Here is a 57,671-nt window from a genome sequence, read left to right as displayed (position 1 = left end):
TATAATCTAAGCCGCTTTAGCCAGGTATCCGGCATGAATCGGGGAACACTCAGCCTAATTCTTAATGGAAACCCTTCCAAGCTGCCTTCTATTCCCCAGATGGACAAGATCGCCGAAGCGCTAGGCTATGAGCAAGGATGGCTGTATGAACTATACCTGGAAGAGTGCTTTGACCGGGAAGTCCCTCACTGGCGGCGACTCAAGAATTTCCTGTACCGCTGTATTCAGTTGGACAAAGAAGAACTCATCGACAAGGCACTTCATCGCCTGATGGAAGATTGCAGCCAGACGGCCGCTGTATTTGATGCTGCCGAAGAATGGTATGAAGAAGGCTATCGGCAGGTACTGCTACCTTTCTATCGTTATGTTACTGTAAACGAGAAATACCGTCATGCGGAACGTCTGGCTATTAGCCATTATCGCATCTTCCGTCTGAGCCAAAGCGAGAACTTTGAAAACAATCTTCGTGCAGCGATCACCTTTGAACCGTATCGGCATGAATTGCCTGTGGGTTTTCGATTGGATGGTTTATTGAAGCTTATAAATGTTTATTACAATCAACATATGTGGGAAAAGGCAGAATTTTTTGCAGATGAGTTACGGGAATTATCAAGCTATGTTTATGAGAATAGGCTTCATATAAGCAATGATATAGAGGATGAGAAAGGCTTAAAAACAGAGCGTCATCTTGTTGTATATTATGGACAAGGTTATCTTATGAAAGGTAATGCTCTATTCTTACAAGAACGTTATAATGAAGCTTTAAAATACATTCAAAAATATGAAGATTTAAGTTGGTTTGAAGGTCTATACGAAGATGGCAAAAAAGAAGTGAATAAATTATCAAGTTTCGCCAGAGCTAATTTTCTGGCCATAAATCTTTTGAGTGGAAATAAAGAAAGTCTTTCTGAATACTTAGAATTACTCAGAAATGATGTTAATGAAATGCTACCAGGTTTACTATTTGTTATAGATGCAGCAAACAAATATGATTTTGCAATTGATTGTATTATTGAAGAATTTTTAGGTGAAGTAGTGAAAATGGAACAAGATCTTCAAACAAAAAATGGTTATTACCAAAGTGATATGAGTATGGAAAGGTATATAAGTTTATATAAAAAACTGGCTATTTATTTCTTTAAAGAGCATAGCTATAATAAAGCTATAGATAATATTATTAAATGTATATCCTTAAGTGTAAGAGCTAATAGCAAAAAAGATTTAATATCTTGCGTCTCACTGTTTGAATTATACAGACGGTACGCAACCGACTTCCAATTAGAGAAGTACCATCAATTTATGAAAGAGGTGTTAAGAATTGAAGAAGCGTATATTAGCAAGATTATTGACTCCTCAAATGGTTAGTTTGTTAATTTTGAGTCCGATACTATTGGATATCCTTAATACAGGGGCTACTACATTAGGTCATGGCGCAGGCGGCTAAATAAAAAAAGCATCAAAACTTAGGTTTTGATGCTTTTTTTATATTATATTTGGATAACGCAGTGAAATTGTTTATTAGATCTGGAGAATTTATATTATGAGAAAGTTCTATTTCCATACTGTGATCACTAACGAATTAAATAGCAAAGATCTTAATTTAAATAAAATCAGCCAACTAACCGGTATCAATCGCGGAACTTTAAGTGTTGTGTTAGGAAAAGATGCTTCCAAATTACCTTCTATTGATCATCTAGATAAAATTACTCAAGCTTTAGGCTATCCCGAAGGATGGTTTTATGATCATTATATTGAGGAATACTTCCAGGATCATACACCTCACTGGAAAAAATTGAAGCCTCTATTACATAGATGTATTCAATTAAACTTTTCTAAAAAAGTAGAAAAAATACTAAATTCGCTTATAGAAGATGAATCTCAAGTATCGCATATATTTAATTTAGCCGAACATTGGTATACAGAAGGTCAGCGCCAAGAGTTGATTTTATTTTATGAAACTGTCATTAAAAATGAAAAAAATCGTCATAGTGAACGTAATATAATTAGCCATTATCGTATTTTCTTTCTTACTACTGATGATAATGATGTAGAAGCCAGACTCCGTGCTGCAATCCGATTGGAAGCTTACTATAAAGAATTAGAAATTGGTTATAGATTAGATGCATTATTAAAATGTATCAGTATTTATTTCATTCATCGTAATTGGAGAAAAATTTGTAAATATTGTGAAGAAATGCGAGAACTGGCATTTAAGGTTTATAGTGAGCAATTGCATATGAAGATCAAGAAAAATGGAGAGCCTTATTTAAAAACCAAACGTTCTCTTATAGTATATTATGCGCATGGATATATGATTAATGGTACAGCTTGGGAAGAGCAAGGGGAATATGAAAAAGCATTAACTTATATTAAATATTACAAAGACCTTACATGGTTCGAAAGCTTTGATGAAGTAGGGAAAGAAGAAATGAATAGAATTCATATTTATGCTAGAGCAAATGAATTGAATTTACATGTTTTAATGGGGAATATATCCAGGCTTCCAGAATACCTGCAATTTCTCGAACAGCATCCTCATGAAATTTTGCCGGGCATGGTTACTGTTCTGCAAGCAGCTAACAAGCATGACTTTTCTCTTGATGATGTATATGCAACGTTATTGCAGCATCTCGAATATATCGAAAGCGATGCCCATTTAAAAGATAATTATTACGATAATGCCAACACAATGGATATGATGGAAAAGCTATATCGCCAGCTCGCCGTATACCATTTCCGCCAGGCAAATTACTCCAAAGGTATCGAATACATGTCCAAATGTCTCGCTATCGCTAATCAGATCAACAAGAAAAGTGAGTTCACCGAATATCCGGAATTACTTAAAGTATTAAAAGAATGGTCTCTACTCATGGAGCGTAATCAAAAAGCTGACTCGACCGATTAATGGATCAGCTTTTTTAGTTATGCTCATTTCATTCTCCAACAAAAGTCACTCTTATAAATGCTTAATAACATACATATACTTAGCTACCTTCGCAATAATCACATCTTCTTCACCTAACCGATTATTTGCGCACCTGCAAACGGGTAATATACATAGAACACATATAATCTTCTGGTCATCCAATCTTCTGACAAAGAAAGCAGGTGCATGATGGAAAATGTAATGACGGTCGTATTCAAAGAAGAAAGTAAAACGTATCAGGCGCTATCCGAACTCAAGAATTTGCGGCTTAGTGAACAATTTACGGTACTGGAAGCGGCAATTGTCAAAAAAGAAGGCGGGCAGGTACAGTTCAAAGACGGATTCAGCGCAGATGGAGCGGTAGCCGGCAAGTGGATCACCGGAGGTCTGCTCGGTTCGCTCATCGGCATACTCGGCGGGCCTCTGGGCGTGCTGCTGGGCGGCAGTATTGGCTCCATGATCGGAGCTTCCATGGCAGCAGACAAGCTGTCCGACGATGTAGGCATGATTCAAGCGACCGTTCGGCAGCTGGATGAAGGACAGCTGGCTCTGATCGCGATTGTACAGGAAGAGAATATGAATGGACTCAATCAGGTGCTGAATCCGCTGGACCCCGAATTTATGATGCGGAGGGATGTCAATGAAGTCAGCGCCGAAGTTGATCAGGCACGTGAGGTAGAGCGCGAACTTGAGAAAGAAGCCCGGGAGCGCATGCGAAGCCAGCGCCTGGAAGAATTCAAGGACAAGGCAGAAGATATCCGCGATCGGGTACGTGAGCAGTTCGATAAACTAAAGCAGCGTTTCTAAACGGTTGACTGATTTTGACGAAATTTGTCGCTATTTTATTAGTTTGTATAAAATTAAGTCGGGTAATAGCCGATAACTAAATAAATTGCTAATGACATTGTCATTCTGCAAACGATATAAGCAGGATTCATCGTTTGTGGAATGACTTTTTTATTTGGACAGAAAGTATAGCTATAGCGCTCAGGTAATATGTGTTTGTGCCGATAAGTATTAAACTAACTTAATTATCAAAAAAATAATGTCTATGATTCAGCAAATACCGGGTATGACGCTTTGGTCCATATTTCTGTAATGAGAGGAAGATACAATGAAATCCCTATATTTTAAAACAACCGGCCAGGCCAGGGAATATATTCAGTCTAATCCTGACAAAGGCATTGTCTTGTTCACCACGGTCGAGAATGTCAAAGAGATGAGTACCTTTGCTACAGAGCATGTTATACTGTGCTCTACAGCTGGCGAATACACGTCCGAAGGATTCAAAGAAGGCGTGATCAGCGGATTTGCCTACCAGCGTGATCTGGTAGACGTGATTGAGATCAAATCACCTGCCATTCTCAGCATCGACGAGCTTCAATCCGGCTACAATAAGGTCCGCAACAACAAAAATGCATTCATGTTTATTCTATATGATGGATTGTCCGGACAGGAAGAAAGCGTCATGACCACTTTGTTTTTTATGGATGAGAAGTTCAAGGTAATCGGCGGCAGTTCCGGCGACTACGTGAAGTTCAAGGAGACGGCTGTATATATTGGCAGCCGCAAAGTGAACGGGGTAGCTCTTTACTTTAACTGGCCAAGACGGACACAGCTGCTCAAGGAAAATCTCTATTATACGACCGGACAGCGTCTGCTTGTTACCGATGCAGAGCCGCTGAATCGTCTCGTGCGCACCTTCAACAATCGTCCTGCAGCGGTAGAGTATGCGAATGTACTCGGTATACCGGAGAATCAGCTGGAAAAGGCATTTATGAATAATCCGCTCGGCAAAGTGATCAAAGACAGCACCTATATTACTTCTCCGATGAAAGTAAACCCGGACAAGTCGATTACCTTCTATTCGCAGATTGCTCCGAATACGTATGTGGATGTACTGCAGCCGCTCGATGTACACCAGTGTTTCCAAGAGACGCTGAATGCGATGGAATTCAAGCCAGCCTTTATCCTGTCGGTTCACTGCATTCTGCGCAGCCTCAAATTCAAAAGCGAGAACACATGGAAAAGCCTGGACGACAAGCTGCTGAGCGTCAGCCGCAACCAGGCCGGCTTTATCAGTTACGGCGAACAGATCCACAATAAGCATTTCAACCAGACGATGGTACTTTTGGCGTTTGAATAGGGGGGAACCAAGATGCTGAAAAGCGTATTTAAAATAAAAAAGACAGATGTGATCAATGCTGGACCGGACAACCAAGAACTGCAGGCGGAAAAGCCATTTACGGCGCTGCCCTATGTATACATGCTCAGCCATGAAATCGAGAAGAATATTCAGCTTGTGCTGGCCGAAGAGCGCAATATCACCTATGGATTCAAGCAGGCTGCAGCTTCATTAAACGAAACGACCAAAGAAATCAAAAGTATCGAAAATGTATTGCATGAGCTGGATAAAGAAACAGAAACGATCATCAATGAGGTTGCATCCAGTATTGAAGTCTCCCAGGATACCATTGTCGATACGCAGAATCTGGTCAACGAGTCTGCCGGCAATATGAATGAAGTCTCCGGTGTTTTCGAGAACATGGTGGCTGTATTCAATGCGATCGAAGTAAAATATAAAGAGATCAATCAGTTTGCCAGCACGATCACCAATATTGCGACCCAAACCAACCTGCTGTCGCTGAATGCCTCCATTGAGGCTGCGCGTGCAGGCGAGGCGGGCAAAGGCTTCGCTGTTGTAGCGAGCGAAATTAAATCACTATCCGATACGACCAAAAAGAGTGCTACAGATATTCTTGATCTGCTCGGAGACATGAGCAAGATTCTCGATTCGATCCGTCTGGAATCCAATAAGGGCAAAGATATTGTCAAAGTAGCCAGTGATACGATGCAGCGTTCGGCCGAAAGCTTCGAGAGTGTAATGACGGCAGAAGCAGAGGTCAATCGGCAGCTGCAGGCGGTGAAGTCTTCGCAGCTCAAAAGTATCAATGATATTGCCAAGAACATTTCCAATATTGCCGATCTGTCCAGCAAGCAGAACCAGAATATCGATGAACTGATCTATAACGGGGACAAGAAATCCGAACACTATCTGTATATTCTCAATCATATGAACCAGATCAAAATGCTGGAGCAGCAAAAATGACAGGTACGTCCCACAGCAGAAAGACTCCATTCCGATCAAAGAATGGAGTCTTTCTGCTGTGCGCGGCTTTCAATATCGTTTAGTATATCTGCTGCTTCAGCGACAAAAATCAGTAGGACGCTATACCCGATTCCGCCCTATCAACCTATAGTCTGTCGGGGACTCATGATCTATTCCCGCTGGAATCATCGATCTACTCCAGTTGGATCTTGCGCACATCAGGCTGGGATTGCAGGATCAGCATAACATCCGATGTACGCATCGAAGTAGGGAATTTGATTTCCATCTTGAGCTGGATTTCCGATTCTATATGCGTATCGGGAATATCCGAATTACTCTGGGTAGGGGCAGTTGTCTCGGAATATAATTTGACGATATAGATTTCATTGTCTTCCAGTGTCTTCAGCAGGTTCTCGACCGGGTCGGTATGATTGACCAGACTAACGGACAAAGTATAGGTTTTGGCTCCCAGTACAGGGGCGCTGCGGCCATGCATGGCGAATTGGACGATAAGTATAAGTGCAGTGACACCGATACCTACTGCGTACATCCCGGCACCTATCGCCATGCCGACACCGGCGGTGGCCCAGATGCCTGCGGCTGTAGTGAGTCCTTTTACCTTTTGCTTATTCATGAAAATGGTACCTGCGCCCAGGAAGCCGACGCCGCTGACGATCTGTGCAGCGACCCGGGAAGGGTCAAGAGATACATTTTCCCAATTCCCCATATCGGTAAATCCGTATTTGGAAATAACCATCATCAGTGAAGCACCGACAGATACAATAAAATGAGTCCGTATACCGGCTTCCTTGTGCCTGCTGCGGCGTTCATAGCCAATCAGGGCGCCGCATACTCCAGCCACAACGACCCGCAGAATATATTCAAGTGTCATCCATGTCAATGCCAACCACCTCCTGAATGTTGATGTATCGGTTCTCTGCATAATATTCATCATAAACATTAAAATGTATATACCCCGGAATGTTTGAAACAGCACAGTTTTGGCTATGAATGGTGTGAAATGAATTTATCGATTTTTCACAATTTATTCCTGTTATGTTAGTAATGAAACAGACAAATCGGGTAAATTATGATAAATTGATTAAACCAACCATTTTTATCGGAAAAAGAGTTGACGGATAATGTCAGACAGTGTACTATACAATTTGCAGTTCGTTATTTTTTGAGACCAAGTGAGGAAATACTAATGTATGAATTGCAGACGTTTCAACAAACAGCGACCAAAGACTCGTGACGGGGTCGAATGTATAGATATTCATCATATTTATAATCGAGGGGAGTATTACAAATGAAAAAATGGGGTTCTTTGACTCTGATGCTGATTCTGACCATGCTGGTGATTGCCGCATGCGGTAACAGCTCCAATACAGCAACAACCGGCAGCGGTACCGATCAATCGGCGTCCACTACCGAAAGCACACCTTCTTCCTCCGGTGCACCGACACTGGAATCGGTAAAAGCCAGCGGCAAGCTGCGCATTGGTACGGAAGGTACGTATGCTCCGTTTACTTTCCACGACGAGAGCGGCAAGCTGACCGGATTTGACGTGGATATTGCTACAGAAGTAAGCAAACGTCTGGGCGTAGAACCTGAATTCGTTGAAGCCAAATGGGACGGTATGATTGCCGGTCTGGATGCCAACCGTTTTGATACTGTATTTAATGAAGTGGGCGTGACTCCGGAACGTCAGGAGAAATATCTGTTCTCTGATCCGTACATCACTTCCAAAGGCGTACTGATTGTGCGTGACGATAATACGGATATCAAAACCTTTGCCGATCTGAAAGGCAAAAAATCTGCTCAGTCCCTGACCAGTAACTTTGGTAAAATTGCCGAAGAAAATGGTGCAGAGCTGGTAGCAGCGGATGGATTCCCGCAGGCTGTACAATTGCTGGCTTCCGGACGCGCAGATGCAACGGTTAATGACAACCTGTCCTACCTGGATATGAAAAAACAACAGCCGGATTCCCCAATCAAAGTGGTAGCCGAGCAGGATGATGCTTCCCAGAGTGCAGCGATTTTCAATAAGAGCAGTCAGGATCTGGTAGACGCTGTAAACAAAGCGCTGAAAGATATGAAAGCAGACGGTACTTATCTGGAAATCTCCAAAAAGTACTTTGGTGAAGATGTATCCAAATAATTGGATAATGAACAGTAAACGGTAGATTGCCGTTTCACCTGTTGCAGCACAATATCTTGACGCTCCCAAGGGACGTCAAGATATTGTGTTTTTATGAGAACTCCTGTAAACCGATAGGAATATCCGAAATTATACTTTACCCTGAGGAGGAATAGCGATGAATGACCGCCAGATCCAAATTGTACTCGACTCCTTCTGGCCTTTATTTGAAGCCGCACTAAAGTACACACTTCCGCTGGCGATTAGTTCTTTTGCTATCGGATTGGTATTGGCTGTGCTGACAGCGCTGGCGCAAATCTCCGGCGTGCGTATTTTGAAATTTATTGCCCGTGTATATGTATGGATTATTCGGGGAACGCCATTGCTGGTGCAACTCTTTATTATCTTTTACGGTCTGCCGACGATCGGTATCATACTGCCTGCGTTTGTTGCAGCCTTGATCGGTTTCTCGTTGAGTGTAGGGGCTTATGGTTCGGAGATTGTACGATCTGCTATCCAGTCGGTACCCAAAGGACAATGGGAAGCCGCTTATTCGATCGGTATGACGCGCGGTCAGGCACTGCGCCGGGTTATTTTGCCACAGGCAGCCCGTGTATCGGTACCGCCGCTGGCGAACTCTTTTATCGGGCTGGTCAAGGATACTTCGCTGGCTTCTAGTATTACGTACATCGAATTGTTCTACAAATCACAGCAGGTCGTAGCGCGTACGTATGAGGCATTGATTCTGTATGCGGAAGCGGCTGTCATTTATCTAATTTTCACCTCGGTACTGTTTGTACTGCAGAGCTATCTGGAGAAACGGCTGGGTCGTTCACTTTCCAGCTGATTACATTCGATTCCAATCATAATGAATAAACAAGATATCCTTTTATTTTGAGGCAAAGGAGTGATTCAACGATGATGCTGGAGATTCGCAATTTGCACAAAGCGTTCGGTTCCCTGGAAGTGCTCAAGGGAATTGATGTGAATCTGGAAAAAGGAAAAGTACTCGCGATTATTGGACCTTCCGGTTCGGGGAAGACGACTCTGCTTCGCTGTATTAATCTGCTGGAAATGCCGGATCAAGGCACGATGAAGCTGAGTGACCGTGAACTGAATTTTCAACCGGGACGCAAAATTGCCAGTCGTGAAGTCACTGAGCTACGTAAGCGTACCGGGATGGTATTTCAATCCTATAATCTGTTCCCGCACAAAAATGTGATGGATAACATTATGGAAGGCCCTGTTGTCGTGCAGAAAAAAGACAAAGCACAGGCATTCAAAACAGCACAGGGCCTGCTGGAAAAAGTAGGACTCGGAGATCGCGGGCATTATTATCCTCATCAGCTGTCTGGTGGTCAGCAGCAGCGTGTGGGGATCGCCCGCGCGATGGCGATGGAGCCGGATGTGCTGTTGTTCGATGAACCTACCTCGGCACTGGACCCCGAACTGGTGGGTGAAGTGCTGCGTGTAATCAAGCAGCTGGCTCTGGAAGGACGCACAATGGTCATTGTTACCCACGAGATGAAGTTTGCTGCGGATGTAGCAGATCATGTTATTCTGATGGATGGTGGTCATATCATCGAACAGGGACCGCCAGATCAGGTGATTAATCATCCGCAGAGTGCCCGTGCACAGCAGTTTATGAACCGGATCAGTGGAGAAGATATTTAAGTCAAAGACCCATGCAGGCGTTATATGGACGAATATAGATGCTGCGCCACTGCTGCACCATCTGCTGCTTTTTTAACAGGATAAAGTGAATGATACAGGAAAGATAAAGAGCAATCCTTGCCGATACTGACCGGAAAGGGTTGCTCTTTTGTTATATTCAGGGTGCCTAGAATCTTTGCTTGTTGATATATTTTTATCGCAAATTATCGTCCGGTTTATCTAAATTTGGGTAATTATTCCCCAGGTGCTGGATTAATAGCCAGGAATTCGATAAGATAACTGTTGAGCACTTTACTTCAATTCTAGGAGGAATAGGATTCATGGATAAAGTCAGAGTAGCAGTAGTCGGATGCGGAAGCATCTCGGAACGTCGTCATATTCCAGAATACGCAGCAAACCCGAATGTAGAGCTGGTTGCTTTTGCTGATCCGGTACTGGAGAGAGCACAGGGCTATGCAGATTTGTATAATGCCAAAGCCTATACCGATTATAAAGAATTGTTGGCGGCTGGTGGGTTCGATGCTGTAAGCGTATGCACGCCGAATGCACTGCATGCCGAAGTAGCGATTGCCGCATCCAAAGCAGGTGCACATGTACTCGTCGAGAAACCTATGGCTGTATCAGACGAAGAAGCACTGGAGATGATCGCGGCAGCGGAGCAGAATAATGTATTTCTGATGGTTGCCCATAATCAGCGTCTCATGCCTCCGCATCTCAAAGCCAAGGAAATCCTGAAGCAGGGTCACCTGGGCCGCGTTCTTACTTTCCGTACAGCGTTTGGTCATGCTGGTCCCGAAGGATGGAGTATTGATGGCAAGAACAGCTGGTTCTTCCGTAAAGGCGAAGCTGTAATGGGCGCAATGGGCGATCTGGGCGTACATAAGTCGGATATGATCCGCTGGCTGCTGGATGATGAAGTTGTTAACGTAAGCGCATTTATTGGAACTCTTGATAAAACAGATACGGATGTGGATGATAATGCCATCTGTCTGCTGCGCATGGCCAGCGGAGCTATTGGTTCTCTCGTAGCGAGCTGGACATCCTATCGTGGCGAAGATAACGGTACAGTACTCTGGTGCGAGAATGGCGTGATGAAGATCGGTACCGATCCGGTGGATCAGGTTATCGTGGAACTGCGTAACGGTACAATCGAACGTTACCAGATCGGCGAGATTGCTACCAACGAGAAACAGGTAGCGAGCGGCGTAATGGACGAATTCATCAGCTGTATTCAGACAGGCACAGCACCGATTATCTCCGGTGAAGAAGGCCGTCGTTCACTGAATGTTATTCTGGCTGCATTCCAGTCCCAGGCCGAAGGCAAAACAATTACACTGAATGCTTAATTGCTGAATTCCTTTTTTGAATAAATAAGCAAGAGCTGCTGTCCGATCGGGCAGCAGCTCTTTTTGATAGCATATTCATTAAGATCGAGCAGCCATGAGCTGCTTAAATCGAACCGGGGCGTGGTTCAGGCAAAGGTGTTCTGGCATAAGCAGCGGCAATCTCATCTGCAGGAGACAGAGGATTGGAGGAAGCAGTTGGTTGAGCAGGATCGATCAAGTCTGTATCCGAAATCTGCCCGGACAACACAGTTTTCATACGTTCGGTATCCAGCATACCTTCCCAGCGAGCGACCACAAAGGCTGCCACACAGTTACCCATCAGATTCGTAAATACGCGCATCGTATCCATAAATCGATCAGCCCCAAGCAGCAATGCCACTACGGCTACTGGGAATGCATTCAGTGCCGCTGCCGTAGCAGACAAAGCGAGAAAAGCAGATCCCGGCACGCCAGCCATTCCTTTGGAACTTAGCATCAGAACGGCCAGAATGGTAATCTCCTGGGTAAGAGTCAGATCAATCCCTACAGCTTGAGCCAGGAATACCGTTGCCAGCGACAGATAAATCGAAGCTCCATCCAGATTAAAAGAATAGCCTGTAGGTACAACGAGTCCTACGACTGCTCGGTTGCATCCTGCCCGTGTCAGCTTGTCCATCATTCGCGGCATAACTACCTCGGACGAGGCTGTACCAATCGCCAGCATAATCTCCGAACGTGTATAACGGATAAACTGTATCATATTCATCCCGGTAATCCACCATGCTGCCAGCCCAAGAGAAAGCAAAAACAAAAGTGCCGATACATAGCAAGCGATAATCAACATTCCATAAGAAGCAAGTGTAGATGTACCATATGCACCTACTGTATAGGCGATAGCGCCAAATGCTCCAATCGGTGCCAGCTTCATAATATAACCGACTACCCGGAAAATAAGCTCCATGATCTGATCAACCAGTGTCAGTACATTATGCTTCAAAGCATGATCACTGGCGGCAAGCGCCGTCCCAAACAGGCAAGCAAGCAGCAGCACCTGCAAAAGCGCATTCTGTGCAAAAGCATCGACTGCACTGGTCGGAATCATATTCAGAATAAAATCAACAGTATGAGGCAGCTCCGCTCCACCCGTTTTGGCCGCTACTGCGTTCGGGTCAAGCGTACTAACATCAATATTCATGCCAGCTCCCGGACGCAACCATTTGGCAGCTGCGAGGCCGAGTACCAGAGCAACAGTAGTAGCAATTTCGAACCAGATAATCGCTTTCAGACCGATTCGGCCTACCGCTTTGAGATCACCGGCTTTGGCGATTCCTGCTACGACTACAAAGAAAATAAGTGGAGCAATCAGCATTTTGATCAGTTTGATAAAACCAGTACCGAGCGGCTGCAGCATAGCACCGAAGTCGGGCCACAATATGCCTGCACCAATACCAATCACAACAGCTACAATAATCTGAAAAAACAGGGATTTGAAAAAGGACATAAACAACCTCCTTGGCTTCACATTATTCCATGTAGCTTTTTATAACATAGCGTGCAGCAGCAGAATAGTTGTATCAAGCTTATTTAACAGATTGCACAATGTTTTTATTGTAATTTGAATATAAAAACAAAAAATAACGAATAATATGTAAGTATAAATTACATATTATTCGTTATTGACTAAAATGTGATAATCAAATGCTGGGTTTTTAGGGATAAAAGTGGTAAAATAAAAGTGTTCTTTAATTATTATTCTGGGAGTGAATCAAAATGGCACGTACACAAACACAAAAGGCTATTCGCAAAGCACTGCGAAGCGGCAGTATAGCACCAACCCTGGAACGCAGATCCAATCAGGAATATGCAGCAATCTCACAGCATACACGGATTACACCGAGCAAGCAGGAACGGATGCAAAAAATCAAACACAAGAAGCAGATTCTACGGGATGATGCTTCTTTTTTTATGCCGTTTATTCCGAGTAGTACATACGGCAGTATCCCTGTTAATCAAATCGCCGAATCGCCGGTATACATAGCCCAATGATAACAAGCACCATGCCGGAGGCTGCAAACAGCCCGATCGTAAAGAGGCCTCCAACCTGATCTGCCAGCCACCCGACCATCAGATAACCGACAGGCAGCAGGGCAAAAGAACCCAGCATATCCAGACTGACTACCCGTCCAAAGCTCTCGGTCGGTACCAGCTCCTGCAGACTTGTCTCCCAGACAAGTGCAAACATCATCAGCCCGAATCCTTCCAGCATCATAACCATAATCAGACCTGGCGTCCACGTAATCACGGATAACAGGAATAATGCGATTCCGCTCAGCAGTGCACCGCCATAGCCGATCCATCCACGCCGACGCCAGTGCACCCTTGAACCAAAAATCAATGCACCGATAATAGCTCCGACCCCGGTAGCTGCCATAGCCAGTCCGTAAAGCAGCGGTGTCAGCTGGTAATGAACTTTGAATAACCAGGGAACCATAACAGCAATAATTCCCTGATAACAGATATTCAGCAGGGAGAAAATAACGATAGTAATCCATAGCCAGGGGATCTTTTTTAGAATCCAGATACCTTCCAGCAGATCAAGCCAGATCGCAGCCCGGGCAGAGTCTGGCTTGGTATACTTGATGCCACTTTCTTCCCCGGCAGCAGGCTGCTGCTTCGCTGCGGCAGAACGCCGGCTGGATACAAAATGACGGCCCAGCATCATAAAGCAGAACAATGAAATCAGATACGTGAGCGAATCCAGAGCAAATCCGCTTCCCGGAGAAGTGAATGTAACCAGCAATCCTCCCAGGGAAGGACCAAGCAGCCGCACTCCCTGTATGCTCATCTGTGTCAGCGCATTGGCAGCGTTACGAATGTCCGGCGTGAATATCTCTGCACGAAGCGCTGCATAAGCCGGATTGAAAATGCCATCCATCAGCCCATACAAAGTTAGTCCAACGTACAAACGGGGCAGCGTCAGCTGATCGGTAAAAATGAGGATGGCTCCTGTCAGCATCACTGCAAATCGTACCGTATTGGTAAACAGAATAAGACGTACCCTGTCCGTATGATCTACAATCCATCCAGATATGGGAAGCACCAGTACATTCGGTAAAATGTAAATGGTCATCGCCAATCCCATAATTGTGGATGATCCGGTCAGATTGTAGACTACAATCGGCAAAATGATCATAGTCACAGAACTGCCCAGCATGGCAATCAGCTGTCCGATCCATAAATAAGTAAAAGCCCGTGACTGCCGAACCGGAGAGAGCAGGCGGGCGATCATGGACAAAGGTTCTTCAGCAGGCTGAGACTGCGTTTTGATATGAGTGTGCATCCTGGCCTCCTGGTGATTCTATTATGTATAGTTCTCGTTTCCTTATTGTACACAGAACATGCCAAAACGGCTATGTATCCATAGCCGTGGAGTGAATAAATATGTACCTGTCCCTTGATTATCCTTTTTGGACACGCGCTTCCGGCACGAGGGTTGGCTCCTGACGCTTGAGGTAGCGATCGAAAACAAAAGGACCAAAAGGCAGCATGGAAGCGATCATGGCGAGCACCGCCTGCTTGAAAGTCAATTTGCGGATGACCAGCGTCAGAGCGATAACAGCGGCATAGCTGACAAACAGCACACCATGAATCATGCCTACATACGTAACCATCAGCGGCTGATCAGCCCAATATTTAAGCGGCATGGCGACCAGTACCAACAGCAGATAAGATAACGCTTCCACATTACCGACGATCCGCAGCAGAGACATTGCATTTTTGAACATTGTTGCAGTTCCTCCTGTTCATTATCTCATCCAAAGAGATAAAGCAAATCCTCCGGCATGAAATAATAAGAATTTTAATAATTTAAATATAGCGTATAAAATAATAAAAATCTGCTTATAAAGTTACGAATTATTGAAATTCGATACAAATGATTGTGAATATTTATATTTATACATATGGCTCTTATACTGCATATAACAACGTGCAAATAATTTAAAGGATTAATATAATTAAGTATATTAGCTAATAGTTCCTTGTTCCTAATACATAGTTCATTGGTCTACATACAAGCATAATGAATAATATGGTTGAAAATGGTTAATTAGTCGTATTACACCAAAATATTTGTCTAAATTATATTGCAAAAAACCCGATAATAAAGTTAGTTACAGAACAACAATTCGGGGGAACGCAAAATGAAGGTTAAAACAAGGCTTATACTGATTTTATCTATACTGATTATTTCTATTCTGGGCAGTGGCACACTGTCGGTTACCACTATTGCACAGTCGATTGAACAGAGTAGCACGCTGCAGGGGAAAATGGAGCTGCAGGAGCATACCAAACATTTGGAATTCCTTTTGTCAGGACTCTCCAATGATGAACGCGGTTATTTGTTGACAGGCAAGCCGGATTATGTAGATGGAATGAAAACGAAAATCCAGGGTATTCAGCAGACGCTGACAACGATCCAGCAGTCACCCTATGGTCAGGACTATCTCTCTTCCGCACAGAAATTGAACGACATTTTGACTCAAGCTATCGCCATGAACGAGAAAATGGTTGCCCTTCGTGCACAGGATGAGCAGGCGGCAACTTCACTGCATTTTGGAGAAGAGCGCACACTGCGTAAGGAAGTGCTTACACCGGCAGTAGATGAACTGGTGAATACACTTGCTGATGATGTGGTTCAATTAAAAGCCAGCAATGATCAAAAAGCCAAGCTTAGCAATCTGATTCTGCTTATTGTAACGATTGCAGCTTCTGTAGTGGGCATTATACTCGGTATTATTTTGCTGCGTTCGATCCTGAAGCCGCTGAATCTGCTGAACAAACAAATGACAGATATTGCTGAAGGCGAAGCAGACCTCACGCAGCAGATTGATATCAAGCAAAAAGACGAGTTTGGCATGCTGGCCGCAAGCTTCAACAAGTTTGTCGCTTCCCTGCGGGATATTGTCAGCCAGATCGGTGCTTCTTCCGAAATGGTCGCTGCGTCGGCAGAGGAATTCTCCGCCAGTGCAGGACAGTCCAAAGCAACTTCCCAACAGGTTGCCGAATCGATGCAGGTCATTGCCGATCAGGCAGGACGTCAGACACGCGAGCTGGATCGTACCAGCGAGACTTTGCAGAATTCGCTCGATAAATTGTCGACGATTTCTGTCAATGCGACTGATATGGCGGATTTCTCCAATACGATGCGCCAGCAGGCAGAAGAGGGTTCCCATTCTATTCGTCAGGTTGGTGACCAGATGAACTCTATTCATCAGTCTGTCGATCAGGCCGATCAGAGCGTAACGGTACTGGCTGCTCATGCGAGTCAGATTGATGCGATGACCACATTGATCAATGAAGTGTCTGCACAGACCAATTTGCTGGCATTGAATGCGGCTATCGAGGCTGCCCGTGCCGGTGAACACGGCAAAGGATTTGCTGTAGTTGCTGATGAAGTGCGCAAGCTGGCTGAACAGTCAGCTGCTGCTACCCAGCAGATCAAGGATCTGGTTACACGTATCCAGACAGAGACCCAATCCACGCTGGGTGCGATTCAGACAGTCAAAGCAGACGTAGCAGCAGGTAGTGAAGTAACCCGTTCGACAGTCGAGCAGTTTACCCGCATTTTGCAGGCGGTTGAGGATATCTCTGGCAAAACCAGCGAGATTGCCCAGCATACCGTCCAGATGAATCATGACTTTACCGAATCTTCCCATGCGATGAATCAAGTGAACCAGGGCACGCGTGATATCTCCGGCAGTACGCAGGAAATTGCTGCAGCTACCGAAGAGCAGCTGGCATCGAGTGAAGAGATTATGTATTCTGCCGCTTCCCTGACCGATCTGGCCGAAGAACTGCAAGTTCTTGTACACCGTTTCAAAGTATAATTCCCGATTATACAGCCTACACTCTACGTGGTTATACAATCAGTATCTGCTACTTGGCCTTGTATAATATAGGTCTTATACCGCAGCAGGGCCAAGGCATAGCTGGCAGTCGTAGCATACGACAGCAGCGAATCAGGCCGATATCTCGCCATAAAGCAAAAAGCACGTTCTCCTGCAACAGGGAACGTGCTTTTTTTATAAACTGAATTATTGCTGAATTACACGCTTGATAGCCCAAAGGACAATTAGCGTGCGTTAGGCACTTTCACATCCGGTTCTACATCTGCATCGTAATCGACCCCGTCAGTCTCAAAGCCGAATAGCTGGAAGAATTCGCTGCGATAGCCTTTCAGATCCGTCAGCTCATACACATTTTCCGTGCTGATCTCGTTCCAGATCCGGGTAACCTCAGCCTGTACATCTTCGCGCATCTCCCAGTCATCCAGACGCAGACGCTGCTTCTCATCCACAGGTGTTGCGCCTTCGGTATACAGACGATCTGCATACATCCGGTACATTTGCTCAATACAGCCTTCATGTAGTTCTTTTTCTTTCATTACTTTGTAAAGGGCGGACATATACAGCGGAACAACCGGAATCGCAGAGCTGGACTGGGTTACCAGTGCTTTGCACACAGCGACATAGGCACGTCCGCCATTTGCACCGAGCTGCTCGTTCATATGGCGTGCAGTCGCTTCCAGATGATCCTTGGCACGGCCGATAGAGCCCTGACGATAGATCGCCTGGGTAATATCCGAACCGATATAGGAAAAGGCTACCGTAACCACATCGTCAGTCAGAACGTCTGCAGCACTCAGCTGATCCATCCAGGACTGCCAGTCATCGCCGCCCATAACACGTACCGTTGCTTCGATTTCTTCCTCGGAAGCAGGCTCGATACTGATATCGGTCACTTCTCCGGTATGGAAATTAACCGTTTTGTTTGTATAGGTCTCGCCGATAGGCTTCAGTGTGGACGTATACGTCTCACCGGTATTTGGGTCTGTACGACGTGGAGCAGCTACACTGTAGATAACCATATCGACTTTGCCGAATTCCTGACGAATAGCTTCGATGGTGCTGGCTTTTAATTCATTCGTAAAAGCATCGCCAATAACACTCAGAGACTTCAGGCCTGCTTCCTGTGCAGCTTTTTCAAAAGCGGCAGAGTTATACCAGCCTGCTGAAGCTGTACGACCTTTGACAGAGCCACCATCACGATAGACGCCAATCGTATTTGCTCCTGCACCAAAAGCAGCGACAACGCGTGCAGACAGTCCATATCCGGTGGAAGCACCGATAACCAGCACATTGCGTGGTCCCTGAATTTTTGGTTGGGATTGTACATATTCAATCTGTTCCTGAACCTGACGGGCACAGCCGTCCGGATGAGCAGTCGTACAAATAAATCCTCGGGTTCTTGGTTTGATAATCATAGAATTAAATTCCTCGCTTTCCATCATATACATATCAGTGATCATCGTATCTGCTGATGTTGTATTTCCAATAACATACCTTACGTATTGTAGCATTTTTTGCAAATCCGTACACCTGGTGACACTGCTGATGCAGATGTATAAAAAGAAAAATAAAACAAAAGCTGAATTAACACTTGCATATACAGAAAAGATCATTTATATTTTTAGTAATTGATCAATCACTAATTAAAAACAATGAATTAGCTGCTTCACAATGAATAGGCTATTGATGGAGGATTATATGAAAAAGAGCAGTGCTACATCCGTGAATCGCAAAAACGACATTATAGCCGCAGCGATCGAGGTGTTTGCAGAGCAGGGCTATTATCGCGCTACCACTGCACAGGTCGCCGAACGGGCCGAGATTTCCCAGCCGTATGTATTCCGTTTTTTCTCGACCAAGGAGAAACTGCTGGTTGAAGCGCTGGAAGCTTCCTGGATTCGTATTATCGAAGCTTTTCAGAAGATTGTTGCTTCGGCGCCTGGTAATGAACTGGAACAGCAGTTAATCACAGTCTACGCGGATATTATGAATGCCCATCGCAACGAGATTATTTTGCAAATGCAGGCACAGACGATTCAGGAACCAGCAATCGTCGAAGTAATGCAGCGACGTTTTCACGAAATTCACGAGATGGTTTATCAGGCTTTTGAAAAGGCAGGAATAGAGCGTCCCCTGGAGCGCACGCTGCTGTTTCTGGCACGAGGAATGCTCTGCAATATCTCGATGTCACTGAATCTGCCGGAATTGATGAAGACGGAAGATTAGAAATAATCCGGATGGTTTTATTCCAAATAGCTGTACACTGCAGCTGAACAGATAAAACCGTCTATCTTCATCATTATATAAATATTATTCTAACCAACAGTAATTGATCAATCACTAACAAAAAGAAGGGAGAGATTATTATGTATTCAAATCAGAAAGAAATGAATCCGGTATCCTTCGTCTCGTCAGATCAGAACTTGTCCAACGAACAACAAAGCGGAACTGCGGCATTGTATCCGGCTGCTCCAATTCATCAGGCTGTCGTTCTGGGTGCTACAGGAGGTACAGGCAAAGCGATTGTGATGGAGCTGCTCAAACGAGGAACAACAGTTATAGCGTTTGGCCGATCTCAAAGCAAGCTGGAGCAGCTGTCGGCAGAGCTGCACCATCCGGTTCACCTGCATTTGTATACAGGCGATGTATTCCGGACAGAAGATGTGTACCAGGCAGCAGAGGGAGCAGAAGTCATCTTCCATTGCGCTTCGGTTCCTTATCATGAGATGGAGAGCAGACTGCTGCCTATGGGCCTATCCGTATTGTCGGCAGCTGAACGCCTCGGTATCCGGGTGGTCGCTGTCGACGGTATCTACCCGTACAGTCCGAGCCGTGATCGGCAGCCAGTGGAGGAGAATTATCCCAAACAGCCTATTACTAGAAAAGGAAAAACCAAGCTGCAGTTTGAACAATTGGTTTTTGATTCCCGCTGGTCTGTTATGAAGGCAATGATTGTACGGCTACCGGATTATTATGGTCCTACAGCCAATGATGCTTCCTATCTGGGATCTACACTCCAAAGTATCGCTGCTGGTCAGATTGCCTTTTTTATCGGGAACCGGAAGGTACCTCGCGAGTATGTATATTTGCCGGATGCGGCTGTTATGATTGTCGAGCTGGCGTGCAGGGAGCGGGCCTATGGCCAGAACTGGCATATCCCAAGCGCCGGAGCCATTAATGGCAGGGAGTTTATTCGTATGGCGCAGCAAGCCGCCGGAATATCCAGACCGGTAATCGCAATGGGTAGAGTTACATTGTCACTTATCGGTACTTTCCAGCCTGTACTCAAAGAAGTGGTAGAGATGCTCTATCTGACCCGTCAGCCTCTAATACTTAGTGGAGCCAAATATGAACGTTATATTGGACCCATACAGGCCACTCCTTATCAAACAGGTATCGAGCATACGATTCAATATTTGCAAAATAAAAGTCAGAATCAGGTTCTACAGATTAACCCGTAAGCGCCAGGTTACAAAAAGTATAAATCACAACTATAGTTATTGATCAATTACTAACTATAGTTGTAATTATTGATATGGATGTTTAAAATATAGATAGGTTGGTTACCAATATAGTATAATAAATAATTTTGTCCAATATAATAAAATTATATTTAAATAGGGTTGCAATCTTCTTTAATTGGTGGTATATTTAATTTATAAGGTTACGAAATAAATGTTTATCACTTTATTAAAGAAGATTATTATATTTTATTAAATTAAAAAGAGGAGCAATTCAAAATGAACAGTAAATTTCAAAAAGTAATGTTGTCCACCGCTTTAGCAGCCAGTCTGGGAGCCGTTGCCGTTGTCGCACCAATCGGAGGCAGCCACGCTTTTGCCGCAACAGATAGCCAATCCAGCCACGATAAACGTAAAGACAGAGAAGAGAACCGCGCTAACAATGCTGCATTCGTAGCAGCACAGGAAGCACAATTCAACAAATTGTTCGGTAGCCAAAACGAAGAAAGCACTACTCCTGAACAACCAGCAACAACTGCACCAGCTACAGAAAACAAAGATACTAAATCTCCAATCACTGTTGTTGTTCCACAAGGTGCCAGCCTGACTGAAATCGCTGCTCAATACGGTATCACTGTAGACGAACTGGTTGCTGCCAACAACCTGCTGCCTGCTGGATATCAACTGACTGTTCCACAAAAGTAAGAAGCTGACCGGAAGTACCCCCTTTCAGATCGGCCAACAATCCCTTGTTCAACCGGTATCTGCCAAATACCGGTTGAACAGTTGATATAAAAAGCTGACGCCCTCCCCTGAGCGTCAGCTTTTTTTGCTGTTTCCTGCATATAATCATCGGTGGTAAGGTTCGAAATCATCGGTTTGGTTTACCGATATTACAGTAGGCGGTGCAGGATGGCTCTGTCAGACCTCCTCAAAAAACAGCGAACAGGGATGAGATTATGGACTATAACGTACAGCAGCAGCGCAGTATTGTCCGCTATAAACGGGGGCAGTTTACCGAAGAGCCGGATACTGTTGTATCTGAACAACCGGTGACTATCAAAGTCAACGGCGAAGAATTTGTAACTCTTGTCTGTACGCCGGAATATATTGAAGACATGACGATAGGTTTTCTGGCTTCCGAAGGAGTAATTCAGCGGTACAGCGATATTCAGGAATTATGGGTACAGGAGCAGCAGGGTTATGTGCATGTGCGTACCGATCGCTGGAATCCACAGCATCGCCAGCTGTTTACCAAGCGTTATATTACTTCCTGCTGTGGCACAAGCCGGCAGGGATTTGTTTTTTTTAATGATGCCCGTACAGCGAAAAAAATGGAAGATATCCATGTACGTGTATCTTTCGAACAATGTTTTCAACTGATGGATAACGTCCAGCAGTCTGCGGAGCTATTTCAGCGGACAGGCGGTGTGCATACGGCAGCGCTTTGCGAACCGGATCATATTTTGCTGGGTCGCAGTGATATCGGACGCCATAATGCACTGGATAAAATCTATGGCTGGTGTCTTCGACATCAGATTAATATGCAGGGGAAAATTATGGTGTTCAGCGGCCGGATTTCTTCGGAGATTCTGACCAAGGTATCCAAAATCGGCTGTGAAGTCATTTTGTCCAAATCTGCGCCTACTGCGCTGGCTCTGGACCTGGCTGATCATCTGGGGATTACTACAGTTGGTTTTGTGCGGGACGATAGCTGCAATATCTATACACACCCACAAAGAATCCGGGAATATGCGGACAAAGCGCAAAATTCTATGCTATTCTAAAAGGAACAACTTTATCTTTCTGCGCTGTATTAAGCAGCGGGAGGAGGATTGGAGCAAGCAGGTTAAGCAAGCGATGATTGGAGGAGATACGATGACAGCCTATGACCAGCATAACCGTATATTAAGAGACTTACGGATCTCTGTCACAGATCGCTGCAATTTCCGCTGCCGGTATTGTATGCCGGAAGAAATATTCGGCAAAGATTATGCCTTTTTGCCTGATGAACATATGCTGAGTGAGCAGGAGATCGGCCGCATCGCAGCTATTTTTGTAGGGATGGGGACCCGAAAGCTGCGTATCACCGGAGGGGAACCTCTGCTTCGCAAAGATTTGGTCCATATTATCCGGCGTCTGTCTGCACTGGATATCGAGGATCTTTCCCTGACGACCAATGGCAGTCTGCTCGCCCGCAAGGCTGCTGCTTTGCGCGAAGCGGGTCTGCACCGGATAACCGTCAGTCTGGATAGTCTGGAAGATGATCTGTTCCTGAAAATGAATGGCGGACGCAGCCGGGTACAGCCTGTACTGAATGGGATTGATGCTGCAGCAGCGGCAGGACTGCAGGTCAAGGTCAATATGGTGGTACAAAAAGGATTTAACGAAGAAGCAGTCGTACCCATGGTAGACTATTTCCGTGAACGCGGTCATATTCTGCGGATGGTTGAATATATGGATGTAGGCAATACCAATGGCTGGAATCGCCAGCATGTGGTCAGCAAGCAGGAATTGCTGGACAAAATCGGTGCACACTGGCCCTTGGAGCCGATTGCTCCGAATTATGAAGGCGAAGTGGCTACACGCTATCGGTTCGTCGATGGCAAAGGAGAAGTCGGATTTATCTCTTCGGTAACAGAAGCCTTTTGCTCCACATGTACAAGGGCTCGCCTATCTGCGGAAGGCAAGCTGTATACATGTCTGTTTGCGACTAAAGGACATGATCTGCGCGCGCTGCTGCGCTCCGGTCAATCAGACGAAGAGGTTGCCCGTGCTGTATCCGGTATCTGGAGTAACCGGCATGACCAGTATTCAGTAGAGCGTGGAAGCAACTCGGCAGTTCATAAGCAGGATGGACCACGGGTTGAAATGTCTCATATTGGAGGTTGAGCATGATTTTGCTCCCCTGATATGACCAGATCTGTTTCTATTGGGCGGGGCTGCGGATGAAGCTCATACAAAGTAAGTATTATCTGTTATGAATTTCTGTTATAAATTATTGGTTGAGTATAAACCCTTTGCTGAATGATAAAGAATATCAAAAAAGCCGCCCGGTATATGCCGGAGCGGCTTTTTTTCTCAAGATACGGATAATAGGGGATCAGTCCTGCAATGCAGGTGAAGTGGAGACAACTGCAGAAGCATGATTGGCTTTTTCACTATTTGAAGCGGCAGATACTGTAGAGGCATCCATGTGGAAGCGATCCAGCTCATGCTGCATTTCCTGGCGAATCTGACGCAGCATTTTGACTTTTTCGCCGGATTGGCGGAACGCATTTTGCTGTTCTACGGTTGAAGCGGTAATCTCCTGGCTGCCGGCAGCGGATTGTTCGGTGATGGCGCTGATATTTTCAATCGCCTGTTGCACCTGATTGCTCAGTTCATGCGAAGATTGCATATCCTGAGCGAGTTTGTTCACCTGGCTGGCAATCTGCTTCACCTGGTCGCTAATCTCGGCAAAGGAAGCGTCGGTCGACGCCGTCGCCTGCTCTTGCTGCTGGAATAAGGTGAGACTCTGGGAGACCGAAGCCTGTACCTGACTAACTGCGGATGTGATGGAATCCACCGCTTTGAAAATCTGGCTGGCTGCAGTTACCGATTGATCGGCCAGCTTTTTCACTTCGCCGGCTACTACGGCAAATCCCTGACCGGCTTCACCGGCACGGGCTGCTTCAATCGAGGCATTCAGTGACAGCAGGTTGGTTTGCGAAGCGATCTCGGATACAAGCATAGTCATGCTGGCGATCTCGGCTGCATTGGTTTCCAGCGCACGTACGGTCTGGGCCACTTCAGCCATGGCAGCACGGTTGCTGGAGACGAGCTGCAGCTGTTCTTTCATCTGGCTGCTTCCGTGTTCTATCGATTGAATAGCACCTTCGCTGTAAATAGCCGATTCTGCAGTCGTTTCCAGATTGGCCTGGAATTTGTGCTGCATCTCGTCGACAACAGAGACTGTTACACTGAGGTCTTCGGCTACTTTTTGACTGCCGATGGCCAGCTCCTCTACCGAGATAGCGACCTGGTTTACCATTTCCTGCATACGATCATTGCTGCGATCAATATCCTGTGCCATATCATCGACACGATTACCGGCATGTCCGATCGAGCCAACAATACTGCGCAGATTGCCAATCATTTGGCGGAACGACACATTCAGTTCATCCAGCTCGTCCTTGCCCTTGGTAGGAGCAAGTTCTACAGTGAGGTCTCCATCAGCGATCCGCTGTGCAGCATGATTCAGGGTATGAGCACGTTTGGCGAGCTGACGCGCAGTATGGGTATTAAACCAGCCTACAGCAATCAGCAGCAGAATCGCGCCTGCCAGAGCAATTTGCCAGGTCAGATCAATACTGTTGGTCAGATCTTTGGTGTATTCGCTGTATCCGGCTTTGGTAAGCTGATCCAGCATGTAGACGTCATTTTGAATACCTTCGACACGGATACTTTGACGTTTGGCTTCTGCGCTGTCCATATTATTCATGGCAGTAGCCGATTCTTCGTTTAACTTTTTGAATTTGGTTTTGGCTGCTGCGAGCAGCTTTTGTTCTTCGGCATCCTGCAGCATGCCATTGGACAGTGTATCGAGCGTAGTCTGGATTTTTTGCAGCTGGCCGGTTACCAGTGCCTTATTACTCGCAGACATGGAAAAAGAAAAATTGCTCAATGCCTGTCCGGTTTGGACGAGGTCTCCATCCAGCTGCTGAACATCCAGCATGGCGGGAACCAGATTATTATTTTGGGAATTAATGCTCAGCAGCTGGAAAATGATATAACCTACCAGCACCAGTGAGGCGACCAGCGATATCATTGCATTCAGCACCAATTTGCCTTGTAGTTTCATGTTAGCCTCCATTTACAGCGTCTGATTATCAAACGCGTGGTTCAGTCAATAATAATCATGATGCGCAAGTCGATCCGGGATTATGAGCTTGGAATATTGATTTTGATTTCGCCCGAGATCAGTTTTTGCTGCAGCTCCTCCAGCTTGGCCTGTTGTTCCTTGGTCAGTTCAAGCAGATGAATCTGGGTCAGACCCACGCCGCCATCCTGTAATCCGAACACCATATCCTTTTCCGGGAAGGAAGCATTGCTTTTCATATAGGTCTGCAGCGCATTATAGATGGCTACATCAATATTTTTGACCATGGATGCAATAACGGATTTTTCGGCGAGGAAAAACTGGTCGCTATCGACACCGATCGAGTATTTGCCTTCTTTTTGCGCTTCCTGCAGTCCGCCGACGCCGGTGAGTCCCGCTACAGTATAAATAACATCTGCATTGTCACGAGTGATCATCTCTTTGGCTGCCTTTGCACCCAATTCGGCTTTACCAAAATCACCGGTGTAATTGACCGAGAAGCTGGTATTTGGATTAATGGCGCGTGCGCCCTGTTCGTAGCCAATTTGGAATTTATGAAGTAGAGAAGATTCGACACCGCCGATAAAGCCCAGGTGGCCTGATTTGCTGGCCATCGCGGCAAGAGCACCGGCGAGAAAGCTGCCTTCTTCTTCTTTGAATGTAATAGATGCAACATTGGCCAATTCCGATTTTTCATCAATCAGCAGAAATTGACGGTCCGGATGTTTTTTGGCAGTGGCTTCCAGGCTGTCTTTGACAGAATAGCCCAGGCCGATAATGATATCATTGCCTTCTTTAACGAGCTGTTCGAAGCCTTCATCATACGTACCGGTATCGGCAATTTCCTTGTAGTCAAACAGAATGTCGCCTTCGTCACGTGCTTTGATCAGTCCCTTGAATGCACCGTCACTGAATGACTGATCGCCCAGGCCAATATCCGACAGAACGATTCCCACTTTTAGTCTTTGCTTGCTGGCAGATGTATCCGCTGTCTTTTGTCCGGAGCATGCACTCAGGAGAAGGGCGGTAACCAGAATCATACATCCTAGATAACTCCACGTTTTATGTTTCTTCACTGCTGTTATCCTCTCTATGTTTAATCGGAATTTACCTACCTTATATCGGCTGTGAGGATTTGTTAGTGAAGAGTGAGAGAAGGGTGAAACACAAATTTGCTAAATAACTTAGAGATGCTGAAACAAATGGTGAAAAATAGGCTGAAATGAATACTAGAAATTTCAGAGATCACAAAAGATGTGATTTATGATAATATGTTGAACAAATAAAAAAGGGCAAACCGGCATAACTTTAGTAAATTAATGCTTGGATGCAGCTCTGTGACAGGGTATGATAGGAAGTAACGTGTTTAACGACGAACAGCGCAGGTCTGTAGAAGTATGCATTCTGCAGAATCCAGGCTTGAATATTAATCAATTGGGGGATATGTATGAAATATATCAGTACCAGGGGACAGGTTGAGCCAAAAGGATTTATCGATACGGTATTAATGGGATTGGCTGATGATGGTGGTCTGATGATACCCGAACAGATACCGGTGATCTCACCGGAGGAACTTCGCGAGTGGAGTACGCTGAGCTATGTAGATCTATTTTTGCAGATATTTGCGCGATATGTGAATGATGAGATTCCGGCAGCGGATCTGCGCGAACTGGCAGAACGCAGCTACGGCAACTTCCGTCATCCGGAAGTGACACCGGTGAAGAAGATCAGCGATTCGCTCTATATTATGGAGCTGTTCCATGGACCGACCTTTGCTTTTAAAGATGTGGCTCTGCAATTCATGGGAGAACTGTATTCCTATATGTCCCGCAAAAATGGAGATATCATTCATATTCTGGGCGCAACTTCCGGCGATACGGGAGCAGCTGCCATCCAGGGCGTACGCGGCAAGGAAGGTATCAAAATCTGTATTCTGCATCCGCATGGCAAGGTCAGCAAGGTGCAGGAGCTGCAGATGACGACGGTAGATGACAGTAACGTACTGAATCTGTCGGTCAAAGGAAACTTTGATGATTGCCAGAAAATGATCAAGGATCTGTTCGCCGATCTGACATTCAAAAAGAAGTATCATCTACGGGCGATCAATTCTATTAATTTCGTGCGCATTCTGGCGCAGACGGTGTATTACTTTTATGCCTATTTCCGGGCGCAGGACGAAAGCGGCGAACGCAAGGTTAATATCAGCGTGCCTTCCGGCAACTTTGGCAATATTTTCTCCGGTTTTCTGGCCCGTCAGATGGGACTGCCGATTAACAAGCTGATTATTGCTACCAACGAGAATAATATTCTGGAGCGCTTTGTGAGAACAGGAGAATACCAGCCAGGTGAATTCCGTAGTACACATAGTCCATCCATGGATATTCAGGTGGCGAGCAACTTTGAACGTTATCTGTATTATTTCCTCAAAGAAGATGCGGCTAAAGTGTCCGATTATATGAACAAGCTTCAAACAGAAGGTAAAATTGTGCTGAGTCAGGAAGATCTGGAGCATGTACAACGTGACTTTGCAGCCTATGGAGCTTCGAATCAGGATTGTCTGCAGTCCATTATCAAATACAAAAATGAGTATGACTATTTGCTCGACCCTCATACAGCTTGCGGTATTGCTGCTTATGAACAATGCAGCGGACCGGAGGAAGTATGCATTACGCTGGCAACAGCCCATCCGGCCAAGTTTGACGAATCTATTGTCCTGTGTGAAATCGAACAGGAATTCCCGGCGCCGATTCAGGCATTGTTCTCTATGCCGCAGCATCAGACGATTATTGATCATGATCTGAATGAAGTGGTTCGCCAGTTGGAAGCCTTTTATACACGCTAATTCACAAAAGGGCAGTAACTGAAATGATACAAAGTGAGGCCGCAGCGATTCATGCTGCGGCTTTTTGGTTTTATGAATTATGCGTAACTTGTAACTATACATGCTCCGTTGATAGCAGCATAATAGAGGCTGCAAAACAGGACTGGATACATGTAAAGTTGATGAATGTAACAATACGGTAGTAAGAACAGTACGAAATCGTAATCACTTTACTGCGGGAACGTATTATAATAGAGAGTATGGCCTGATTGAACAATCAGCCAACCATATGGCTGATACAGCCATTACTTTTTATTTCATACCATCGGGCAGCTGGGTAGTTCCTGTTAATTGAAAGGAATCCGGCTGTCTTAACGAGCGAATATAGAAGAATAGGGATATTGGAGCAAGGAGAGGATGAACAGGATGACATTATATGAACGATGGAAAGGCTGGCATAAGAAATGGAGAAATATGGTTGAATCGCTGCAGGCCAAAGGTGCTGATACTGCGATGGTTATAAAACCGCCTGCAACAGCAGAGCAGATTGGCAAACTAGAGCAGCGTCTGGGAATAACACTGCCGGGAGAGCTCAAAGAACTGCTGGGATGCGGTGCAGAAGGTTTTGTAGTCTGGTCGATTATGGAAGATGTACGGGTACCATTTGGTGCTGCTGGCGATCTGGGCTGGTCTTTGGACGTGCTGGATTTTCCGGATTTCCGAGAAGAATCCTTATACGAGGAAAAGCGGTTTCTAGCTTTCCATATTGCCGGTAACGGAGATATGTTGATGCTTGATCTGGAGAGCCATCCGAAGTACCCGGCTGTTGTTCACTGGTATCATGAGACGAATGAAATTCAGCTGCTGGCCAGCTCATTAACTGATTTTCTGGACAAGGTAACTGTTTTGTACGGTATAGGGGCAGAATCTTGGCAGTACGAACCGTTTATCGGTCATCTCGGTATTGACGTCAACAGTGCCAATGCCAAACGGTGGACGAATTGGATAAATGATTTTCTGCATCTAACACTGGAAGAAGCAAGAAACGACCTGCAGCTGCTAATTCGTTACGTGGAAGTGAATGGCAAAGCGGATCAGCAGCTGCAAGCTGCTTTTGAAGCGCATGATCCGGAACAGGTATTTCAGAGCTGGATGCAGCGAATCAAGCAGGAAAAGGACAAGGATATACGTAACAGTCTGATGGAATATGCAGGAACCATTAGCGGGCAGTATGCTGCTGATTGGGTGAGAAGCCTATGGGAGCTGCCGGAGGAAGATCGTATCAATTCTGCTGTACTGGCGAATCTGACAGCATCCTGTTTGCCGGAAGACGAAGGATTAAACAGGGTCTGGACCAGACTGGAGCAGGCTGAACAGGATAAACGGCTGAATGGATATACTGCCAACTGCTGGCTGAAGCCATTTCGCAGCCGGCGCGTTATTGAATGGATGAGTGAGCGCAAACGGGTGAGTTATCCCTATGATGGCTGGGATCAGCTGTTTGCCATCTCCAATCCCGCAGCCGAAGATGTTATCCGCTGGCTCAATGGGAATGGCGTACAGCGGCAGGTGGTCATTACCGCATTGGCCCAGTTTGCCAATCCGGCAGATATTTTTGTAAACCGGGAGCAGGTGCAGCAGGCCAGGTTGCTGCTGAATGATGAGCTGGAACGCGCAGTAACCAAAAAAGAAAAAAACATGGTTGGCGGTGCGCTGCTGGCACTGGCAGATCTACAGTGGAACGAGAGCAATACCTGTTAAATTAATTTGGGATACTACTGGAACCTGACGTACAGTAAACGTATAATAGGACTGTTGTAATCCATAACCATAAAATCAATAGTCTAGCTAGCCGGAGGAATGAATCGTGAGAGTAGAAAAGGATTTTCTGGGCACCAAAGAAGTTCCGGACGAGGCGTATTACGGTATTCAAACACTGCGTGCAGTAGAGAACTTTCCGATCACCGGTCAGCGTCTGCATCCCGAATTGATCCGGGCGATGGCCATGGTCAAAAAAGGAGCTGCGCTCGCCAATATGGAGCTGTCGCGTCTGTATGGTCCCAAAGGGGAAGCTATCGTACAGGCAGCAGATGAGATTCTGGCAGGCCAGTGGCTGGATCAATTTATCGTCGATCCTATTCAGGGCGGCGCAGGTACGTCGATCAATATGAACACCAATGAAGTTATTGCAAACCGTGCCCTGGAAATCATGGGCAAGGAAAAAGGCGCTTATGTGGACATCAGTCCGAATAACCATGTTAATATGGCACAGTCTACCAACGATGCTTTCCCAACAGCGATTCATCTGGCTACACTGTCCATGATCGAGAAGCTGCTGATCGCTATGCGCGAGCTGCAGCAGTCTTTCCAGACCAAGGCGGATGAATTCGATACAGTGATCAAAATGGGACGTACGCATCTACAGGATGCTGTGCCGATTCGACTGGGACAGGAATTCCAGGCTTATGCACGTGTATTGAGCCGCGATATCCGCCGCGTAGAAGCGACCCGCGAGAATCTGCTGCATATCAATATGGGTGCGACGGCTGTCGGCACCGGTCTGAATGCGGATCGCCGCTATATTACCCGTGTTGCCGAGATTCTGGCAGAGATCAGCGGATTTGAAGTAACCGCTTCGGATCATCTGGTAGATGCGACTCAAAATACGGATGCGTACACCGAAGTATCGGCAGCGCTGAAAATCTGTATGATGAATATGTCTAAAGTAGCCAATGATATTCGTCTGATGGCTTCCGGACCGTATGCCGGTCTTAATGAATTGAGCCTGCCTGCACGTCAGCCGGGATCTTCTATTATGCCGGGCAAAGTCAATCCGGTGATGTGCGAAGTGATCAATCAGATTGCTTTCCAGGTAATCGGTAATGATAATACGATCTGTCTGGCTTCCGAAGCAGGTCAGCTGGAGCTGAACGTAATGGAGCCGGTACTGGTCTATAATCTGCTGCAATCGCTGGAGATTATGAAACAGGGCTTCACCGTATTCCGTCTGCATTGTGTAGACGGTATCCAGGCAAATGTAGACAACTGCCGTCAATATGTGGAGCGCAGCGTCGGCATGATTACGGCACTGAATCCGCATCTGGGCTATGAAGTCGTATCCCGGATCGCCCGCGAAGCGATTCAGACGGGCAAATCGGTGCGCGAGCTCTGTCTGCTGTATAATGTGCTGACTGAGGAAGAATTGAATATTATTCTCGATCCTTATCAGATGACTGAACCAGGAATCGCCGGCGAAGAACTGCTGCACAAGGATTAAGACGAAACGATAACGAATAGATCGGAAACGGACCGGTAGATGGATATTTCATCTGACCGGTCTGTTTTTGTATACAAAATATACGGTGTAATCATCTATAGGATATAGAACGAAACAAGCACGTTGATTCAGGTGTCATTACCTGCTTTAGATTCCAGTATCCGTATGTGCTATATTAATACCAGGAAGTGGATACTGATGACTCACCTATAGGAGGGATCAAACAAGCTGTTAAAATAACTACTCATTCTATACACCGAAAGGATGAATTCATATGAAAATCAGAAAAATGATTGCTCCGGCTCTACTGGCAGGATGTATTATGATAACCGGAAGTTCGGCTTTTCCTGTAAATGGCTATACCGCTAAGGCATCCCAGACTGCCAATGTGGATGTGACTTCCCGATTACAGCTGCTCGGACAGCCTTTTAATAATGAGCCTTATGCCCGCAATGTGTGGGATATGCAGGTATTTGACGGCAAAATCTATCTGGGTCATGGCAACAGCAGCAACTCCAAGCCATCTCCCAATGCAGGCCCTGTGCCGATTATTTATTATGATCCCCAGACCGGGAAATTTATTACGCAAAAAGTAGTGGTGAACAATGCCAAAACCGGCAAACAGGAGACGCGCGAGGTTACCGATGATGAACAGATCGATACATTCAAAATCTTCCGCAATAAACTGTACATACCGGGTAATGATTCGGTCGTACCAGGCTGGGAGTATGGCAACTACTACGAGCTGAACGGTGATCACTGGAATGAGTATCAGAATCTGCCGGGCGGTATTCATGTCTATGACATGGCCTACTATCAGGGCAACCTGTTCGCAGCGATTGGTACAGAAGATGCACCGGTTGTACTGATATCCGGAGATAACGGCAAAACCTGGAAAGAGTTTGCCAAGATCGATGGACTCGGAAGCCGTACGTACAAGTTTTTCCAGTTTAAAGGAATGCTATATGCATCCGCGATCATTATCCCGGATAACAAAACCTGGGATGACGAGACCAACCTGCTCGCTATAGACAAAAACCTGAATATCCATCAGCAAAAAGTAACCGGCAAAACACTGCTGCCAGGTATGAGCTTTGTCGCCAAAGCCGGCTCCAGTCCGTACAAAAAAATCAGTAAAACGGTTGTGCTGAATAATCAGCTCGTCTATATTGCCGGAGAGTTGTACAATGATTCCCAGATCATGCCCGAATCGCTCATTGCAGCCAAAACTCTGGACAAAGCAAGATCGATCCAGCTGCCTGATCCAAATGCCCGTCCAACCGATATGATTGTACGCGGTAAAATGCTGTATCTGCTCACTTATACGAAGCAGTCGGATGGTAGCTATATCAGCCGGGTATACAAAACGCGCAATCTGAACAAGTGGACCGAAGTATTGAAATTCAAACAGGATACGTATGCTAAATCGCTGGAAGAGTATCATGGAGATTTCTACTTTGGGCTCGGAACAGACACTGATCCGATCTCGGAATCTGCCGGTAAAATCCTGCGCATCAAAGCAGCTGATTTGCCCCAATAACAGATCGTTGTGACATGTCGTTTGTCTATGGATAAGTATTTAAGGATACAAGATGAAGATAAATAGCTGAATATAACCAAACAAACCCTGTCTCCCTTTTGTGCGGAGACAGGGTTCTTTAGTTATGTGAAGATATCAAGGTAGTGTTATTGTCTGATTGGACAACAGGATCACAGCAGCCTTGTTATTGTACCGGATCATCGCTTATGGCAAGTTCTGCGCGGGTAGGCTGAAGCTTTTTGGGAGAAGCAATATCGGTTGGGATGATCAGACCGAGTATTTGCATTTCCTGGAGAATACATTGTACATGATACCGGTAAATCAGCGGCAGATATTCCGGATGTACAGTAATCGGAGCAGCGACCAGAGATCGAAGTCGCTGAATGACTCCAGGAGCCAGCTCAGTCTCCGGCTCATCGGTGAGCAGTCGCAGCATACGCATATGGGAATACGTGTTGTGGTAAATATCGATCTCCTGCTCAATATGATCGATAAACAGCTGCTTGCTGAGATTCAGCCGGAATTCGGAAGTATACGTTTTGTACGCTTCTTCCATCGCTGTCATATCATCGCGCAGAGAACTGATATGTACACCGCCGCCTTCGCGAAGCAGTTCATGGGCGAGACGCGTCATATTGCGACGCAGAACCATGCGCTTCTGTTCCAGTCCACGCTCATGGTTGGGTGGATAGACGAGATAGTTAACCAGTACGGCAACCCCGATACCGATCAGCGTATCCATTACGCGGTGAGTACCGTAGAGAAGGGGACTTTCACCCGGACGCAGATTCAGCATGATTGCCAGAAATACGATGCTGGCAATAGAGACGGATTTGTTCCAGCCCAGTAGATTGCAAATATAGATGACCATAATAATACCGAGCGCCGCCAGAATGGCATTATGCGGATCGATCAAAGCGAAAATAAATCCGCAAAAAGCACCGACAATTGTGCCCATCATCCGGTTTTTACCAACCGTATACGAATTGGTGACCGAGTTTTCCATTGCAATAATAGTAGCGATAACAGCATAAAACGGATACTCCAGATGCAGCAGCTGCGAGATGATCAGACAGATCAGCACAGCAAGCGCTGTTTTGAGGTTACGCATTCCAATAGCAAATTTCATAAGTTCAATCGGTTCCTTCCTGAATCATACAAGTTAACATTGGACTATGTACTATAACGTATTATTCTTTTAAAGTCTATGAACTATGATGAACCATCAAAGGATAGCTCACTTACAAAAAAGAGAACAACAAAACCGCTCACAAAAGTAACAATAAATATTTTCATAAATTTAATTTTGTGTAATACAATTGCAAATTCAAATAGGATATGTTATTATTTGATATGTCAATGATTGATCAGTCAAACGAATAGATATTCTGCGCTATTTCATGAATAACCGTAGTACGGTCAGAGAGGAGAGAAGTCCGATGCCAGAATTATCATCTCAGGAAATATTCAACCAAATTCACGGTCTTCACCGTCAGCTGACCAGTACATTTGAGCGGTGTGCAGGAATCAGTGCTTCCCGCTTGCAGCTGTTATGTCAGTTGTATCAGTCTGATGAGATTAGCCAATCTTCCTTACAAAAGCTGGTTGGTATCGATCATGCAGCCATCACCCGTCATGTGAAGCAGCTGGAAGCGGAGAATATGGTTATTCGTCGTATCAGTCCCGAAGATAACCGCTTCACACTCGTACAGCTCACCGAGCATGGACGCGAGAAGATTATTGCTTTTCGGCAGGAACGTGAAACTTTCCTGAACCGTATGCTCGATGGCTTCAGCAGCAGCGATCAGAAACAATTATCCGATATGCTGCAGCGGATTAATCAGAATATCAGCCAGCTCTAGGCTGTATTCGTTATTATTTACACCTATATAAAAGGAGAGTTTACTGTATGACAACAACCAATGCTGTAACCCAAACCAACGATTTCCGTAAAATTGCCCTGGAGCGCCGCTCCATTAAAAGTTATGATCCATCCATTAAAATCAGCCGTGAAGAAATGACCGAGATTCTGGATGAAGCGACTCGCGCTCCATCTTCGATCAACCTGCAGCCTTGGCGCTTCCTCGTTATCGAGAGTGAAGAAGCCAAAGCACAACTGCTGCCACTGGCGAAATTTAACAGCCATCAAGTAGAAACGTCTGCTGCTGTTATCGCGATCTTTGGCGATCTGCAGCACGAACTGAATGCAGAGGAAATCTTCAATACCGCTGTAGAACTGGGCTATATGCCTGCAGAAGTCAAAGAAAGACAGCTTCCATTTGCTATGGCTTATTATGAAAACCTGTCTGAACAGGCACGTAAAGATATTGCTCTGATCGACAGCGGTCTGGTATCGATGCAGCTGATGCTGGTAGCCCGTGCACACGGTTATGACACCAACCCGATCGGTGGCTACGAGAAAGAAAAAATGGCTGAAGTATTCGGCATGGATACCAAACGCTACGTTCCTGTTATGCTGCTGACAATCGGTAAAGCGGCTAATGAAGGCTACCCTTCGATGCGTCTGCCAATCAACAGCGTAGCAGAGTGGAAATAAGAACGAACACGAATTAACGAAACACATGGATAAAGTGGATAAACAGGCGATACAAATACAAAGCCTGCTATAGATAAAAAGAGAGACAGCCTGCAGGCTTGTCTCTCTTTTTCGTATGCTGCACTATAGCAGCTACTGCAGTGATAGTTGTTGCAGTACCAGATAAAGCCGCAACAGGAGAAGCAGTAATACCCTCTATCCCTCAACTCTACCTATCAATTCTGCCTGACCTGCTCGTTTATAAATAGTTATGACTTGATTGTAGCTACCAGCAGTCCCAGATATTCTTTAAGTGCTGTACTGGTAGAACTTACTGCTCCACCAGAAGGCGAAAATTTGCCTGCATATATCGCTTCCGGCTGGCTAACCCAGTAATCGGTAGGATACGGCTGTACAGCCAGACCGGCTCGCTGGAATTCGACGACCGAACGGGGCATATGAAAAGCGGAAGTGACCAATACCGGATGACTCCATTTTTTTTGCTTCAGCAGGGCAGCTGTATTCACTGCATTTTGTTCGGTGTTGAGGGAACGGTTCTCGGCAAAAACGTCTTTGGATGGTATACCCATGCCAATGAGCTGCCGACGTGCAATATCGGCTTCATTGCCGCTGTCAGCGAATACCTGACCACCTGAGAAAACAATCGGCAGACCAGTCTGACGGTACAGACGAACAGCGGTAATCAACCGATTACCAGCGGCTCCTGACAGATTGCCCTGACCGTCGATATCCGGTGTACCCTGCGTAGCTCCGCCACCCAGCACAACGATCACATCGCCCTGCACAGAAGTTGGCGGTGTATAGCGCTGCTCCAGGCTGCCAACCAGAGCATCACTGACAAGACCTGTTGTAGACAAGTACAGTACAATAGTCAGCATCAGCAGTACAATTGCCGGTTTGAGCTGCCGCCGCCATAACCAGACAGACATCGCCAGCAGCAAAATAATAAACAATCCGGGTGGAAGTACAAAGCTGTACAAAAACTTGATTACATATAGCAAGGAAATCTACCGCCTTTGACAAAAGTAAATGAATGACTGAAAAAGGGTGATACCGTTCATATCCTATACATATACAACTTGCTGTATTGTATCATGATCGGGAGGTTATATCATCGGCCTTCAGGTTATGTCTATCATGTACTGCAGGCGACAGAGCAGTATCTCCTGTATCTTCTGTAGAACCGGCTTGATGATCTGACGGATGTTCTTCTGAGCTCTCTCTTGAGCTGCCGGGCTGATCCGGCCAGGTGATTTGATGAGAGGTATGACTGATTTGCTCATAGAACAATAACGATCCTTTTTTGAAAAAGCGGGTAATCAGATGGATGAAAAATCCGGCATTCATTACAAACAATATCGACAGATACAGAATAGCTTCCAGTCGGGCAGGCATACTAATTACAAAAGGAGTATTCAGCAGCCGGTTCAGTCCGAAAAATCCCCAATACAACAATCCATAACGAACAAGCAGCGCCATAACAGGAATTCTGCGTTCTGGCTGCTCCGTAAGCACCAGATGAATGCGCACCATCCATTTACCCAGTGTACGTCCTCGGGTGATATAAGGCAGCAGTATAAAATAAAGGCCACTGGACAACCAGAATACAAGTGGAACCTGCATTCCCATCAGGATAGCAGATAATAGCATCCAGGCCATCATATCGATGATAAAAGCAATTCCTCGGCGGGTATACGTAACCCTCCGTTGTGACCGGTCCAGCTGTCTATCCATCTGCTGCGCATCCGGCAACCTTTCGGAGATCCAGGATGCTATAAGCAAGCCGACCATGCCGCCAAACGTATTACAGATCAGATCATCGACATCAAAAATCCGGTAAGCATGATCATAAATACCAAAAATACCGGTCAGCTGAATGGTTTCAAAAGACAAAGACAGCAAAAAAGACCAGATCAGCGCAGACCACCAGCCTTGCCGGAAATAATAACGCAGAAACATGCCGAATGGTACAGTCAGCAGGATATTGAACAGAACCTGCAAAAAAGCGCGCTCTTTGAATATATGCATATACGTCTTAGGGTCATGCAACGAAACCGAGGTTTCTTTCAAAAAATCACTGACAAATTGGAAAGGGACCAACTGTAAATCACCATGCGCCAGCGGCAGATTATGCGGGGACGCCGGAAATGGTAAAATAACAAGGAAGTAGGCATTCATCAGATACAGCAGCAGGGCATAGAGCGTAATAGCCCGCACCATATTAATATATCCATACTTCCGGTACTGATACACCAGGAAAGGAAAAGTAAATACTGCTGCCGCCAGTGGAAAAGCGAGGAAAGCATATAAAACAGGTAATAAATATGCGTCGTACATAGATATCATGCCTCCAGATTAACCTGACTCTGCCACGCAGAAATAAGTAAATGATATGTAGATTATTATAAGGAGGAACGCCTTATGAATGAAAGCAGTCCAGCCTTGTCTGCGCGTAAGATTATGATTATTGATGATGAACCGGATATTACAGATTTGTTGACTACCGTGTTACATAGAGAAGGCTTTCGATATATTTGTACAGCGGCTACAGGAACAGCAGGTATTCGCTTATGCCGGGAACAGCAGCCGGATATTATCATACTGGATATTATGCTGCCGGATCTGGACGGATTTGCTGTCTGTCAACAGCTGCGTCAGTTTACCCATGTACCAATCTTTTTTCTGTCTGCCAAAAATGAAGATATGGACAAGATTATCGGTCTTGGCATCGGCGGAGATGACTATATTACCAAGCCATTCAGCCCGAAAGAGCTGGCTTACCGAATCAAGGCGCGTTTTCGCCGGGATCTGATGCTATCCGGCATGATTAGAGAGCAGCGTCCTATATATGAGTATGGCAATATCCGTATTGATGAAAACAAAGGCGAAGTGATCCGTAATACCGAGCCTATAGGTTTGACAGCCAAAGAGTACAAATTGTTACTGTTACTGGCCTCTCATCCCGATCAGATATTCAGCAAGCAGCAGCTGTACCGCAATGTATGGGAAGAAGATGACAGAGGCAGCGATAATGCCATCATGGTGCATATCCGGCATCTGCGAGAAAAGCTGGAAGAGGATCCGTCCAATCCGCAGCGACTGCTAACAGTACGCGGTCTTGGTTACAAATGGACTTCACGGAGCATGAAATCATGAAGTGGAAAATCACCTCGCTGTATGTAGGTTCCTATATTGTGCTGCTTGGATTATTTTTGATCATCTATACTGCAGCTGTGTTTTACTTTATTGATAAGGGCAGCAAAGTCAGTCCGGTGGAGATGACACTGGATTTTCAGCAGTATATTACCGGAGATAGCGAAGGTCAACCGATTATCACAGCTGCTGGCAAAAGTCTGCTTCAGCAAAATAATGCCTGGATTCAGGTGCTTGATGAAAATGGTACAGAAATTACGGCCTGGAACACACCGGATCATACACCGAAGCATTATACGCCCAGTCGGCTGGTTTTTATCAACAAATTTTCGGTCAATGGATCTACAATTTTCACCGGGATAAAAGAATGGAAAAACAGGGAGTGGAGCTATCTTATTGCTTTTCCGGAGACTCAGATCAGCAAATATCCGGTGCATTATGAACCGCACTACATGTTTAACAGTCTGTTCTATATTCTAGGAATACTGATTGTGTGCATACTGCTGATCGGTTACTTGTTTGGCAGTATACTGAGCCGTCCAACATGGAAGATAATTCAGGGAATTACCCGGCTATCCCTACGTGATTACAGCATCCGGTATAAGGCACAGGGAGTGTATGGCAATGTATATCAGAGTCTGAACACCTTGGCAGATAAGCTGCAGGAGCATGAGAGTGAGCAGCGGCGAATGGAGCAGATGCGGGAGGAATGGATCGCCAATCTGTACCATGATCTGAAGACACCTTTGTCCTTGATTCAGGGATATGCCGAATTGATGAGCGATCCTGTAGAAAGAATCCATACAGAAGATATTTCCCGCTACAGCCGAATCATTGCCAAAAATACGAACCAACTGGAAGCACTGCTGAATGATCTAAAAATCACCTACCGTCTCAAAAATAATATCCTCCCTCTGACTATGCGCAGCGAGGATCTAATAGAGGTGATCAGAGAGACGGTTATTCAGATACTGAACAGCCCGGCTTACCAGGAGCGTGAGATTGATCTGGAATCCGATCAGGAGACGATCCTTATGTCGCTGGATCATCAATGGATGCAGCGCGCCCTGAATAATCTGATTCTGAACGCATTGATACATAATCCGGCTGCTACCCGAACTCGTATTCAAGTGCAATACCGCCAACCGGAAGTTGTAGTCCGGGTTATGGATAACGGTAAAGGAATTCCGATTGACGAGCAACAGCGTCTGTTCGAACGTCATTACCGGGTAGCCGATGCCAGGCAGCCTACAGTCGGTTCCGGTCTGGGTCTGACAATTGCCAAGCAAATCGTAGAGGCTCATCAGGGAAGTATTACGCTGGAGAGTGAACCTGATCGAGGAACAGTAGTTACACTCGTCTTTCCCGATTCTTTTTCCTGCGTGAATAAACAGAATCAAAAGGTATAATAAATTTCTCAAAAGGCAGATACCGATACAACGGGTATCTGTCTTTTTGCTTAAGCCAAACTTAAGGTAATTGCAGCATTCCACTTAAACTTGGGTCCGTATACTGGATAAAGCACCAATAACATATCAGATATAAAGGAGCAGCAATAATGAGTGAATGGATTATGGAGACAGAGGGACTTACCAAAACCTACAGGAAATTCACACCTGTCGATCAGCTTCAGCTGCATGTGCGGGAAGGAGAGGTATATGGATTTCTCGGTCCCAATGGAGCAGGCAAAACAACAACTATTCGTATGCTGCTGGGATTGATACGTCCTAGCACTGGCAGTATCCGCATATTTGGCCGGGAATTGCCCCGGCACCGATCCTTTATTTTGCGACAGGTCGGTTCTATGGTAGAGTCGCCTTCCTATTATGGACATTTGACAGGAAAGGAAAATCTGAAGCTGACCTGCACACTGCTGCAGATTCCGGAGACTGAAGTGGATCGTGTGCTGGATATTGTACGACTTCGTCAAGCCCAGCACAAGCTGGCACGTACCTATTCGCTGGGTATGAAGCAGCGTCTGGGAATTGCGCAGGCACTGCTTGGCAATCCAAGACTGCTCATACTGGATGAACCGACCAATGGACTGGATCCGGCTGGTATTCAGGAGATTAGAGAACTGATTGTACAGTTACCCCGGCAATATAGAATCACTGTATTTGTCTCCAGTCATATTCTACGGGAGATTGAACGCGTCGCCAACCGGGTCGGTATTATTCATACCGGGCGTTTGCTTTTTGAAGGAGAAATGTCCGAGCTGCACAGGCAGGGCACTCCTTTTGTACAGTTGCATGCCGAGCCTGCACAGCAGACGCTGGATTACCTGCGGGAATGGGGGTACCCGGTGGTGCAGGAGGATCATGGGATGAATATTATGTCCGACCCTGCAGAAGCGTCGGTAATTAATCGCAGGTTGGTGAATCGTAATATTGAAGTCTCGCATCTGAGCATAGGAGGTCAGTCGCTGGAAGATATCTTTCTGGAGATGACGAAAGGAGCGGACAGTCTATGAATTTGATAAGACTGCTGCAGACAGAATGGATCAAGCAGCGGCGTGGAATATTGCCCTGGCTCGTGGTAGGTGGACCTTTGATCTTTGCCGTGATGATGTGGGTGGATCTATATTTGAGGTATAACTATCTGAACGGCAGACATCCGGAGCTTGATTCATGGGAGTTGCTGATGCAGGAAGGATTTATGATATGGGCAATATTTTATCCGATAGGAATTACGCTGATTGCGGCGCTGATCCATTATCGGGAATACACAGATCATGGATGGAAGCATCTGCTGGCACTGCCGGTGCCTCGTTTATCTGTTTATGCAGCCAAGTGGCTTCTGATCTGGCTGTTGTCCTGTGCTGCGGCAGGATTGCTGCTGCTTTTCTTATATGTAACTGGCAGGATTTTGCATTTTCCAGAGCCATTTCCTGCAGTTGTATATTTACGTTACGGTATCAATTTGTGTATTGCAGCGCTCGGAGTGGTCAGCCTGCAGCACTGGCTGAGTTCACGATTATCCAATCCACTGTATGGGATGGCTATCGGTTTTTCGGGCAGTATGGGCGCTTTATTTTTTGCCCAATCCAAGATTATGCGATTTGTTCCTTATGCATCGGCTTTGTTTACTGTAACTGTGGAGAACGAAGATCAATGGCTCGCTATCGTAACAGGGTTGATTGCCGGACCGCTGTTGCTGATCGCCGGACTGACGGAATTCAGGCGGCGGGATATTCATTGAGAGGATGAGGATTATGATTCGCTTATTTCGATATGAGCTTTACAAGCTGAGACGGACACGTCTTCTCTGGCTTGTAGCCATTGCTCCGCTATTTATGGTATTTCAGGGAGTACAGAATTTTGTTCGTTACAGGCAAATATGGACCAGAGAAGCATGGGAAGTCATTATGGAACAGACCTTTATATTTTATCCTTCTTTTCTCTATCCCTTGTTGATCGCTGTGATTATGGCTATGGTGGCACGTGTTGATCATGTACAGGGAGGCTGGAAGTATATGCTGGCTCATCCGGTATCCCGATCGGGTATATATATGGCCAAGCTGGCAGCAGGTATATTATATATTCTGATCAGTATGGCGGCTTTTGGAATCAGTGTAGTAATGGGTGGATTAATTGCAGGAGCAGGCGGCAGTATCCCATGGGGAGAAATAGCCTGGAAAATGGCAGGATGCTTTCTCGCGTCACTTCCTGTGATCATGATTCAATACGAGCTCAGTATGCGCTTTAGTCATATTGGTGTGCCGCTGGCTGCAAGTATTATTATGAGTGTACCTTCTATTCTGGTAGCCAATTCCAAACAATTCTGGTTGTTTGATCCATGGACCTATCCAATCGTACTGCTGCTTGGTTCGCGTCTGGATATGGATGATGGGCAGTCAGTCATTATGAATATCATTATTGTTGTTCTGACACTGTTGGTTTTCCTAATAGGCATGCTGGGTTTCCGGCGCAGAGATATCGTATAGTTACAGCCATATTGAATAAAGAGATCGTTCTGTTAAAAATCAGCATGATTCTCAAAATCCTGTTGGATTCCCGAACATCAAAAAAACAGCCTGTTCTCTCGATAAAAGAGGACAGGCTATTCTGAGTGGATGAAGCAATATAACTATTTCTTGTGATCAGGTAGTACGACGGAACTTGAACAGCGAGCTAATGAACAGAATAATCAGGAAAATCACACATGCACCAATACTGATCCGGTTGCTCGCATCAAACAGGAACAGCACAGCAATCACACCCAGACAGATTGCTGTCAGTCCAGAGATATACGGATATCCCCAGATACGGAATGAAGGCTGGACCGGATAGTTTTTGCGCAGCTTAAGCTGGGACAGACAGATACTGATCCAGACGAGCAGCACGACAAATCCAGGCACAGCAATCAGAATGCCGAATACCTGATCCTGAGCCACATAGGCGAGCCATGAGCCTAGCAGCAGAACAACAGCACACAGAATCAGACTGTTGACCGGCACGCCGCGACTGGATGTTTTGGCCAGCATGGCAGGAGCTTCGTTATTGATCGCCATGGAATGAAGCATCCGGGTAGCTCCGTAAATACCGGAGTTGGCGGCAGACAAGACCGCTGTCACGAGAATAAAGTTCATGATATGGGCAGCGCCCTGCAGTCCGGTTGCTGTTAGCACCTGCACAAACGGACTGGTCTGGTCACTCAGCTGATTCCATGGAATCAGTCCGCAGATGATCAGGATCGGCAAGGTATAGAACAGTATGACCCGCAAGATAAAGCTTTTTACGATCTTTGGCAGTACTTTATCCGCATTCGGTGTCTCGGTCAGTGTGAGACCGATCAATTCCGAGCCGCCGTAGGAAAAGGTAACGACAAGCAGTGCCGATAGAATCGCCATCCAGCCATTTGGCAGGAATCCGCCGTGGGCTGTAAAGTTGCTCAGATAAGGAGCAGGATTGCTGCCGGGGATAATACCGAACAGCAGACAGCCGCCCAGCACGATAAAGATAATAATCATCGCAATTTTGATCCCGGCGAGCCAGAATTCCAATTCTCCCAGTCGTCCGACACTCATCGTATTAACTAGCAGAATAAAGGCGGCACTGGCCAGACTGAGTACCCATAGCGGTACATCCGGGAACCAGAACTGCAAAAAGCTGCCGGCAGCAATGACTTCAATTACACATACGGCCAGCCACATAAAGCAGTATAACCATCCGACAATAAAAGCAAGCCGCTGACCATAAGCCAGAGAAATGAAATCTTTCATATTTTTGTTGGGATAGACGGTAGCCATCTCCGCGATTGCGCTCATTACGACCAGCAGGAGCAGACCTGCAAATACGTAAGAGAGAATGACGCCGGGTCCTGCAAGATTGATTGTGTCGGAACTGCCTTTGAAGATTCCCGTTCCGATAACACCGCCCATAGCCATAAATGTAATATGCCGTGGACGGAGCTTTTTCTGTAATGATGCTTCTTCATTTGCTTTCAAGCGTAAGTCCTCCTCAGTGTGATACTGCTTTAAACCACTCCAGTGTATTTATCTATACTAACTTATAATCGGCATTTTCGATATGAAATTCAATGCTAGCTAAATATCTTTTTTAGTTAGCTATTATTTGGGCAGGAGGTAGAACGACAGAATAGACCGGAATGACGACGGAAATAAATAAAAGCCACCTCGACCGTAGCATGATCCGATAAAGAACACAGTCTATGCTGTACTGTGATTTATCGGAAATGCCGGTCGAGGCGGCTGAATGAATAAATGCTGTAGATTAGCTGGCTGTCACGTTTTTCATAATATCATCAATAATCATGGAATTGGCGATCGGGCCGGTATACAACCAGCTGGAATTCAGACTCATCGTATAGGCATGACCGGATTTAACAGCCGGGATACTGTTCCATACGGCTGGACTGATATTATTTTCCTGAGATTCGCCATCCTTGATAATAACAAACAGATAATCGGCATCCAGCTCGGACAGACCTTCCAGAGACAAGGCACTCCAGTTGGCTTGGCTGCTGGCAGAAGCTTTTTTGACCACTTCCGGTACGCTCATGCCCAAATCTTTATACATGACATCGCCGCTGGACAGATTCTGATTGACAATAAAGACATTTTTGCCGCTGATCCAGATTGCTGCAGCGGATTTATTTCCGATCGTCTGCTGCAGTTGCTGCTTGGCATTTTTGGCTTTGGTTTCGTAATCAGCAAGTACTTGTTCGGCCTGGTCGCTTTTGCCGAGCACGTTACCGACACTTTTTAATTCCTCGCGCCAGTCGTTGTTCTGTGCATTGCCGACAACATAGGTAGGAGCAATCTGGGCGTATTGATTGTATTTTTCGCCTGCAACCATTTCTGCGCTGTCCATCAGCAGCAGATCGGGAGTAAAGTTAATAACGGCTTCATACGGTAATTCAGAGGAGATAGTAGGGACTCCCTTGAGCTTATCCTGCAGGTAATCCTGTACATTGCCTTTGCCGATCGACCACTGTGCAACAGGAGTGACTCCGAGTGCAACGAGTGGATCTTCAAGATAAGAAGCGATAATACGCTGGGGGTTGGCAGGAATCTTCACTTCATGTCCCATACTGTCCTTGAGTGTACGCTCTGTTGCAGCCGTGTCTGCAGGAGCAGCAGTTTCACTGCCCGCTGAAGATGGAGTGTTCGCAGGTACTGCCGAAGAGCAGGCACTTGTAACAAGCGCTGCAGACAGGAGCAAGGCAGCTGCTCCGAATGATTTGTTAAAACGATACATATGTAATTCCCTCCAGGTCTGATGTTTGCTCATGTTGGCCCGTTCATATCCAATTCAAGCATAGGTACAGTATACATCATTCCCGGAGTAAATGAGAATAATTATCATATAAAGAATACTACGAAATTATGGCTTTTATTGAGCCTGTAGTGGGAAATAACCGGTCTTTTTTATTAATTCCTGACCTTCCGGCGAAACTATCCAGGTCAGGAAAGGTTGAATATGGGGATTGCTGGATACCGCTGTTGTACTGGCTGAATCCTTGGAGTCTTTGGACAGTTTATGCTTAGTAACCGCATAGAAAGGCGTAATCAGCGTATATGTACCGCTTGCTATACTTTTGGAGTCCGGATATACTCCGTCCACGGACAGCAGTTTGATCTCTGTGTTGGGATTCATGGTAGTGGCAAAAAAGTGAAAAGAGTAGCCGATCGCATTGGTATAGTTGTGGTAATCTGCGACTTTATCCATAATGCCGCCCATTCCCGAAGCCACACTGTCAACAGGCGGCGTCATCGGCTGTTCGCTGCCCATCCATTTACGCAGCATAGCCTGGCTTCCACTGTCCTCCGGCCGCTGAAAAGCTTGAATAGATTCATTTTTACCACCGACCTGTTTCCAATTGGTGATATGTCCAGTATAGATTTCTTTGATCTGGTCAGAGGTCAGGTTGCTTACAGGATTATCTTTATTAACGAAAAACACAAATGCTTCATAACCGATAGGTGTCAAATGAAGTTCAAGATTATTGCGCTCGGCCAGCTGCTCCTGTCCGCTGGAAGGGGCGGCAGCGAAAATTATATCTGTATTACCGGCGATCAGCCGCTCGTAGGCTGACCCTGTACCGCTGCCGCGTACGACGCTTTTCTGATCATGCGGATCGTAGGAGGCTGCTTCTTTGGGATATACGGTCTGAACAAAGGCAGAGTAGACCGGATACAGAGCTGTTGCTCCATCCAGTCGAGGCACTGCATCGCCTTTGTCCAGATGATAGGAAGGGGAGCGTCCCAATGAAGCGATCATGCTCGGCTGTTCGGTCCGAAAAGGCTCGTATTTTTGCAGATCGATATCCTGCACACTGATAGCGACCATATTCTGGTCATACAAAGTATACGCTTTGTAACCGGCAGCAGCTACGATACATCCGGCCAGACAGCCAATCAGCAGCTTGTTGAACAGGGGATGATGCAATATGTTCTCAAAAGAAGAAAGAATAAAAGCAATCTCCAGAATGAGCAGCACAATATAGAAAATAACAGTGTAGAAAAGAGGATGATCACTCGTAAACAAGATCACGAAAGTTCCGATTATCCCTGCAAAAAAACAACCTGCCAAACCCAATAGGGCGACTCCAATCGTCGTCATTACGCGTTCCATGAATAGTTCTCCTTTGTCAGGAAAGTAGTGCCGGATCCTTCATTTCCAGAATTACCGGACAATGATCACTGCCCATAATCTGGCAGTCAATCTGCGCATCGGTCAGCAGCGGAGCCAGCCGGGAGGACGCGAGGAAGTAGTCAATCCGCCAGCCAATATTGCGTTCGCGTACTTTTGCCATATAAGACCACCAACTGTACATATCTTCACGATTGGGATAGAAGTGCCGGAAAGTATCGATAAATCCCGATTCCAGCAGCAGGGTCATTTTGCCGCGTTCTTCATGGGTGAATCCCGAATTGCCGATATTGGAACGGGCATTTTTGAGATCGATCTCCTGATGGGCGACATTCAGATCTCCGCAAATAATGACGGGCTTGTGCTTGTCCAGCTCCAGTACATAGAGGCGGAATCGGTCTTCCCACTCTAGTCGGTAGGGTAGTCTCAGCAGGTCGCGCTTTGCATTAGGGGTATAGACATTGACCAGATAAAAGCCCTCGTACTCCAGCGTAATCATGCGGCCTTCCTCTTCATAATTTTCCTCCAGTCCATAATGGACAGATAACGGTTTGATGCGGGTAAATACGGCTGTACCGGAATAGCCCTTTTTCTGTGCATAATTCCAGTACTGCTCATACTCTCCGCTATGATCAAGTTCGATCTGACCGGCTTGCAGTTTGGTTTCCTGAATGCAGAAAATATCGGCATCCACACGGTCGAAATAATCGTTGAATCCTTTTTTGACAGCGGCTCTCAGGCCATTGACGTTCCATGATACAAGCTTCATTGGTGTATAATCTCCTTGGGGTCGTAATAAAATAATCAATATTGAACAATGCAAAATAGAGCAGATCAGCCATGAAGAACAGTCTGCACAAGAACAGCCAATAGCTCTCTTGTTTGCTGAATAACATACTACCAGTGTACCATGGCTGGGAAAAGGAGAACCAGATGAGTCACATATGCCTGCTGATCCACGGATTTACCGGAGGACCATACGAGATCGAACCATTACGCGCGTATCTGGCAGAAAAAGACTGCATAACCAAAACATTTGTACTCGCAGGACATGGCGGCACACGAAAAGATATGCTGAATGTGAGCTATCAGGACTGGATAGCCGGAGCAGACAGCGAGCTTCAGAAGCTGCTGGAACAGCATGAATCTGTCCATCTGATCGGCTTTTCAACAGGAGCACTTATTGCAGCCCATCTCAGTGTGCGTTATCCTGAACAGATTCTGACACTTACGCTGTTGTCGGCACCGGTTTTTCCACTGAATCCGCGGCAGATTATGCGGACGCTTATACAGCCGCAGATGATTCGTGCATATTGGCATAATATGTGGCAGGTCCCTCCACAGGCAACGCGCGAATTTTATAAAATAGTCCGTGCCTCCCATGAGATATACCATCAAGTGGACACACCTTCATTTATTGTTCAGGCTGGACAGGATCATCTGGTCAAACCGCACAGTGGTACATATTTGTATAATCAATTACAGATCGAAGAAGATAACAAATGCTTGCTGGTTATTGCAGATAGTGGGCATCTGGTCTGTCACTGCAAAGACCCGTCTGCATGGTTCGAGGAAGTATATCAGTGGATCTGTCGACATACCAACCCTGTACAACGATTATGACAAATAATAAGCGGGTTAAGGTACTGCAAGAAGTAGGCGGCATACAGAGCATTTGGTAAAAATAGAAACGTCAGTTCGTATAAATGGATTGACAGACCGTATCACATCAGCTATATTAAAAACAAATTCAATATGTTGTGCGGGTGAAGCACCTCGCAGAAACAGGCTGTATGCCGTTTCTGGAGGTGCTTTTTTTGTTGTCTGCCTGCCCGACATATCACAGGAGGAATACATAATGAACAGTACCAACTCAAGTAAGAAAATAGTCAATCCCCAAAGCCCGAAAGTTATGTCCAGCTTGAAAAAGTCGTTTCGCAATTGGAGTACCAGGCTGTTATCTTCAGGATTAATTCTGGCTTTGCTGACTCCTCTGACGTCGCTCCTGCCTGCCAATCATGCCTATGCAGATAACTGGACTGCGGCTGTGAACGGCATCGAAGCGGTATATGATGGAGTGGCTTCACTGGAGTCTATTATTCAGCTGGAGAATCAGCAGACCCAGACGCTGCGTAAACAAAATAACAACCGTCTTCAAACCGTTAATACCAAAATCAAGGATATGGACAAAGCCAAATTAGCCTCTCTCAAAACAACTGTCACACAGACGGAGCAGAAGTATGCATCCTTATTTACAGATTATGCGGAACTGGGCAAACAGGCTGCGACAGCCCGCAAGCAGAAAAACACCAAAAAAGCTGAAGTTATAAGCCTTAAACGCAACAAAATGAAAGCGGAAGTTACTGCTGCCCGCACCGAAATCAAACAAAAAAAAGCAGCTCTCACCCAGGCGAGAAAAGAAACAGCAGCACGCAAAAAAAACGTCAAAGAAGCATTGGCTCCTGTACAGACGGTTAAAAAGCAGATTACTGCCGAAAATAAAACGATTTCCACGTATAAAAAAAGCCGCTCTTCTGCCCGCAAAAGCTATCATGCAGCTGTCAAAAAAGGTGATGCGATTAGCGCAGCTGCCTATCTGACTGTTGTCTATAACAAGCTTGGAGCGATCCATGCGTCCCAGCAGAAAATATACGGCTATGAACAACAGATTACGACGATTATCAAAGCGGCAGAATCCCGATTATAGCTCTTCAAAAGCCAGATTCAGCGGCTCATTCGGCAGCTCTCTCTCCGGCTCCAAATTGGTAACCGGAATGCTATGATCAACTTCTTCGAAGCGGAATCCATCTACCCAGACATGGCCTGTACCGGTAAGAAGTATGTGTACAAAAGCTGCCAATAGACACGTATAGTTGTAACCGCTAGTTGTCAGGGGTAAGATGATGCTAATGTACATATTCAGGAGGTTACCCAAAATGAGTACTGACACCATGCTGATGGATTATCTGACGGTTCAATCTGCGTATCATCCGGTTGTGATACCCGGACACAACCGGTGGACCTGCTTTTCCAAATTGACCGGTATTCCGCAATTGTGGACACTGGATGAGTCTGGCGACCCCCGGCTCGTAATGGAGACAGAAGACCGGATTTTGAATGTGAAATATGCGCCTCAGGGAAATCGCGCTGTCATAGGGATGGATCATCACGGTAATGAGAAGCAGCAGTTGTATATTATGCATCTGGTGAATCCATCCACCTCTTTGGAAGTAAGAACCGGTTCACTGGTACCGCTTGTACAGTCTCTGGAACATTTTCATCATATTGGCGGCTGGTCGCCCGATGGCAGACTGTTGTCTTATTCAAGCAATCGACGGAACCCGGCTTTTTTTGATATTGATATTATCGATGTAGATAGTAGGGAGACTCGCACTCTTTTTCAGTATGATGGTAACTGCGTACCGCTCAGCTGGGTGGATCAGGATCATTTATTGATTCGTATTCAGGAGACGAATCTGGACAATGGTATCTATTTGCTGGATATCCATTCGGATCAACAGATTCGTCTGGGATCGGATTCGAGTCTGGCACGCTATGAATCTATACTTACGGCAGATCAGGGACGAAGTGGGTATGTGCTGACAGATGCAGGTGAAGAGGCATTGTATATTGCCAAATTTGACTGGGATCAGCCGCAGCATCTGCACAAGCTGCTGGCTATACCCGGTTGGGATATAGAAGAGATTGCTTTGACAGCCGATCAGACGACGCTGGCTTTTACCGTTAATCAGGATGGAATATCCAAATTGGGGCTACTGCGTCCGGATACAGGCGAACGCGAAATGATCGAAGTACTGCCTGAAGGCGTAGTCGATTCGCTTTCCTGGCTGAATGACTACGAGTTGATTTTTGCACTGCGTTCTCCGGTAATGCCTGGCGATATCTGGCAGTATAACCGCTTAAATAAAGAACTGGTACGGCTCACCCGAATAGGCCATTCCGATACGGTAGGTTCGTACTGGAAGCAGCCACAGCTGCACCGGTATGATTCATTTGATGAGCTGTCAGTGCCTTATTTTCTGTACGATCAGCAATCTGTACCGGATGGAGAGAAGTCGGCAGTTATCTATGTACATGGCGGACCGGAGGGACAGACCAAAGCCGAATATCATCCGGTTATGCAGTATCTGGTACACCAGGGATTCGTAGTAGCCGCTCCCAATGTACGCGGTAGCAGCGGCTATGGAAGAACTTATATTCAGCTGGATGATGCCCGCAAACGGATGGATTCGGTGCAAGATCTGGCCTGGCTTGTAAAAGCACTTATTCGTGATCATGGTGTTCATCCCCGGAAGATTGGCATTATGGGACGCAGCTATGGCGGATTTATGGTACTGGCTGCAATCACCCATTATCCCAAGCTCTGGGCAGCCGGCGTGGATATTGTCGGCATTTCCAATCTTAAAACACTACTGCAAAATACAGGTGCCTGGCGGCGCCGGCTACGCGAATATGAATATGGTTCGCTGGCGGAACACAGCGACTTTTTTGATGAGATTGCTCCGCTGCATCATACGGCCAATATTACAGCACCGCTGCTCGTATTTCATGGACGTAATGACACCCGCGTACCGGTCAGTGAAGCCGAGCAGCTGGTAGATGATATGAAGAAGCGCCAGCAGCAGGTAGAGCTGATTGTTTTCGAAGATGAGGGGCATCAGACAGAACGATTGGAGAATCATATTACTATGCACCGGAAAACAGTTGAGTTTTTTAATAATCATTTGCGCTAAATACACCGGTACTTTTTGTAGATGAGACTGCAGATAAGAGACATAAGAGAGACAACAGACGCAACAGACGCAACAGACGCAACAGACAAAAAACACAAAGACATAAAGACACAAGAATACACAATTATGCGAATAAAATAACTTTAAAAGTAAAAGGAGATGGAATAGATGAGCGGACAAACCAATCGTCCTGTTATATCCAGACAGGTGGAACAGATATATGAACAGCTGATGACAGATGGACAGGTACAGGCTGGACTGGAGTTTCTGAAGCAGGATCATGATCGGACGATCGAGGAACAGATTCAGCTTACAGAGATCGAAGCACCGACATTTGCGGAAGCGGTAAAAGGAGAAGCCTACCGACGTAAGCTGGAGGAGTATGGCATCCAGAATGTCACGGTAGATCAAACAGGCAATGTATTCGGTGTTCGTCCCGGCAGCGGCAGTGGTCCTAATCTTGTTGTCTGCGCGCACCTGGATACCGTTTTCCCTGCCGGCACCGATGTTAAGGCCAAGCACAGGGACGGACGCATTTATGCACCGGGTATTGCAGATGATGGACGTGGTCTTGCTGCTGTGCTGACGATCGCCAGAGCACTCCAACATACTGGTATTCATACGGTAGGCAACCTGATTATTGGAGCAACGGTTGGCGAAGAAGGCCTGGGTGATCTGCGCGGAGTCAAAGCCCTATTTGCAGGACGTAGCGATATTGATGGATTTATCTCGGTAGAACCGGGAGAGCCGGAGAAGATTACTTATCTGGCTGCCGGAAGCAAAAGATACAGAGTGACTTTCCATGGAACCGGCGGACACAGCTTTGCTGATTTTGGGATTCCTAATCCAGTTCATGCTCTGGGACGAGCTATTGCCGGTATTTCGGAGATCCGTACACCTACCGAACCCAAGACTACTTTTAGTGTAGGAGTAGTAGAAGGGGGTACATCCGTCAATACGATTGCAGAGAACGCTTCACTGCTGCTCGATATGCGTTCCAATTCCGCAGAGGCGTTGGCAGAACTGGAACAGCAGGCGTTGAGTATTATCCACCAGGCTGCTGAAGCGGAAAATTCCCGCTGGAACCGTGACAATGAACTGACAGTTCAATTGGAACTGGTTGGTGACCGACCTGCAGGAGAACAGTCTGCCGATGCTGCCATTGTACAGGCGGCAGCAGCTGCCAATCGTTCCATGGGGCTGGAGCCCGAACTGGAAGATGCGAGCAGCACGGATTCCAATGTAGCGATTAGTCTTGGTATTCCCGCTGTTACGCTGGGTGGCGGTGGAGAGTATGGAGGAATGCATACACTGGAAGAATACTTTGATCCTGCTGGAGCCTATCGTGGAGCACAATATGTGTTTCTTGTTATGCTGGGACTGCTTGGAGTAGAAGGCGTAACACAGCCTTTGCTTACTTCAAAAGGATAAAAAGGCAAAGCAGTCAAACCGCAGTAAAGGTCGGGGTTTTTCGGTAATGAATAGCTGTGAACAGGAATTATAAATAGATAATTATATACGGGTAGTTGGCAATACAATCGATCAGTCATTTTACAGGTGGCAAGCAAGAATGGTATACTGGGAATTTTTTTTCAAAAACAGTTGTCTATAGACTGGTGTAAGTCTGCTTATGATGGTATTTATTCAATCATAGACATACCTCGGTTCCAGATCAAAACGCTGTATTTTGAACAATTGCAATTCCCGGTAACCAGTTATTCATAGTAGCAATACACACGAACATCTGATTATAAAAGCGACAAAAAAACACGTCTTTAAGACTATGTCATATTTGGCATATCATACATATCTAACTTGATTTGGTGACAAAAATGAAATATATTAATGATGCAGCTGGTTACCAAAAGTCACACAAACTTAAAACATATGACCCAGTTTAAATTTCGTAAATCTGGAAAATACCCTAAGAAGCTTGTTTTAATCATATATTATGGGTCCGTGGCATGGTGATGTCAGCCAAAAGGTATGCTATACTGCTACCAATATGTTTATTGTTTATGTGCTTACCTGGTTACATTTTTGTAATGCGTTATTTATTTCCTTGTTTGAAGCAGGGCAATACCGAACGGAGCAACGCGACTCAAAGGAGCTATTTATTTATACCAGGCCAAATGCCGATACCTAATAATATAGTTCCATACCAGAGTACCCGCATAACCGGAACGACAGTAGGATGACATGCAGCAAGCAAGCATCATTGTCTGATCCGACTATTCAAAAAAATGGAGGTAATAACGAACTATGAAAAAACTACCCGCTTTTATAGCATCCTGTGCCTGTGCTGTAGGCATTACACTGATGGCGTCACCCGCGGACGCTGCTGTCCTGACTCAGGGCATGAGAAGTGGAGATGTTGTTCAATTGCAACGGCAGCTTGCCCAGCATGGGTTCTTTCACGCGAATACAACAGGATATTATGGAAGTATCACTACTTCGGCAGTAAAACAATTTCAACGTGCGCACGGACTGAGTGCAGACGGCGTCGCTGGTCCGGCCACACTGTCCAAGCTGGGTGGTAAACGAAGCGGAATTGTAACTGCTAGTGCAAGAGTGAGCAGTTCCAGCAGCAACCGGGTGGCAAGTTATCATGCGAATGATAAGGAAGCAGTAGATATCCTGGCTCATGTCATTTATGGTGAAGCTCGCGGTGAATCTTTCCGTGGACAGGTAGCTGTTGGTGCAGTAGTACTGAATCGTGTTCAATCCGGCCAATTCCCTAATACGATCTGGGAAGTGGTTATGCAGCCGGGGCAATTTACGGCAGTAGCAGACGGCCAATATTACCTCAAACCAAATCAAAGTGCATATAACGCAGCGCGTCAGGCACTTCGTGGTGTTGATCCAACCAATGGATCTTTGTACTATTACAATCCACGTATAGCGACTTCGCAGTGGAGCATGAGACGTCCGGCTGTCATTACCGTGGGCCAACATATCTTTACCAACTAATCACTAAATCAATCTTTAATAGTAAAACCCCTATCCGCAGGTTGTAAAGGGTACTCTGTGGATAGGGGTTTTTGATGTGAATAAACAAACAGAATTACGCTACGAATAGTAGATACAAACCATGCAATCACGCAAAGTTCCTCCCTATCCAACTATAATATTGAAAAGATATAAAGAAAGGATATAAAAAAGCTGGACACTGTGATAATGAACACCGTGTCCAGCTTTGTATACATACAATTTCTTCTGAATACTTTCCCATTATACCAAGCATTCATTATCTTTCTGCTTGATATTCAACAGGATCATAAGAGCTGTTCTGTTTGATTCTGCTGGTTTGACGCAGCTCAGCGTTTCAGACTTTTGCCGTTGGTGCGGATGACTTCCTTATACCAGTGGAATGATTTTTTGCGATAACGTTCCATTGTACCTGATCCATCGTCATGACGATCTACATAGATGTAACCATAGCGTTTTTTGAGCTGGGCCGAAGAGGCACTGACTACGTCGATACAGCCCCAGGAAGTGAAGCCCATAATCTCTACGCCATCTTCTACAGCTTCGGCTACCTGCACCAGATGATCATTAAGGTACTGGATACGGTAATCGTCTTCGACGGTTTTTTCTCCATCCGGACCAGTGATCAGTTCATCGACAGCGCCCAGACCATTTTCCACGATAAACAGCGGCTTCTGGTAGCGATCATAGAACATATTCAGTACATAACGCAGACCTTGCGGATCGATCTGCCATCCCCATTCGCTGGCTTCCAGATGAGGGTTCGGTACGCCGCTGAACAGATTGCCCTGTCCAGACTGTTTTTTGCTCTCATCAGCTGTTTCGCAGATGCTGACATAATAGCTGAAGGAAATAAAGTCCACCGTGTTCAGCAGCATTTCCTCGTCGCCGCTTTCCATTTGGATCTCGATGCCATTCTCGCGGAAATAGCGTTTCATGTAGCCTGGGTATTTACCGCGTGCATGCACATCGCCGAAGAAGTAGTTTTTGTGCTCGGATTTCATCACGGCAATTACATCATCCGGATTCGGTGTCAGCGGGTAGGTAGGCATGCTCAGGATCATGCAGCCGATCTGTGCATCCGGAATAATCTCATGACAGAGCTTCACAGCCGAAGCGCTTGCTACCAGTTCATGATGGATCGCTTGATACAGATCCTGCTTGCTGAGCTGATCTTTGGGCGTATAAATCCCGCCGCTCATAAATGGTGCTTCCAGAATCGAATTGATCTCGTTAAAAGTCAGCCAGTATTTGACTTTATCTTTATACCGGCGGAATACCGTCTCGGCATAACGCTCATAGAACCCGATCAACTTGCGATTGACCCAGCCATCGTATTCTTTGGACAGATGCAGCGGAGTCTCGTAATGAGACAGGGTAACCAGCGGCTGGATTCCGTATTGGAGACATTCGTCAAACAGATCATCATAAAACTGCAGACCCTGCTCGTTCGGCTCCTGTTCATCCCCTTTCGGGAAAATACGGGACCAGGCGATCGATGTACGGAATACTTTGAAGCCCATTTCGGCAAACAGCTTTACATCTTCTTTGTAGCGATGGTAAAAGTCGATGCCAACCAGTTTCATATTATCTTCGGTAGGTGCTTCGGTGATTGGGCCCATTACGCCTTTGGGAGCGACATCCTGGGTAGACCAGCCTTTGCCGTATTGATCAAAAGCACCTTCGGCCTGGTTGGCAGCAATCGCGCCGCCCCACAGAAATCCTGGCGGGAAATTAAGCGTGGTATTTTGAGAGTTACTCATATTCAGCACTCCATTCGTTTCATTTTTTTGTGCTACACTGTTAGCAGCACTGCTTTTCAAGCGTAATCGTTGTAACGGGTTACATGTCAACCCGCAAGTTGCAATAAAGATGATTATGCCCTGATATTCGTTATCTTTTTTTGGAGACGGATAGGCAGGAGGAGCATGAAGTTTAGTTACAAAGTTCATTTATTCAGAAACAAAAGGGGAAGTCCGATGTCCAAGTTCGATGAGATTATTCGATTGTCCGGTTATTCCAGAGCAACGGTATCCCGGGTAATCAATCATTCGCGCCATGTGAGCCCGGAAGCGAGAGAGAAAATCACGGATATTATGAACCAGCTTAACTATGTGCCCAATCGGAATGCGGTCTCCCTGTCGACCGGGCAGACGCATCAGATCGGTATTGTGATGGCCAGTACAAGCGAGATTGTACTGTCATTTTTGAATCAATTTGTAGATATCGCCATGGATTACGGCTTTCAGACAATTATATATACGACACGCGGGGATAAGGAAAATGAACTGCGTGCTTTCGAAGACCTGCGCAGCAAAAGAGTCGATGGACTGGTAATCGTTACCTGTGTCAATGAACCCCGACTGCTCAAAGCCTACTGCGAGTATGGACCGATCGTCTCATGGCAGCGGATGGGCAGCGATGAGATTCCTTCTGTTGCCATGGATCAGGCGGAAGGGTACCGGCTTGCTCTGGAACATCTGATATCCAGGGGCTATACGCGGATCGCCAATCTGTTTGGCCGGGTGGAGAGCCTGAATACCCAGAGTCGGCGTGAAGCCTATGAGCAGTTTATGCAGGAGCACCATCTGCCGGTACGGACAGACTGGTACCGGTATTCGGTATTTACCCCAACCGACGGAGAACAGGCACTGCGTCAGCTGGCTGCAGATGCAGAGCTTCCTCAGGCGGTGCTGTGTGCCAATGATTATGTAGCGATTGGTATCCAATCCGAAGCGAACAAGCAGGGGATCTCTATCCCGGATCAGCTGGCGATTGTTGGTTTTGATAATACGGAGCTGGCGGATACCCTCGGAATTACGACTATCCATAATCCGATAGCCGAGCAGGCTACCCATGCTTTTTGCCGGTTATGGGCGGTACTGAACAAGCAGCAGATGGAATCGCTGCTGCAGCCGGAACCACTGAAATACAAGCTGATTGCCCGTCAGACCACCTGAGAGGGCTTTTTTCGTAAACTCTATGTAAAATAAAATCTTACCAAATCAAGAGTTATGTAAAAAATAGCTCATTTCCGGATTTTATTCCAAAAAGGCTTATGT

The 57,671-nt window shown here is 45.9% G+C and carries 49 protein-coding genes (1 of these 49 cut by a window edge); 33 read left to right on the top strand and 16 right to left on the bottom strand.

The window, feature by feature from the left end; translation table 11 throughout:
• The 5 genes from AR543_RS19365 to AR543_RS19345 all read left to right on the top strand — a co-directional run.
• A protein-coding gene (locus tag AR543_RS19365) for a helix-turn-helix domain-containing protein (protein ID WP_060536033.1) crosses the window boundary here: on the top strand, positions 1-1,365 show its 3' portion. It extends 57 nt beyond the left edge of the window; only the last 1,365 of its 1,422 coding nucleotides appear in the window; its start codon lies beyond the left edge, outside the window; it ends in the stop codon at positions 1,363-1,365.
• A 175-nt stretch (positions 1,366-1,540) separates the two neighbouring features.
• Entirely contained in the window at positions 1,541-2,905 is a 1,365-nt protein-coding gene (locus AR543_RS19360) for a helix-turn-helix domain-containing protein (protein ID WP_060536032.1), read from the top strand.
• A gap of 207 nt (positions 2,906-3,112) precedes the next feature.
• Complete coding sequence (locus AR543_RS19355; RefSeq protein WP_145953932.1) at positions 3,113-3,733, top strand: DUF1269 domain-containing protein; 621 nt, start codon at positions 3,113-3,115, stop codon at positions 3,731-3,733.
• Between the two features lie 307 nt (positions 3,734-4,040).
• Positions 4,041-5,072 (top strand): FIST signal transduction protein, encoded by a 1,032-nt coding sequence (locus tag AR543_RS19350; RefSeq protein ID WP_060536030.1) that lies wholly within the window; start codon positions 4,041-4,043, stop codon positions 5,070-5,072.
• A 12-nt stretch (positions 5,073-5,084) separates the two neighbouring features.
• On the top strand, positions 5,085-6,035 hold the full coding sequence (locus tag AR543_RS19345) for a methyl-accepting chemotaxis protein (protein WP_060536029.1): 951 nt from the start codon (positions 5,085-5,087) through the stop codon (positions 6,033-6,035).
• A 193-nt stretch (positions 6,036-6,228) separates the two neighbouring features.
• Here the strand turns inward: AR543_RS19345 and AR543_RS19340 are convergent, their stop codons facing one another.
• Entirely contained in the window at positions 6,229-6,927 is a 699-nt protein-coding gene (locus AR543_RS19340; RefSeq protein WP_060536852.1) for an MgtC/SapB family protein, read from the bottom strand.
• A 417-nt stretch (positions 6,928-7,344) separates the two neighbouring features.
• Between AR543_RS19340 and AR543_RS19335 the strand changes: the two genes are divergently transcribed.
• From AR543_RS19335 to AR543_RS19320, 4 genes are all read left to right on the top strand, one after another.
• The gene (locus AR543_RS19335; RefSeq protein WP_060536028.1) at positions 7,345-8,196 is read left to right on the top strand and encodes an amino acid ABC transporter substrate-binding protein; all 852 of its coding nucleotides are present in this window, start codon (positions 7,345-7,347) and stop codon (positions 8,194-8,196) included.
• A 157-nt stretch (positions 8,197-8,353) separates the two neighbouring features.
• Positions 8,354-9,022, top strand: a complete 669-nt coding sequence (locus tag AR543_RS19330; RefSeq protein ID WP_060536027.1) for an amino acid ABC transporter permease — start codon at positions 8,354-8,356, stop codon at positions 9,020-9,022.
• Between the two features lie 74 nt (positions 9,023-9,096).
• Positions 9,097-9,849: an amino acid ABC transporter ATP-binding protein gene (locus AR543_RS19325; RefSeq protein WP_060536851.1), complete on the top strand. Its 753-nt coding sequence runs from the start codon at positions 9,097-9,099 to the stop codon at positions 9,847-9,849.
• Between the two features lie 320 nt (positions 9,850-10,169).
• Positions 10,170-11,195: a Gfo/Idh/MocA family protein gene (locus tag AR543_RS19320; RefSeq protein ID WP_060536026.1), complete on the top strand. Its 1,026-nt coding sequence runs from the start codon at positions 10,170-10,172 to the stop codon at positions 11,193-11,195.
• Positions 11,196-11,298: 103 nt separating this feature from the next.
• Here the strand turns inward: AR543_RS19320 and dctA are convergent, their stop codons facing one another.
• Positions 11,299-12,675 (bottom strand): C4-dicarboxylate transporter DctA, encoded by a 1,377-nt coding sequence (gene dctA / locus AR543_RS19315; RefSeq protein WP_060536025.1) that lies wholly within the window; start codon positions 12,673-12,675, stop codon positions 11,299-11,301.
• Between the two features lie 269 nt (positions 12,676-12,944).
• Between dctA and AR543_RS19310 the strand changes: the two genes are divergently transcribed.
• Positions 12,945-13,220: a hypothetical protein gene (locus AR543_RS19310; protein WP_060536024.1), complete on the top strand. Its 276-nt coding sequence runs from the start codon at positions 12,945-12,947 to the stop codon at positions 13,218-13,220.
• Here AR543_RS19310 and AR543_RS19305 read toward each other — a convergent pair.
• Positions 13,180-14,514 carry an MFS transporter gene (locus AR543_RS19305; RefSeq protein ID WP_060536023.1) on the bottom strand — a complete coding sequence of 445 codons (1,335 nt, stop codon included), beginning with the start codon at positions 14,512-14,514 and terminating at the stop codon, positions 13,180-13,182. The genes AR543_RS19310 and AR543_RS19305 overlap by 41 nt on opposite strands.
• A 118-nt stretch (positions 14,515-14,632) precedes the next feature.
• Positions 14,633-14,959 carry a DUF3817 domain-containing protein gene (locus AR543_RS19300; protein ID WP_060536022.1) on the bottom strand — a complete coding sequence of 109 codons (327 nt, stop codon included), beginning with the start codon at positions 14,957-14,959 and terminating at the stop codon, positions 14,633-14,635.
• A gap of 417 nt (positions 14,960-15,376) precedes the next feature.
• On the opposite strand from AR543_RS19300, the gene AR543_RS19295 reads away from it, so the two are divergent.
• Positions 15,377-17,062 (top strand): methyl-accepting chemotaxis protein, encoded by a 1,686-nt coding sequence (locus AR543_RS19295; RefSeq protein WP_060536021.1) that lies wholly within the window; start codon positions 15,377-15,379, stop codon positions 17,060-17,062.
• A 245-nt stretch (positions 17,063-17,307) separates the two neighbouring features.
• On the opposite strand, the gene fabV is transcribed toward AR543_RS19295, so the two are convergent.
• Positions 17,308-18,498 (bottom strand): enoyl-ACP reductase FabV, encoded by a 1,191-nt coding sequence (gene fabV / locus AR543_RS19290; protein WP_060536850.1) that lies wholly within the window; start codon positions 18,496-18,498, stop codon positions 17,308-17,310.
• Between the two features lie 283 nt (positions 18,499-18,781).
• Between fabV and AR543_RS19285 the strand changes: the two genes are divergently transcribed.
• From AR543_RS19285 to moaA, 5 genes are all read left to right on the top strand, one after another.
• A complete protein-coding gene (locus AR543_RS19285) occupies positions 18,782-19,309 on the top strand; it encodes a TetR/AcrR family transcriptional regulator (RefSeq protein ID WP_060536020.1) in 528 nt (175 codons plus the stop codon).
• 248 nt (positions 19,310-19,557) lie between these two features.
• The gene (locus AR543_RS19280; RefSeq protein ID WP_060536849.1) at positions 19,558-20,544 is read left to right on the top strand and encodes an SDR family NAD(P)-dependent oxidoreductase; all 987 of its coding nucleotides are present in this window, start codon (positions 19,558-19,560) and stop codon (positions 20,542-20,544) included.
• A 279-nt stretch (positions 20,545-20,823) separates the two neighbouring features.
• Complete coding sequence (locus tag AR543_RS19275; protein WP_060536019.1) at positions 20,824-21,249, top strand: LysM peptidoglycan-binding domain-containing protein; 426 nt, start codon at positions 20,824-20,826, stop codon at positions 21,247-21,249.
• A 254-nt stretch (positions 21,250-21,503) separates the two neighbouring features.
• A complete protein-coding gene (gene fdhD, locus AR543_RS19270; protein WP_060536018.1) occupies positions 21,504-22,331 on the top strand; it encodes a formate dehydrogenase accessory sulfurtransferase FdhD in 828 nt (275 codons plus the stop codon).
• Positions 22,332-22,422: 91 nt separating this feature from the next.
• On the top strand, positions 22,423-23,436 hold the full coding sequence (moaA, locus tag AR543_RS19265; RefSeq protein ID WP_060536848.1) for a GTP 3',8-cyclase MoaA: 1,014 nt from the start codon (positions 22,423-22,425) through the stop codon (positions 23,434-23,436).
• 211 nt (positions 23,437-23,647) lie between these two features.
• On the opposite strand, the gene AR543_RS19260 is transcribed toward moaA, so the two are convergent.
• Both AR543_RS19260 and AR543_RS19255 read right to left on the bottom strand, forming a co-directional pair.
• Positions 23,648-25,387, bottom strand: a complete 1,740-nt coding sequence (locus AR543_RS19260) for a methyl-accepting chemotaxis protein (protein WP_060536017.1) — start codon at positions 25,385-25,387, stop codon at positions 23,648-23,650.
• A gap of 80 nt (positions 25,388-25,467) precedes the next feature.
• Entirely contained in the window at positions 25,468-26,445 is a 978-nt protein-coding gene (locus tag AR543_RS19255; protein WP_060536016.1) for a BMP family lipoprotein, read from the bottom strand.
• Between the two features lie 407 nt (positions 26,446-26,852).
• On the opposite strand from AR543_RS19255, the gene thrC reads away from it, so the two are divergent.
• The 4 genes from thrC to AR543_RS19235 all read left to right on the top strand — a co-directional run bounded on the left by thrC (position 26,853) and on the right by AR543_RS19235 (position 33,043).
• Positions 26,853-28,247: a threonine synthase gene (gene thrC, locus AR543_RS19250; RefSeq protein WP_060536015.1), complete on the top strand. Its 1,395-nt coding sequence runs from the start codon at positions 26,853-26,855 to the stop codon at positions 28,245-28,247.
• 405 nt (positions 28,248-28,652) lie between these two features.
• On the top strand, positions 28,653-29,987 hold the full coding sequence (locus tag AR543_RS19245) for an SMI1/KNR4 family protein (protein ID WP_060536014.1): 1,335 nt from the start codon (positions 28,653-28,655) through the stop codon (positions 29,985-29,987).
• 106 nt (positions 29,988-30,093) lie between these two features.
• The gene (gene aspA, locus AR543_RS19240; RefSeq protein ID WP_060536013.1) at positions 30,094-31,503 is read left to right on the top strand and encodes an aspartate ammonia-lyase; all 1,410 of its coding nucleotides are present in this window, start codon (positions 30,094-30,096) and stop codon (positions 31,501-31,503) included.
• Between the two features lie 274 nt (positions 31,504-31,777).
• A complete protein-coding gene (locus tag AR543_RS19235; protein ID WP_060536012.1) occupies positions 31,778-33,043 on the top strand; it encodes a hypothetical protein in 1,266 nt (421 codons plus the stop codon).
• Positions 33,044-33,227: 184 nt separating this feature from the next.
• On the opposite strand, the gene AR543_RS19230 is transcribed toward AR543_RS19235, so the two are convergent.
• Positions 33,228-34,172 (bottom strand): FUSC family protein, encoded by a 945-nt coding sequence (locus AR543_RS19230; protein WP_060536011.1) that lies wholly within the window; start codon positions 34,170-34,172, stop codon positions 33,228-33,230.
• A 310-nt stretch (positions 34,173-34,482) separates the two neighbouring features.
• Here AR543_RS19230 and AR543_RS19225 point away from each other — a divergent pair, with 310 nt between their 5' ends.
• Complete coding sequence (locus tag AR543_RS19225) at positions 34,483-34,905, top strand: MarR family winged helix-turn-helix transcriptional regulator (RefSeq protein ID WP_060536010.1); 423 nt, start codon at positions 34,483-34,485, stop codon at positions 34,903-34,905.
• Positions 34,906-34,952: 47 nt separating this feature from the next.
• Positions 34,953-35,600 carry a nitroreductase family protein gene (locus AR543_RS19220; protein ID WP_060536009.1) on the top strand — a complete coding sequence of 216 codons (648 nt, stop codon included), beginning with the start codon at positions 34,953-34,955 and terminating at the stop codon, positions 35,598-35,600.
• Positions 35,601-35,848: 248 nt separating this feature from the next.
• Here the strand turns inward: AR543_RS19220 and AR543_RS19215 are convergent, their stop codons facing one another.
• Both AR543_RS19215 and AR543_RS19210 read right to left on the bottom strand, forming a co-directional pair.
• On the bottom strand, positions 35,849-36,601 hold the full coding sequence (locus AR543_RS19215; protein ID WP_060536008.1) for a YdcF family protein: 753 nt from the start codon (positions 36,599-36,601) through the stop codon (positions 35,849-35,851).
• Positions 36,602-36,692: 91 nt separating this feature from the next.
• Positions 36,693-37,937, bottom strand: a complete 1,245-nt coding sequence (locus AR543_RS19210) for a VanZ family protein (protein WP_060536007.1) — start codon at positions 37,935-37,937, stop codon at positions 36,693-36,695.
• Between the two features lie 84 nt (positions 37,938-38,021).
• Between AR543_RS19210 and AR543_RS19205 the strand changes: the two genes are divergently transcribed.
• The 5 genes from AR543_RS19205 (at position 38,022) to AR543_RS19185 (ending at position 42,696) form a co-directional block, all read left to right on the top strand.
• Positions 38,022-38,756: a response regulator transcription factor gene (locus AR543_RS19205; protein WP_060536006.1), complete on the top strand. Its 735-nt coding sequence runs from the start codon at positions 38,022-38,024 to the stop codon at positions 38,754-38,756.
• The gene (locus tag AR543_RS19200; RefSeq protein WP_060536005.1) at positions 38,753-40,162 is read left to right on the top strand and encodes a sensor histidine kinase; all 1,410 of its coding nucleotides are present in this window, start codon (positions 38,753-38,755) and stop codon (positions 40,160-40,162) included. The genes AR543_RS19205 and AR543_RS19200 overlap by 4 nt, the downstream gene beginning before the upstream one ends.
• Before the next feature lie 149 nt (positions 40,163-40,311).
• The gene (locus AR543_RS19195) at positions 40,312-41,223 is read left to right on the top strand and encodes an ABC transporter ATP-binding protein (protein ID WP_060536004.1); all 912 of its coding nucleotides are present in this window, start codon (positions 40,312-40,314) and stop codon (positions 41,221-41,223) included.
• Positions 41,220-41,951 carry an ABC transporter permease gene (locus AR543_RS19190; protein ID WP_060536003.1) on the top strand — a complete coding sequence of 244 codons (732 nt, stop codon included), beginning with the start codon at positions 41,220-41,222 and terminating at the stop codon, positions 41,949-41,951. The genes AR543_RS19195 and AR543_RS19190 overlap by 4 nt, the downstream gene beginning before the upstream one ends.
• Positions 41,952-41,964: 13 nt before the next feature.
• On the top strand, positions 41,965-42,696 hold the full coding sequence (locus tag AR543_RS19185) for an ABC transporter permease (protein WP_060536002.1): 732 nt from the start codon (positions 41,965-41,967) through the stop codon (positions 42,694-42,696).
• A gap of 156 nt (positions 42,697-42,852) precedes the next feature.
• On the opposite strand, the gene AR543_RS19180 is transcribed toward AR543_RS19185, so the two are convergent.
• From AR543_RS19180 to AR543_RS19165, 4 genes are all read right to left on the bottom strand, one after another.
• Positions 42,853-44,199 (bottom strand): amino acid permease, encoded by a 1,347-nt coding sequence (locus tag AR543_RS19180; RefSeq protein WP_060536001.1) that lies wholly within the window; start codon positions 44,197-44,199, stop codon positions 42,853-42,855.
• Between the two features lie 286 nt (positions 44,200-44,485).
• Positions 44,486-45,472, bottom strand: a complete 987-nt coding sequence (locus AR543_RS19175; RefSeq protein WP_060536000.1) for an ABC transporter substrate-binding protein — start codon at positions 45,470-45,472, stop codon at positions 44,486-44,488.
• A 135-nt stretch (positions 45,473-45,607) separates the two neighbouring features.
• Positions 45,608-46,849: a PstS family phosphate ABC transporter substrate-binding protein gene (locus AR543_RS19170; RefSeq protein WP_060535999.1), complete on the bottom strand. Its 1,242-nt coding sequence runs from the start codon at positions 46,847-46,849 to the stop codon at positions 45,608-45,610.
• A gap of 16 nt (positions 46,850-46,865) precedes the next feature.
• Complete coding sequence (locus tag AR543_RS19165) at positions 46,866-47,636, bottom strand: exodeoxyribonuclease III (protein WP_060535998.1); 771 nt, start codon at positions 47,634-47,636, stop codon at positions 46,866-46,868.
• A 164-nt stretch (positions 47,637-47,800) separates the two neighbouring features.
• Between AR543_RS19165 and AR543_RS19160 the strand changes: the two genes are divergently transcribed.
• On the top strand, positions 47,801-48,490 hold the full coding sequence (locus tag AR543_RS19160) for an alpha/beta hydrolase (protein ID WP_060535997.1): 690 nt from the start codon (positions 47,801-47,803) through the stop codon (positions 48,488-48,490).
• Positions 48,491-48,725: 235 nt separating this feature from the next.
• Positions 48,726-49,574, top strand: coding sequence for a hypothetical protein (locus tag AR543_RS19155; RefSeq protein WP_060535996.1), 849 nt, complete (start codon positions 48,726-48,728; stop codon positions 49,572-49,574).
• Here AR543_RS19155 and AR543_RS24105 read toward each other — a convergent pair.
• Positions 49,569-49,727 carry a hypothetical protein gene (locus AR543_RS24105; protein ID WP_174703754.1) on the bottom strand — a complete coding sequence of 53 codons (159 nt, stop codon included), beginning with the start codon at positions 49,725-49,727 and terminating at the stop codon, positions 49,569-49,571. The genes AR543_RS19155 and AR543_RS24105 overlap by 6 nt on opposite strands.
• A 76-nt stretch (positions 49,728-49,803) precedes the next feature.
• Here AR543_RS24105 and AR543_RS19145 point away from each other — a divergent pair, with 76 nt between their 5' ends.
• From AR543_RS19145 to AR543_RS19135, 3 genes are all read left to right on the top strand, one after another.
• Complete coding sequence (locus AR543_RS19145; RefSeq protein ID WP_082472282.1) at positions 49,804-51,621, top strand: S9 family peptidase; 1,818 nt, start codon at positions 49,804-49,806, stop codon at positions 51,619-51,621.
• Positions 51,622-51,789: 168 nt separating this feature from the next.
• Positions 51,790-53,052 carry a M20/M25/M40 family metallo-hydrolase gene (locus AR543_RS19140; protein ID WP_060535994.1) on the top strand — a complete coding sequence of 421 codons (1,263 nt, stop codon included), beginning with the start codon at positions 51,790-51,792 and terminating at the stop codon, positions 53,050-53,052.
• Positions 53,053-53,883: 831 nt separating this feature from the next.
• Positions 53,884-54,591 (top strand): cell wall hydrolase, encoded by a 708-nt coding sequence (locus tag AR543_RS19135; RefSeq protein ID WP_060535993.1) that lies wholly within the window; start codon positions 53,884-53,886, stop codon positions 54,589-54,591.
• 347 nt (positions 54,592-54,938) lie between these two features.
• On the opposite strand, the gene AR543_RS19130 is transcribed toward AR543_RS19135, so the two are convergent.
• Entirely contained in the window at positions 54,939-56,372 is a 1,434-nt protein-coding gene (locus AR543_RS19130; RefSeq protein ID WP_060535992.1) for a glycoside hydrolase family 1 protein, read from the bottom strand.
• 216 nt (positions 56,373-56,588) lie between these two features.
• On the opposite strand from AR543_RS19130, the gene AR543_RS19125 reads away from it, so the two are divergent.
• The gene (locus AR543_RS19125; protein ID WP_060535991.1) at positions 56,589-57,569 is read left to right on the top strand and encodes a LacI family DNA-binding transcriptional regulator; all 981 of its coding nucleotides are present in this window, start codon (positions 56,589-56,591) and stop codon (positions 57,567-57,569) included.
• Positions 57,570-57,671: the final 102 nt, after the last annotated feature.

Source organism: Paenibacillus bovis, from assembly GCF_001421015.2.
In the GTDB taxonomy this organism is placed as follows: Bacteria; Bacillota; Bacilli; order Paenibacillales; family Paenibacillaceae; genus Saccharibacillus; species Saccharibacillus bovis.
The sequence above is the reverse complement of the archived record's forward strand: the minus strand, read 5'-3'. Positions and strand labels throughout refer to the sequence as shown.

Coding starts and splice junctions, on each gene's coding strand:
- AR543_RS19360 (WP_060536032.1), top strand. CDS start 1,541: ATGAGAAAGTTCTATTTCCATACTGTGATCACTAACGAATTAAATAGC.
- AR543_RS19355 (WP_145953932.1), top strand. CDS start 3,113: ATGATGGAAAATGTAATGACGGTCGTATTCAAAGAAGAAAGTAAAACG.
- AR543_RS19350 (WP_060536030.1), top strand. CDS start 4,041: ATGAAATCCCTATATTTTAAAACAACCGGCCAGGCCAGGGAATATATT.
- AR543_RS19345 (WP_060536029.1), top strand. CDS start 5,085: ATGCTGAAAAGCGTATTTAAAATAAAAAAGACAGATGTGATCAATGCT.
- AR543_RS19340 (WP_060536852.1), bottom strand. CDS start 6,927: ATGACACTTGAATATATTCTGCGGGTCGTTGTGGCTGGAGTATGCGGC.
- AR543_RS19335 (WP_060536028.1), top strand. CDS start 7,345: ATGAAAAAATGGGGTTCTTTGACTCTGATGCTGATTCTGACCATGCTG.
- AR543_RS19330 (WP_060536027.1), top strand. CDS start 8,354: ATGAATGACCGCCAGATCCAAATTGTACTCGACTCCTTCTGGCCTTTA.
- AR543_RS19325 (WP_060536851.1), top strand. CDS start 9,097: ATGCTGGAGATTCGCAATTTGCACAAAGCGTTCGGTTCCCTGGAAGTG.
- AR543_RS19320 (WP_060536026.1), top strand. CDS start 10,170: ATGGATAAAGTCAGAGTAGCAGTAGTCGGATGCGGAAGCATCTCGGAA.
- dctA (WP_060536025.1), bottom strand. CDS start 12,675: ATGTCCTTTTTCAAATCCCTGTTTTTTCAGATTATTGTAGCTGTTGTG.
- AR543_RS19310 (WP_060536024.1), top strand. CDS start 12,945: ATGGCACGTACACAAACACAAAAGGCTATTCGCAAAGCACTGCGAAGC.
- AR543_RS19305 (WP_060536023.1), bottom strand. CDS start 14,514: ATGCACACTCATATCAAAACGCAGTCTCAGCCTGCTGAAGAACCTTTG.
- AR543_RS19300 (WP_060536022.1), bottom strand. CDS start 14,959: ATGTTCAAAAATGCAATGTCTCTGCTGCGGATCGTCGGTAATGTGGAA.
- AR543_RS19295 (WP_060536021.1), top strand. CDS start 15,377: ATGAAGGTTAAAACAAGGCTTATACTGATTTTATCTATACTGATTATT.
- fabV (WP_060536850.1), bottom strand. CDS start 18,498: ATGATTATCAAACCAAGAACCCGAGGATTTATTTGTACGACTGCTCAT.
- AR543_RS19285 (WP_060536020.1), top strand. CDS start 18,782: ATGAAAAAGAGCAGTGCTACATCCGTGAATCGCAAAAACGACATTATA.
- AR543_RS19275 (WP_060536019.1), top strand. CDS start 20,824: ATGAACAGTAAATTTCAAAAAGTAATGTTGTCCACCGCTTTAGCAGCC.
- fdhD (WP_060536018.1), top strand. CDS start 21,504: ATGGACTATAACGTACAGCAGCAGCGCAGTATTGTCCGCTATAAACGG.
- moaA (WP_060536848.1), top strand. CDS start 22,423: ATGACAGCCTATGACCAGCATAACCGTATATTAAGAGACTTACGGATC.
- AR543_RS19260 (WP_060536017.1), bottom strand. CDS start 25,387: ATGAAACTACAAGGCAAATTGGTGCTGAATGCAATGATATCGCTGGTC.
- AR543_RS19255 (WP_060536016.1), bottom strand. CDS start 26,445: ATGATTCTGGTTACCGCCCTTCTCCTGAGTGCATGCTCCGGACAAAAG.
- thrC (WP_060536015.1), top strand. CDS start 26,853: ATGAAATATATCAGTACCAGGGGACAGGTTGAGCCAAAAGGATTTATC.
- AR543_RS19245 (WP_060536014.1), top strand. CDS start 28,653: ATGACATTATATGAACGATGGAAAGGCTGGCATAAGAAATGGAGAAAT.
- AR543_RS19235 (WP_060536012.1), top strand. CDS start 31,778: ATGAAAATCAGAAAAATGATTGCTCCGGCTCTACTGGCAGGATGTATT.
- AR543_RS19230 (WP_060536011.1), bottom strand. CDS start 34,172: ATGAAATTTGCTATTGGAATGCGTAACCTCAAAACAGCGCTTGCTGTG.
- AR543_RS19225 (WP_060536010.1), top strand. CDS start 34,483: ATGCCAGAATTATCATCTCAGGAAATATTCAACCAAATTCACGGTCTT.
- AR543_RS19220 (WP_060536009.1), top strand. CDS start 34,953: ATGACAACAACCAATGCTGTAACCCAAACCAACGATTTCCGTAAAATT.
- AR543_RS19210 (WP_060536007.1), bottom strand. CDS start 37,937: ATGTACGACGCATATTTATTACCTGTTTTATATGCTTTCCTCGCTTTT.
- AR543_RS19205 (WP_060536006.1), top strand. CDS start 38,022: ATGAATGAAAGCAGTCCAGCCTTGTCTGCGCGTAAGATTATGATTATT.
- AR543_RS19200 (WP_060536005.1), top strand. CDS start 38,753: ATGAAGTGGAAAATCACCTCGCTGTATGTAGGTTCCTATATTGTGCTG.
- AR543_RS19195 (WP_060536004.1), top strand. CDS start 40,312: ATGAGTGAATGGATTATGGAGACAGAGGGACTTACCAAAACCTACAGG.
- AR543_RS19190 (WP_060536003.1), top strand. CDS start 41,220: ATGAATTTGATAAGACTGCTGCAGACAGAATGGATCAAGCAGCGGCGT.
- AR543_RS19185 (WP_060536002.1), top strand. CDS start 41,965: ATGATTCGCTTATTTCGATATGAGCTTTACAAGCTGAGACGGACACGT.
- AR543_RS19175 (WP_060536000.1), bottom strand. CDS start 45,472: ATGTATCGTTTTAACAAATCATTCGGAGCAGCTGCCTTGCTCCTGTCT.
- AR543_RS19170 (WP_060535999.1), bottom strand. CDS start 46,849: ATGGAACGCGTAATGACGACGATTGGAGTCGCCCTATTGGGTTTGGCA.
- AR543_RS19165 (WP_060535998.1), bottom strand. CDS start 47,636: ATGAAGCTTGTATCATGGAACGTCAATGGCCTGAGAGCCGCTGTCAAA.
- AR543_RS19160 (WP_060535997.1), top strand. CDS start 47,801: ATGAGTCACATATGCCTGCTGATCCACGGATTTACCGGAGGACCATAC.
- AR543_RS19155 (WP_060535996.1), top strand. CDS start 48,726: ATGAACAGTACCAACTCAAGTAAGAAAATAGTCAATCCCCAAAGCCCG.
- AR543_RS19145 (WP_082472282.1), top strand. CDS start 49,804: ATGAGTACTGACACCATGCTGATGGATTATCTGACGGTTCAATCTGCG.
- AR543_RS19140 (WP_060535994.1), top strand. CDS start 51,790: ATGAGCGGACAAACCAATCGTCCTGTTATATCCAGACAGGTGGAACAG.
- AR543_RS19135 (WP_060535993.1), top strand. CDS start 53,884: ATGAAAAAACTACCCGCTTTTATAGCATCCTGTGCCTGTGCTGTAGGC.
- AR543_RS19130 (WP_060535992.1), bottom strand. CDS start 56,372: ATGAGTAACTCTCAAAATACCACGCTTAATTTCCCGCCAGGATTTCTG.
- AR543_RS19125 (WP_060535991.1), top strand. CDS start 56,589: ATGTCCAAGTTCGATGAGATTATTCGATTGTCCGGTTATTCCAGAGCA.